Consider the following 57,671-nt stretch of genomic DNA (forward strand, 5'->3'; position numbering starts at 1 on the left):
CCGTTGGGGAAGCAGTAGCGCATGCGCGTGAACGCATTGGTGCTGAAACGCAGGCGCGCCAGGCCGCTCAACTCCGGCGCCCAGTTGTTCGGCATATCACCGTACATGGCGTCGAGGAACAGCGGGTAGCTGTCGCTGCTCAATACCGCCTCCACTTCGCGCGCACACATTTTCGCGGTGTCGATATCCCACTGCGGGGTGATGCCGGCGTGCGCCATCACCAGCTTTTGCTCATCATCCACCTGCAGCACCGGTTGGCGGCGCAGCCAGTTGATCAGCTCGTCGGCGTCAGGCGCTTCCAGCAGCGGTGTGATGCGATCTTTGGGTTTGTTGCGGCTGATGCCGGCGTAAACCGCCAGCAGGTGCAGATCGTGGTTGCCCAGCACCATGCGCACCGCCGGGCCGAGCGAGCGCACGTAGCGCAGCACGTCCAGCGAGGCGGGGCCGCGCGCCACCAGATCGCCGGTCAGCCACAGTTGATCGCGCTCGGGATCGAAAGCAGCCTGAGCCAGCAGCGACTTCAGTTCATCAAAACAGCCGTGAACGTCGCCGATAAGGTATGTCGACATAATTAATGGATCAGCGTTGGAATGGCTAAGCGGAACACGGGAATAGCGGTGCGGAACGGCTGACCCTGATGATCAACCATTTCGTAATGGCCTTCCATGGTGCCCAGCGGCGTTTCCAGAATGGCGCCGCTGGTATACTGAAACTCTCCGCCGGGCGGAATGACGGGCTGTTCGCCGATCACGCCTTCGCCCTGGACTTCGGTTTGGCGGCCGTTGCTGTTGGTGATCAGCCAGTAACGGCCCAGCAGTTGCACGTCGCTCCGCCCCAAATTGCGGATAGTGATGGTATAGGCGAAGACGTAACGCTCTTCTTCAGGGATCGACTGTGATTCCACATAGATGCTCTGAACCTGAATACACACGCGGGGCGAATCAATCATGACAACAACTCCTTATTGCTGCGGCGCCGGATTGGCTGACAGCCAGTTCGCCAGCTTGCAGTACTGCGCCACAGAAATATTCTCTGCTCTGAGCGAAGGATCGACACCCAGTTCCGTCAGCTGCTCCGGCGTGAACAGGTCGCCCAGGCTATTGCGGATGGTTTTCCGCCGCTGGTTGAACGCCTGCGTGGTGATGCGGCTCAGCATACGCACGTCGCCCACCGGGTTTGGCAGCACGCGGTGCGGCACCAGGCGCACCACGGCGGAATCGACCTTCGGCGGCGGCGCGAACGCGGTCGGCGGCACTTCCAGCACCGGAATGACGTTGCAGTAGTACTGTGCCATCACGGTCAAACGCCCGTAGGCCTTGCTGTCAGGGCCGGCCACCAGACGGTTGACCACCTCTTTCTGCAACATAAAGTGCATGTCGCGGATTGCCTGAGTATAGCTGAAAAGGTGGAACATCAGCGGCGTCGAAATATTGTACGGCAGGTTACCAAATACGCGCAGCGGTTGGCCAGCTTCCTCGGCCAGTTCGGCGAAATTCACCGTCATGGCGTCCTGCTGGCGGATGGTCAGCTTGTCTTTCAGCTGCGGATGATTCTCCAGCCGGGTGGCCAGATCGCGGTCCAGTTCGATCACCGTCATGCGGTCCATGCGCGCGCCGACCGGCTCGGTCAAGGCGCCGAGGCCGGGGCCGATCTCAACCACCGCTTCGCCCGGCTGCGGGTGAATGGCGGAGACAATGCTATCGATGACAAACTGATCGGTTAAAAAGTTTTGTCCAAAGCGTTTGCGGGCAAAGTGCCCTTGGTGGACTCTGTTATTCATTACAATTAATTATCATTTTAATGGCGAGATTCAGGGCCGTTTGGAAACTGCCGACATCGGCGGTGCCGGTGCCGGCCAGTTCCAGAGCGGTGCCGTGGTCGACCGAGGTGCGTATGAAAGGCAAACCGAGGGTGATATTCACCGCGCGGCCGAACCCTTGGTATTTTAGCACCGGCAGCCCCTGATCGTGATACATCGCCAGCACCGCATCGGCATCTTGCAGATATTTGGGCTGGAACAGGGTGTCCGCCGGCAGCGGGCCGACAAGATGGATGCCGTCAGCGCGCAGCGCATCGAGCGCCGGGATGATGGTGTCTATCTCTTCGCGCCCCATATGGCCGCCTTCCCCGGCGTGGGGATTCAGACCGCAGACGTAAATGTGCGGCTGGGCGATGCCAAATTTGGTTTTCAGATCGTGGTCGAGAATGCGGATGACTTCGAACAGGCTCTGCTGCGTGATGGCGCCCGGCACCGCCAGCAGCGGCAGGTGGGTGGTCGCCAGCGCCACGCGCAGCTCTTCGGTCGCGAGCATCATCACCACGCGATCGCAGCGGCTGCGATCGGCAAAGAATTCGGTATGGCCGATAAACGGCACGCCGGCGTCGTTGATCACGCCCTTGTTCACCGGGCCGGTGATCAGTGCGGAAAACTCGCCGTTCAGGCAGCCGTCGCAGGCGCGCGCCAGGGTTTCCACCACGTAGGCGCTGTTGCCGACGTTCAACTCACCGGCGGTAACCGGGTGAGCGAGCGGCACCGGCAGCACGGTCAGCGTGCCGGCGCGTTGCGCTTCGGCCGGTTGCTGCGGTTGGTAGTCGCGCAGCGTCAGCGGCAGGCCCAGGCGTTCGGCGCGTTCAAGCAACAAGGCCGGATCGGCGCACACCACCAGCTCAACAGGCCAATCCTGTTGCGCCAGGGCGGCTACCAAATCCGGCCCCACCCCGGCGGGTTCGCCGGGGGTAATGACGACGCGTTTATTGCTGTGCATCGCTGCCATCGAGGATCTTCACGTAGGCCTGGGCGCGCTGTTCCTGCATCCAGGTCTGCGCTTCTTCGGCGAACTTGCGGTTGAACAGCATGCGGTAAGCGCGATCTTTCTGCGCGGCGTCGGTTTTATCCACCTGACGGGTATCCAGCAGCTGAATCAGGTGCCAACCGAAGGAAGAGTGTACCGGCGCGCTGATTTCACCCTTGCTCAGCTTCAGCAGCGCATCGCGGAAGGCCGGATCGTAGATGTCCGGAGAAGCCCAGCCCAGATCGCCGCCCTGCATGGCGGAACCCGGATCTTGCGACAGCTGTTTGGCTTCGTCGGCGAATTTGGCGCGGCCGCTCTTGATGGCTTCCGCCACGGATTGCAGCTTGGCGCGCGCCTGATCGTCAGTCAACACCACGGAAGGCTTCAGCAGGATGTGACGGGCGTGCACTTCGGTGACCGAGACCGACTGACTGGCGCCGCGGATGTCGTTCACTTTCAGGATATGGAAGCCGACGCCGGAACGGATTGGGCCGACGACGTCGCCTTTCTTGGCGCTCACCAGACGTTCCGCGAACAGGGTCGGGATCTCTTGCAGTTTGCCCCAGCCCATGTTGCCGCCTTTCAGCGCCTGAGAGTCAGCGGAGTAGGTGATCGCCAGCTTGCCGAAGTCGGCGCCGCTGTTGATCTCGCCCACCAGACGTTTGGCCAGTTCTTCGGCTTTGTCGACCTGCTGCTGCGACGGGTTCTCAGGCAGCGGGATCAGGATGTGGCTGATGTTCATTTCGGTGTCGCTGCCGTTCTGCGCGCCCACCTGTTTGGCCAGCGAGTCCACTTCCTGCGGCAGGATAGTGACGCGGCGACGCACTTCGTTGTTACGCACTTCGGAGATCAGCATCTCTTTGCGGATCTGCGCGCGATAGGTGTTGTAGTTCAGCCCTTCATACGACAGGCGGCTGCGCAGCTGATCGACGCTCATGCGGTTTTGCGCGGCGATGTTGGCGATCGCCTTGTCCAGATCGGCGTCGGACACGGTGATGCCCATTTTCTTGGCCATCTGCAGCTGGATGTTATCCATGATCAGACGTTCGATGATCTGATGGCGCAGCGTCTTGTCGTCCGGCAGCTGTTGGCCGGCCTGCTGGGCGTTGAGTTTCACCGACTGCAACAGTCCGTTGACGTCGCTTTCGAGTACCACGCCGTTATCCACGACGGCGGCGACTTTATCCACTTCTTGGGGTGCTGCGAACGCGGCATTGGCGCAAACCACCAATCCGAGAATAAGCGTTCTCCAGTTCTTCATACATTTCCCATTATGTAATCCGCAAATGCGGGTGAAAGTTCTCGTTTTCAAAGTGTTGCAAAGCGTCAGAATGCGCGCTGATACGGCAGAATGCCGGAGCGCAGCATTTCCGCGGAGCCGAGACTATGATCGCTGCTCAGGCCACGCAGTTCGACGTTGAACGAAACTCTGTTGTCGTAAACGCTGGTATTGTTGCTGGTGTTCCAGTCGGTGATCTTGCGCTCATAGCCCAGGGTCACTGCCCAGCAGCAGGTGTTGTACTTCAGCCCCACCAGCTGATCGGCGGATTGTTTGGCGCGGGTGTCGTAGTAATACGCCCCGACGACCGCCCAACGATCGGCGATCGGCCAGCTGCCGGTAATGCCCACCTGCGAGATGCCGTCCTGGAAGGCCGGAACCGTCTTGGTGTTCAACGCCGTCTGGATGTATTCCGGCGTGGCGTAACGGTAGTTCAGCTGCACCACGCGCTCGGCGTCCTGGCGGTATTCCACCACGCCGTTGCCCAGCGAGACGCTGCTCAGGCGGGTGTCGTACTGCAGGCCGCCGCGCAGACCCCAACGATCGTCGATCTTCCAATAGGTATCGCCGGCCCAGGCCACGCTGCCGGTATTATCGTTGTTATCGAAACTCGTCATCTGGTCGCCGGTACGCGAACGGCTGAAGTAGTAGATTTGACCCACGGAAGCGTTAAAACGTTCAACCAGCGCGTCATCATAAATACGGGTGGTCAAACCGGTGGAGACACGGTTCTGCGAAGCGATGCGATCCAGGCCGCTGTAGGTGCGGTCGCGGAACAGGCCGGAGTAATCGGTCTGCAGCAGCGTAGTGTCGTAGGTGTAGATGTTGCTTTGATCGCGATACGGCACGTACAGGTACTGCACGCGCGGCTCCAGGGTCTGGGTAGCGCCTTCTGCCCAGATCATCGGCCGCTCGAACACCAGCTTGCCGTCGACCTTGAACTGCGGCAATACGCGGTTGACCGAATCGTCAAGATCCGGCGCGGCGGCGCCTTTGCGGCTCTGGTAGTTGGCGGCGAAACCGTCAGGAATATCCTGCTGGTAGTGGGTCGCCATCACCTTGGCTTCGGTGTTCAGGCTGGCCCAGCCGTTGGTCAGCGGCAGGTTGAGCGTCGGTTCCATATGCAGACGGGTGGCGTCCGGGCTGTATGGGTTGACGCTGGTGAACTTGGCCGCCTGGCCGTAGATATGGAAATCGAACGGGCCGAGGTCGTTCTTGTAGTAGTTCAGATCCAGCTGCGGCTGCACCTTGTAGGTGTCAGACAGGGTGCGGTTGGTATCGTCGTAAATCTGGAATTGCTTGGAGCTCAGCGTGGCGTTCCAGTTCTCGTTGGCGTAGCCGAGGCTGAATTTCTGCGTGGCGTAGCCGTCGGTGGTGGAACCGTACTTGGAGTCCAGATCGGTGAAGTATTTGGAATCGCTGACCTTGGTGTAGTCGACGTTGAAGCGCCACACCTGGTCCATCACGCCGTTGTGGTTCCAATAGAACAGCCAGCGCTTGCTGTCGTCATGATCTTTGCCGTATTCCCGGTCGTTCGGCAGCCAGTCTAATTCCATCAGGCCAAGGCCCGGTTGCACCAGGTAGCGGAATTCGGTCTGCCACTGCAGGCCGCGCTTGGACATATAATGCGGCGTGATGGTGGCGTCGTAGTTCGGCGCGATGTTCCAGTAGTACGGCAACATGAACTCGAAGCCGTTGTTGCTGCCGTATTTGGCGTTCGGGATCAGGAAGCCTGAACGGCGCTTGTCGCCGACCGGCAGCTGCAGGTACGGGCTGTAGAACACCGGCACGCCGCCGATGCGGAAGCGGGCGTTCCACACTTCCGCCACCTGCTCTTCGCGGTCGTGGATCACTTCGGAGCCGACTACGCTCCAGCTGTCGTCGCCCGGCAGACAGGAGGTAAAGGTGCCGTTTTCCAGAATGGTGTAACGGTTGGCGCCGCGCATTTTCATCTTGTCGGCATCGCCACGCCCCTGACGGCCTACCATCTGGTAGTCGCCTTCATAGACGTCGGTATCTTTGGTGTTCAGGTTCGACCAGGCCTTCGGGCCTTTCAGTTTGATCTGATTGTCGCTGTAGTGCACGTCACCGGTGGCCGTGACGGTGCGCACGGGCTCCGTCTGACCCGGGTTTTGCGTCTGGTTCAGCTCAACTTCTTTGGCGGTCAGGGTGCTGTTGCCCTGCTCGACACGCACGTTGCCGCTGAACAGGGCGCTTTTCGGGTAGTCGGCGCGCGAGTCGTCGGCATTGATGGTCACAGGCTGGCTGTTTGGATCGCCGCTGACCAAAGGCTTGTCGTAAACGGGAACGCCAAGCATGCATTGCTCGGCCAGATCAGCCAGCGCATGCTGACTGTAGAGTGCCGTCCAAATCATCGTGGCCAGCAGGGTTGGGAAACTTTTTTTCATACGCGGTTTTGGTGTTCCGTCATCAGAGGCGTCGTGTCCGGCAAACGGTCAGAGACTATATTACTCATCTGCGTTGCGCTAGTGCTAAATCCAGCCGTTTACTTGCGTCGTCGTTAGGCGCAAAGATAAATGACAGGTATGATAATCCAAATTCTGGGAAAAATCGCCTGCGCCCTTTCCTGAAACGGAGGAGAGCGGGCGGCTTTCGGCATGATAATTGAGGAGTATATGCAGTATTGGGGAAAACTGCTCGGCGTCATCGTCGCCATCTGGTCTGGCGCGGGATTCTGGGGTGTAGTTCTGGGGCTGATTATCGGTCATATGATCGATACGGCGCGCAGCAACAAGCGCAGCCGGGGTTTTTTCACCGACCAGCAAACGCGGCAAACGCTGTTTTTCCGCACCACTTTTCAGGTGATGGGCCACCTGACCAAATCCAAAGGACGTGTCACCGAGGCGGATATCCAGATTGCCAGCCTGTTCATGGATCGCCTGCAGCTGCACGGCGAAGCGCGCACCGCGGCGCAGCAGGCGTTCCGCGAGGGCAAACAGAGCCAGTTCCCGCTGCGTGAGACGCTGCAGCAGTTCCGCAGCATCTGCTTCGGCCGCTTTGATTTGATTCGGATGTTTCTGGAAATTCAGATTCAGGCGGCGTTCGCCGACGGCTCGCTGCATCCGAATGAACGTCAGGTACTGTACGTCATCGCCGAAGAGCTGGGCATTTCGCGCGCGCAGTTCGATCAGTTCCTCAGCATGATGGAGGGGGGGCGCCAATTCGGCGGCGGTCAACAGGGCGGGTATTCGCAGGGCGGCTATCAGCAGGCTCAGCGCGGCCCGACGCTCGACGATGCGTGCAAGGTGCTCGGCGTGAGCAGCAGCGACGATGCCGCCACCATCAAGCGCGCCTACCGTAAGCTGATGAGCGAACACCATCCGGATAAGCTGGTGGCGAAAGGCTTGCCGCCGCAGATGATGGAAATGGCCAAGCAAAAAGCGCAGGAGATTCAGGCGGCGTACGACCTGATCAAACGCGAGAAAGGTTTTAAATAGGCGATGAAAGCGGGCCCGGCATGCCGAGCCCGTTTAACATATGATTCAGAAATCCGGCTCGGCGCGAAAGTGCATCGGCGTCTGGAAGGCGGGATGGGTGATGCGCAACTCTTGCGCATGCAGCTGCAATCGCGGCGCCATCACCTTGGCTTCCGGCGGGGCGTAGAAACCGTCGCCGAGTATCGGGTGCCCCAGCGCCAACATGTGCACCCGCAGCTGATGTGAGCGGCCGGTGATCGGCGTCAGCTTCACGCGCGTGCTGCCATCGGCGTCGCGCGACAGCACCAGATACTCGGTTTGCGCCGCTTTGCCGGTGTCAAAACACACCTTTTGCAGCGGCCGATTAGGCCAGTCGCAGATCAGCGGCAAATCCACCAACCCCTCGTCATGTTCCATATGCCCCCAAACGCGGGCGATATAGGATTTCTTCGGTTCGCGTTCGCGGAACTGCCGCTTCAGCTCACGCTCGGCGGCCTTGTTGAGCGCCACCACGATCACCCCGCTGGTGGCCATGTCGAGCCGGTGCACCGATTCGGCGGCCGGATGATCGGCCTGAATGCGGGTCATCAGGCTGTCTTTGTTTTCCGGCGCGCGGCCGGGCACCGACAGCAAGCCGCTGGGCTTGTTGACCACCATGATGTGTTCATCCTGATACAGGATGTGCAGCGGGTCCTGCGGGGGATTATAGGGTTCCATCTTGGCTCCGCGAAAAGGGCCGAACGGGGAGGCGGCTGCCTCCCCGCGTCGCGCCGGTTACTGGTGGGTGACCACCACCAGACGAATGGCATCCAGGCGCCAGCCGGCTTCATTGAGGTTGGCCAGCACCTGACGGCGGTTGAACTCCAGCGTTTCGACTTCGTCGTCGCGAATGTTCGGGTTGACCGCTTTCAGCGCTTCCAGACGCGCCAGCTCGGCGCTCAGCTTGTCGTCCGCCTCTTGTTTGGCTTGCTCGATAAGCGTGCGCGCCTGTGCTTCGACCAGGCTTTCCGCCTGCTGCAGCATGGCGTGCACGTCTTGCTGCACGGCGTTGACCAGCTTGCTGGAGGTGTGGCGGTTGACCGCGTTCAACTGGCGGTTGAAGCTTTCGAACTCGACCTGCGCCGCCAGGTTGGTGCCCTTGCGATCCATCAGCATGCGGATCGGCGTCGGCGGCAGGAAGCGGGTCAGTTGCAGGTGCTTCGGCGCCTGGGCTTCCACCACGTACACCAGTTCAACCAGCAGGGTGCCGACCGGCAACGCTTTGTTTTTCAACAGGGACACCGCACAGCTGCCGGTATCGCCGGACAGGATCAGATCCAGGCCGTTGCGGATGATCGGGTGTTCCCAACTGACGAACTGCGCGTCTTCGCGCGACAGCGCCTGATCGCGGTCGAAGGTGACGGTACAGCCGTCCTGCGGCAGGCCCGGGAAGTCCGGCACCAGCATATGGTCGGACGGCGTCAGCACGATCAGGTTGTCGCTGCGGTCTTCCTGATTGATGCCGACGATGTCGAACAGGTTGAGCGCAAAGCCCACCAGGTTGACGTCGTTATCCTGCTCGGCGATGGCGGCGGCCAGCGCCTGGGCTTTATCGCCGCCGTTGGAGTGCATCTCCAGCAGGCGGTCGCGCCCCTGTTCCAACTGCGCTTTCAATTGATCGTGCTGTTGGCGGCAGGCGTGGATGAATTCGTCCAGCCCTTCCTGCTCGGTCGGCGCGGCCAGAAAACCGATCAACTGCTCATAGCAGCTGTCGTAGATGGTGCGGCCGGTCGGGCAGGTGTGCTCGAAGGCGTCCAGCCCTTCGTGGAACCAGCGGCCCAGCACCGCCTGCGCGGTGTGCTCCAGGTAAGGCACCATGATCTGGATGTCGTGCATCTGGCCTATACGGTCCAGACGGCCGATACGTTGCTCCAGCAGGTCCGGGTTGAACGGCAGATCGAACATCACCAACTGGCTGGCGAACTGGAAGTTGCGGCCTTCGGAACCGATCTCGGAACACAGCAGCACCTGCGCGCCTTCCTCTTCGGAGGCGAAGTAGGCGGCGGCGCGGTCGCGCTCGATGATCGACAGCCCTTCGTGGAACACCGCGGCGCGGATCGCTTCACGTTCGCGCAGCACCTGCTCCAGCTGCAGCGCAGTGTCGGCCTTGGCGCAGATCACCAGCACTTTTTCGTTGCGGTTGGCCAGCAGGTAATCCAGCAGCCATTCGACGCGCGGGTCGAAGTTCCACCAGGTGGCGTTTTCGCCTTCGAATTCCTGGTAGATTTGCTCCGGGTACAGCATGTCGCGCGCACGGGCTTCGACGGACTTTTTAGCGCCCATGATGCCGGAGACTTTGATCGCGGTCTGATACTGGGTCGGCAACGGCAGCTTGATCTGGTGCAGGTTGCGGTGCGGGAAGCCCTTCACGCCGTTACGGGTGTTGCGGAACAGCACACGGCTGGTGCCGTGGCGATCCATCAGCATCGAAACCAGCTCCTGGCGCGCCTGCTCGGCGTTGTCGCCTTCGCTGTTGGCGGCTTTGAGCAGCGGCTCGATGTCCTGCTCGTCGATCAGCTCGCCCAGCAGGTTCAGCTTGTCGTCAGCCAGGCGCTCACCGCTCAGCAACAGGGTGACGGCGTCGGCCACCGGACGGTATTTCTGCTGCTCGGCGACGAACTCGCCGTAGTCGTGGAAACGGTTTGGATCGAGCAGGCGCAGGCGCGCAAAGTGGCTCTGTTGGCCGAGCTGTTCCGGGGTGGCGGTCAGCAGCAACACGCCGGGGATATGCTCGGCCAGCTGTTCGATCACCTGATATTCGCGGCTCGGCGCTTCTTCGCTCCAGGCCAGGTGGTGCGCTTCATCGACCACCAGCAGGTCCCACTGGGCGTCCGCCAGCTCTTCCAGACGCTGCTTGTTGCGGCGCACGAAGTCCAGCGAGCAGATCACCAGCTGTTCGGTCTCGAACGGGTTGCTGCTGTCGAGCTTGGCTTCGGCGTAGCGGCTGTCGTCAAACAGCGAGAAGTAGAGGTTGAAGCGGCGCATCATCTCCACCAGCCACTGGTGCTGCAGCGTTTCCGGCACCACGATCAGCACGCGCTCGGCGCGGCCCGCCAGCAGCTGCTGGTGGATGATCATGCCGGCTTCGATGGTTTTGCCGAGGCCGACTTCGTCCGCGAGCAGAACGCGCGGCGCATGGCGCTGGCCGACTTCATGGGCGATGTGCAGCTGGTGCGGGATCAGACTGGCGCGCATGCCGCGCAGGCCGGCGAACGGCAGGCGATACTGCTCGCTCTGGTATTTGCGCGCGCGAAAACGCAGCGCGAAACGGTCCATGCGGTCGATCTGGCCGGCGAACAGACGATCCTGCGGTTTGCTGAAGGTCAGTTTGCTGTCCAGCAGCACTTCGCGCATCGCCACGCCGCTTTCCTGGGTGTCCAGACGGGTGCCGATATAGGTCAACAGACCGTTTTCCTCTTTCACCTCTTCCACCTGCAGCTGCCAGCCCTCGTGGCTGCTGACGGTATCGCCCGGGTTGAACATCACGCGGGTGATCGGCGAATCGTTTCTGGCATAGAGGCGGTTTTCACCGGTGGCGGGGAAAAGCAGGGTAATCATGCGCGCATCCAGCGCCACGACGGTTCCCAATCCTAATTCGCTTTCCGTGTCGCTGATCCAGCGTTGACCAAGAGTAAAAGGCATATATTGTCGGCTCGATTCTTTGTAAGTAAGTCTTGTTACCGGGCGGGAAGGGCCGCGGCACCTGTACTGAACGTCAGCTAATCCCGGTTTGTTTTAAATTTGGCGGGCAATAGCCGTTCACGCCATGCAGACGTCGCGAGACGGCAGGGCTAAGCGTGGTTCAGTTTTGGGAAGGGCGCTATGGTAATGGAAGGCGGCGCGTTCGTCACCTGCAAAACCCGATGATTTTTCTTAACCTGGCGCAATCTCAAAACAGCCCCATTTGCCCGGTGACCAGCGTGGTGAAATCGTCGTGCAAGAAAGGGAGTATAGCGTCTGCCACCGGTTGCAGCTGGCGTTCGAGGTAATGCTGATAGTCGATGGGCGAATGGCGGGTTTCCAGCGGTTCCGGCCCGGCCACGGTCATCACGTAGCTGATCCAGCCGCCGTTCTGATACTGCAGCGGCCGCCCCTGTTGGCGGTTGTAGTCGTCGGCGATGCGCGCGGCGCGGGCATGTGGCGGCACGTTGCGCTGATAGTCGTCGAGCTTTCTGCGCAGGCGTTTGCGGTACACCAGCTGATCGTCGAAGTCGCCGTTCAGGGTTTTGCCGACGTAGTCGCGCACATAGTCCTGATAGGGCTGCCGTTTGAAGATGCGCTGATAGAGCTGTTGCTGGAACTGCTGCGCCAGCGGCGTCCAGTCGGTGCGCACCGTTTCCAGCCCTTTGTACACCATCTCTTCCTCGCCGTCGGCGCGTGCGATCAGGCCGGCGTAGCGTTTTTTGCTGCCCTGTTCGGCGCCGCGAATGGTCGGCATCAGGAAACGGGAGTAGTGGGTTTCGAACTCCAGCTCCAGCGCGTTCTCCAGCCCGAACTGCTGCTGCAGCTGCTGCCGCCACCAGGCGTTGACCCGTTGCACCAGCGCCCGGCCGATCTGCGCCGCCTGTTGCTCGTCATGCGGCTGTTTCAGCCACACGAAGGTGGAGTCGGTATCGCCGTAAATTACCTGGTAGCCTTCGGCTTCGATCAGCTCGCGGGTTTGCCGCATGATCTCGTGGCCACGCAGGGTGATCGACGACGCCAGCCGCGGATCGAAGAAGCGGCAGCCGCTCGATCCCAGCACGCCGTACAGCGCGTTCATGATGATTTTCAACGCCTGCGACAGGGGCTTGTTGTGCTGGCGTTTGGCGGCCTCGCGGCCCTGCCAGATCTGCTCGACGATCGCCGGCAGGCAGTGTTTGCTGCGCGAGAAGCGGGCGTTGCGAAAGCCGGGCACCGAGTCGGCGTCGCCCGGATGGCGCATGCCCTCCACCAGCCCGACCGGATCGATCAGGAAGGTGCGGATGATCGACGGGTACAGGCTTTTATAGTCCAGCACCAGCACCGAGTCGTACAGGCCGGGCCGCGAGTCCATCACGAAGCCGCCGGGGCTGTGCTCCTCCGGCTGTTCGCCGAGGTTGGGGGCGACAAAGCCCAGGCGGTGCATGCGCGGCATATAGAGGTGGCTGAAGGCCGCCACCGAGCCACCGCTGCGATCGGCCGCCAGCCCGGTGACGGTGGCGCGCTCCAGCAGGAAGTTCAGCAGATCGGCCTTGGCGAAGATGCGCGTCACCAGCTCGCAGTCCTTCAGGTTGTAGCGGGCCAGCGCCGGCTTGTCTTCAGCGAAGCGCCGGTCGATCTCCGCCATGCGCTGATAAGGGTTGTCGATCGCCTTGCCTTCACCCAACAGTTCCTGCGAAACGTATTCCAGGCTGAAGGAGGGAAAGTTCCAGGTGGCGGATTTCAGCGCTTCGATGCCGTCGATGATCAGCCGGCCGGCGGCGGCGGCGAAAAAGTGGTTCTGTTTGAAGCCGTGCTCGCGCCACTCCAGCAGGTTGCCGCCGCGCCCCAGCCGCAGCGGGATCTGGTAGCGCTCGGCATGCTTTTGCAGCACCCGCAGATCGAACTGCACCAGGTTCCAGCCGATGATGGCGTCGGGATCGTGGCGTTCCAGCCAGGCGTTCAACCGTTCCAGCAGCTGGGGGCGGCTGGCGCAATATTCCAGATCGAAATCCAACGGCTCATCGCCGCCGTTGGCCGGCCCCAGCATGTACACCTGCCGCTGGCCGCAGCCTTCCAGCGCGATGGAGTAAAGTTCGCCGTGGGCGGTGGTCTCGATATCCAGCGATACCAGCTTGAGCGTTGGGCGGTACTCCGGCGCCGGCTTCATCTGGCCATTGAGCAACAGGCCGCCGCCGTTGGGGTTGCCGTTGAACCACACCGGCGCGGTGATGAAGCGCTCCATCAGGTAGCGCTCCGGTGGGCGAATGTCGGCCTCGTAGACCGCAACGCCGCCTTCCCGCAGCAGTTTTTCCAGCTTGATGAGCTGACGGTGCTGGCGGCAGTAAAGCCCCAGCATCGGGCGGTGGTGAAAATCCGTCAGTGCCAGCGGTTTCAGTTCGACTTGCCGCTCTTCCCGCAGCAGCAGTTCCACGCGCTGCCGGTGTTCGGCGGGGATAAACGCCACCGAGGTTTGCGGCGGCAGACGCAGCTGACGCGGGCCCGCGTCGGTCGCCAGCCAAAATTCGACCTCGGTGCCGGTGGGCGTGTCGCGCCAGTGGCGAGTGAGCAGGAAACCCTGTTGCAGTGCTGTCATAACCCCTTCGTCTTCCGCCGGGTGGCGTGCGCGACATTCAGCGAGATGTCGGTTTTGGCGCTAATATAGATAAATTATAGTATGGGTTTTTATACAGTGATTGTCCATTGCCGCGCGGTGTTGCCAAATACGCATACAATTCATCGATTGACTCGTCTGCGGCGGCACTGGAAAATCCTCCGCCCGTTTGGCCCGAATAATCCACAGAGGTGTAATGGAAGCCTATTTACAAGATTTGATCACCCAGTCACTGGCTTTCACCCTGATGGTCGTCCTGCTGGTCGCTTTTCTGGAGTCGCTGGCACTGGTGGGGCTGCTGCTGCCCGGCACGGTGATGATGGCCAGCATCGGCGCGTTGATCGGCAGCGGCAAGGTGGACTTTTACTACGCCTGGGCGGCGGGCATCGTCGGCTGCGTGCTCGGCGACTGGATCTCTTATTTCGTCGGCCGCGCGTTCAAGGGGCCTTTACACCGTTGGTCTTTCCTGAAGAAGAACAAGGCGCTGCTAGACAAAACCGAGCACGCCTTGCACCAGCACAGCATGGCGACCATTCTGATCGGCCGTTTCGTCGGCCCGACGCGCCCGTTGGTGCCGATGGTGGCCGGCATGCTCGATTTACCGCCGTACAAGTTCGCGCTGCCGAACATCATCGGTTGCCTGACCTGGCCGCCGGTTTATTTCTTTCCCGGCATTCTGGCGGGCGTGGCGATCGATATTCCCGCCGGTGCCGACAGCGCGATGTTCAAGTGGCTGCTGCTTGCGGCGGCGCTGCTTGTCTGGCTGGCGGCATGGTTGAGCTGGCGCTGGTGGCGTGAAGGCAAGCGCAACGCCGATCGTCTGAGCCGTTGGCTGACGCCGCTGCGGCTGCGCGTGGTGTGCGGATTGAGTTGGTTGGTGGCACTGGCGGCCGGTTATGCGCTGAGCCAGCAGCCGCTGATGCCGGTGTATCGCCACCTGCTGTGGAAGGTGTTGTCGGGTCAATGACAAAAGGGGGCGAAAGCCCCCGTTCGCCTTACTGGAAGAACGCTTCCAGCTGTTCAAATACCCGCACGTCTTCGCTGTGGCGCTTCACCTGCAGCACATCCTCCAGCTTTTCCACCTGGCTTATCATCTGCTCCAGCCGCTGATCGTCGGCGACCAGTAGCCAAATGCGGCTTTGCTGGCCGTCCTTCAACGGCAGACACAAAATGCCTTCGACGTTGAACGCGCGGCGAGCGAACAGCCCGCAAACGTGCGACATCACGCCGGGATGGTTGCGCACCGCCAGCTCCAGGATCACCTGGGGTTTATCTTGTGGTTGCAGCATGGCTTATTCTCCAATCATGTCGATGTTGGCGGCGCCCGGCGGCACCATCGGAAACACTTTTTCATTAATATCGATCAGCGCGTGGATCAGACAGGGGCCCGGTCGTTGGATCGCCTCGGCCAGCGCCGCCTGCGGATCTTCCGCAGCATTCAGATCGCAGGTATCCAACCCGAATCCGGCGGCGATTTTCAGGAAGTCGGTGCGCTTCGGATAGGCGGCGGCGAAGATGCGCTGCTGGTAGAACAGGGTTTGCTGCTGGTGCACCAGCCCCAGCGCCTGGTTGTTCATCAAAATGATTTTCACGTCCAGATCGTGCTCGACCGCGGTGGCCATTTCCTGAATGTTCATCATCAGGCTGCCGTCACCGGAGAAGCACAGCACTTTGCGCTCAGGCTCCGCCAACGCCGCGCCGATCGCCGCCGGCAGGCCGAAGCCCATGGTGCCCAGGCCGCCCGAAGTCAGCCACTGGCGCGGCCGGCTCAGCGGATAGGCCTGCGCCACCCACATCTGATGCTGGCCCACGTCGGTGGTGATGATGGCGTTATCGTCCACGCAGCGCGCGGCGGCCAATACCAGGCCGTAATGGCTCAGCGGATCGTCGGCGTTCGGCATGTTGAACGGGAATTCGCGCTTCAGGTCATTGACGGTGTTCAGCCACGCGCTGCGCGGCTGCGTGTCGATCTGTGGCAGCAACTGTTGCAGCACCTGGCCGACGTCGGCATGGATCGCCACGTTGGCCTGTTTGACCTTGCCCAGCTCGGCGCGATCGATATCCACGTGAATGATGGCGGCGTTAGGGCAGAACTGCTCGGTTTTGCCGATTGCCCGGTCGTCGAAACGCGCGCCCAGCACGATCAGCAGATCGGCCTCCTGCAGAATGAAGTTGGTGCTGCGCGCCGCGTGCATGCCCAGCATGCCCAGCGACAGCGGGTGTTCCACCGGCATCGCGCCCAGCGCCATCAGCGTCATGGTGGTGGGCAGGCTGGCGCGCTCGGCCAGTTCCAGCGCCTGCCGGTGGGCGTCGGCGCAGATGATGCCGCCGCCCAGGTAAAGGATCGGGCGTTTTGCCTGATTGATCATCGCGGCGGCCTGCGAAACCAGTGCCGGATCGAAGCTCGGGGCGGCGTCCGGCACGGCGATCGGCGGCAGCTCTTCCAGCGTGATGGTGGCGGTTTGCACGTCTTTCGGCACATCGATCCAGACCGGGCCCGGGCGGCCTGACTCGGCGATGCGGAACGCGTCGCCGATCACCTGTGGCAGCTCGCGGATATCACGCACCAGATGGTTGTGCTTGGTGATCGGGATGGAAATGCCGTAGGTGTCCACTTCCTGGAAAGCGTCGGTGCCGATCATTGAGGAGGGCACCTGCCCGGTGATGCACACCAGCGGAATGGAATCGAGCTTGGCGTCGGCGATGGCGGTAACCAGGTTGGTGGCGCCCGGCCCGCTGGAGGCGATGCACACCGCCGCCTTGCCGTTGGCGCGCGCCATACCCTGCGCCATAAAGCCCGCGCCCTGTTCGTGGCGCGCCAGCACGTGGTGAATGCGGGTGCTTTGGCTCAGCGCGTCATACAGCGGCAGCGCGGCGCCGCCGGGAATGCCGGCGACGGTAGTGATGCCCTGACGCTCCAGCAGATGAACGATCAATTGTGCGCCGGTAAAGCTGGTGCCCGGTTGAGGCGTGCCCGAAGTTGCCATGTTCCTGTCCTTTCTCAAGGCCGGTGAGCTTTGCTGGGCAGGGTGCTAAAACAAGAAACCCCGCCCGGTTTGCGCCGGCGGGGTTTGGGAATCGATGCGTTGATTCGGACCCTACGGCGCATTGCCGACGACCACCACCACACGCACGACGACCACCGCGGCTGGTAGCGCGGTAACTAGTAGGGTCGAAGTCAGCGAGGATGCGATCACAGGGAACCTTATCATCAGTAAAAAAAGTCAGGTTTTTATAAAAACACAGGCGCAAAATTCGCACAACAGGTTTATTGGCGCAGCATAAAAAACGAGCGTCAGATCACGCTTTACCCGAAATGCCCAGCACGCGCGCTTCGGGCGCGCTGCCGTCCAGCAGGGCCTGCGTCGGGCCGTCGTAGTAGATGCGGCCGTCGACCACCAGCAGCGTGCGCGGCGCGATGCGCGCGGCGTCGTCGAGGTTGTGCGATACCATCAGCAGCGTCAGGTTGCGCTGTTCGCACACCGTCCGCAGCAGTTGCAGCATCTCGTTGCGCAGCGCCGGGTCGAGCGCCGAGAAGGGTTCGTCGAGCAGCAGGATCGGCCGCTGGCGAATCAAACAGCGCGCCAGCGCGGCGCGCTGACGCTGGCCGCCCGAAAGTTGCGACGGCAGGCGTTCCAGATGCTCTTCCAGGCCGACTTGCCGGGCGATTTGCGCCCGCTGTTGGCGCTGCTGCGCGTTCAAGCGCAGGCCGGGATCCAACCCCAATCCGATGTTCTGCGCCACCGTCAGGTGCGCGAACAGATTGTTTTCCTGAAACAGCATCGACACCGGCCGTTTGGCCGGCGGTGTGGCGGTGTGATCCTCACCGTTCAGCAGCAGCCGGCCGCTGGCCGCCGGCAGAAAACCGGCGATCAGGCTCAGCAAGGTGCTTTTGCCGGCGCCGCTGGGGCCGAGCACCGCGACGCGCTCGCCCGGCTGGATGCGCAGGTCAAAGCGCATCGGCAGGTGGTCATACAGATAGGTCAGTTTTTCAAGCGTCAGCATGGCGGCTCGGTAAGCGTTCGATCAGGGTAAACAGCAGGAAGCATAACAGCAGCAACAGCAGCGCGGTCACCGCGCCGTCATGGCTGCGGTAGGCGCCAATCTGCTGATACAGATAAAAAGGCAGGGTACGGAAATGCTCGTTGCCAAACAAGGCGACCACGCCGAAATCGCCGATCGACAGCACGCAGGCGAAGGCCAGCGCCTGCGCCAGCGGGCGGCGCAAGGCGCGCAGCTCAATCAGCCGCAGCCGTTGCCAGCCGCGGATATCCAGCGACAGGCACAGCGGGTTGTAACGTTCGGCGAGGTCGCGCATCGGATTCTCCAACACCTTGAGCGCATAGGGCACCGCCATCAGCGCATTGGTGAGGATCACCAGCGCATAGGGCGACTGCGGCAACCCGATGGTATCGCTCAGCAGCAGGAAGAAGCCGGTGGCCAGCACGATGCCCGGCATCGCCAGGATCACCATGCCGCTCAGCTCCAGCGCCTGGCCGCCGCGCAGCTGCTGCCGCAGCTTCAACTCGCGGCTGCTCCACAGCAGCATCAGGGTGAGCGCCACACACAGCAGCCCGGCGCCGAGGGCGATGCGCAGCGACGTGAACAGGGCCTGCCACAGCACTGGCTGGCGCAGTACGCTGAGGATAGCCTGGTTGGCGCCATCGGCGATCACCGCCAGCAAGGGCGGCAGCAACAGCAACAGCGCGGCGGCGATCAGCAGGGAATCGCCGATGCGTCGCCACAGGCTGTCTTCCGGATTGCGCCAGCGCTGGGCGTGGGTATGCCCCACCGGCAATGCCTGGCTCAGGCGCTGACTGATCAACACCAGCCCGAGACAACAGCCCAGCTGGATCAGCGCCAGCATGGCGGCGCGTCCCAGATCGTAGTCGTAACTCAGCGCCTGGTAGATCGCCAGTTCGATGGTGGTGGCCTGCGGCCCGCCGCCCAGCGACAGCACGGTGGCGAAGCTGGCGAAGCACAACATGAAGATCAGCGCGCCGCTCGGCAGGATTTGGCGGCGCAGCGCCGGCCATTCGACGAAGCGGAACTGCTGCCAGCCGCTCATGCCCAGTTGGGCGGCCAATTGGCGCTGTTCCACCGGAATATTCTCCAGCGCCTGCAGCAACAGGCGGGTCGCCAGCGGCAGGTTAAAGAACAGGTGCGCCAGCAGAATGCCCTGCAGGCCGTAAGGCGAGAAGCCATACTCCACGCCCAGCCAGCCGCACAGCGTCGCCAGCCAGCCCTGGCGCCCATAGACGCTGAGCAGGCCGAATACCGCCACCAACACCGGCAGCACCAGCGTCATGGCGCACAGCCGCAGCAGCAGTTGCCGGCCGGGGAAACGGCGGCGATAGAGCGCGCGCGCCAGCGGGATGGCGGGCAGCACCGAGATCAGCGCCGACAGCAGCGCCTGCCAAAAGGTGAAGCGCACCACGTGCCACAGATAGCTGTCCTGCCAAAGGCCGCGCCAGTCGCTGTCCGGCGCGTGACGCCACAGCGACCCCATCGCCAGCGCGGCGACCAGCAGGATCACGCCGGCGGCCAGCAGCCCCGGCCAGAGCCAGCGGGGGATCAGCGGCTGACGGCGGTTTGCCATGCCCGGATCCAGCCGCCGCGTTGTGTGGCCACCTCTTCGGCACTGTACTGCAGCGCGGTATGCGGTACGTTCATCTGTTCAAAGCCGACGGGCAGCGGAGTGTTGATCACCGGGTACATCCAGTTGCCGGTCGGAATGGTGTTCTGGAATGCCGGCGTCACCATGAACTGCATGAAACGCTCCGCCAGTTCGGGTTGTTTGGCGGCCTTCAGCTTGCCGGCCACTTCCACCTGCAGGTAGTGGCCTTCGCTGAACATGGCGGCGGCGTAGAGGTCTTTTTTCTCTGCGATCAGGTGGTAGGCGGGAGAGGTGGTGTAGCTGAGCACCAGATCGCCTTCGCCTTTCAGGAACAGGCCGTAGGCTTCACTCCAGCCTTTGGTGACGGTGACGGTCTTCTTCGCCAACTGCTGCCAGGCGGCCGGCGCCTTGTCGCCATACACTTTCTGCATCCACAGCAGCAGGCCGAGCCCCGGCGTGCTGGTGCGCGGATCTTCGTAGATCACTTTCCAGTTGCGATCGCTGCTGACCAGCTCCTGCAGGCTTTTCGGCGGGTTCTTCAGTTTTTCTTTGTTGTAGACGAAGGCGAAGTACCCGTAATCGTAAGGCACGAAGGTCGCGTCCTGCCAGCCGCCCGGCACCGTCAGTTTGGCGCTGTCGACGCCGCTCGGCGCGAACAGGCCGGTTTGCTGCGCCGCCTGCAGCAGGTTGTTGTCCAACCCCAGCACCACGTCGGCGGCGCTGTTCTTGCCCTCCATGCGCAGGCGGTTCAGCAGCGAGACGCCGTCTTCCAGCGCGACGAACTTCAGTTCACAGTCGCACTCGGCCTCGAAGGCTTTCTTCACCGCCGGGCCAGGGCCCCAGTCGGCGGCGAAGGAATCGTAGGTGTAAACCGTCAGCGTTGGCTTGGCGAACACCGGCGCGGCGCACAGCAGCAATAAGCAGGGCAGATATTTTTTGACCACGTTGCTCTCCTGAGAAATAAGGGGGCAAGGGCATCTGAGGGGGCGAGGCGGCGTCGCCGGTTCGCTGGGCTCAAATCCCTCCGCCGGTATTGACCGGATCAGGTTCGACGGGTGTGCTCTCAGCGGAAAATCGGGCGTGTGATACGCAGCGAATTTCCGCACCCCGTTGAGACGGCGCTATTGTAAAGATTAACCGGCCTTGACGAAAGGCGCTTATGCCTCCGGTGGGGCAAACCAGGCGGACTTGAAGTCGAACCAGCCGAGGGTGTTCATTCGCACGCCGCGCATGCTGCGCTGGCCGTGCAGCTGCAGCCAGTGGTGGAACAGCGGATGCAGTTGATGATCGCTGACCAGACGTTGGCAAAACTCCGCCAGCGGCAGGCGGTTGGCTCGCCACAGCGCGGCGTCCTGCGCCAGATCCTCGTTCATGCAGTGCTGCATCAGCGGCAGTTCATACAGTGTGGCGAACAGCGAAAACTCCAGCGGCAGATAGAAGTTGGCGCTGCCGAGCCACAGATCGCTGCGCGCGTCCCCCTGGTGCCAGGTGGCGTAGTCCACGCTTTGCACGATCAGGCGGATGCCGTGCTGCGCCAGCAGCGGCTCGATCGCCTGACGGATGGCGTGAAACTCCGAATGCTCATTGAAGTGGGTCATCGTCAGTTCGGTCAGACCCGGCGGCTTGGGCTGCTGCGCCAGCGCGCGGTTGTGGTGCCAGCGCGGCAGCAGGCCGTACGCCGGCGACCAGTAGCGCTGATAGAGCGGCCCGGCGTGGCTCAGCAGCGAAATGGGATTGATCAATTCGCACAGCCAGCTGCGAATGGCGGGATCGGCCGCCAATGGGGAGCGCCGATCGAACAGCAGGAAATAACAGCCCTCTTCCAGCCGGCTTTCCAGTTCATTGTTGGCGGTTTCATCGCCCTGCAGCTGTACGCCTGAGTGCACCAGCTCTTCGGAGAATTCCGGCAGCACCCAGATATTCACCTCATCGATCAGCGCCCGGTAGCCGAAATAGTCGTCGAAGGCGTGGATCTTCATCTGGCTGGGGAGATTGCGCACCACGCGGTAGGGGCCGGTGCCGATCGGATGGCGGGCGAAGTCCGGCAGCTCGCGCCATTCGCGCGGCAGGATCATGGCGTGTACGCTGCCTAATAGCCAGGGCAGCCAGTGATCGGCGCTGCGCAGATGCACGTCGACAACGAACGGCGTCGGCGAGGTGACGCTTTCGATATGCGAGAACAGCGGTTGCGAGGTCAGACGCGAAAGCGAACTGATGACGTCCGCCATCTCCAACTCGCGGCCGTGGTGAAAATGGATCGCCGGGCGCAGGTAAAACCGCCAGTGCAGCGGCGTCAGCATTTGCCAATGGTGGGACAGGTCGGACTCCAGTTCCCCGTTTTCCTCATTTATGCGCGTCAGGCCGTTGAAGATCTGGCGCGCCAAATGGGTCTCCGAACGCCGCAGCGCCGAGCCGGGCAGCAGGTTGTACAGCTGCCGGTAGTAGAGCACCCGCAGGATGTGTTTCCCCTGGCGGAAGCTGCGCCCCAGCTGCGACAGCAGCATCTGACGCACTACGTCTTTGTCGCCCACCAGTTGCACCAACTGATCGATGCGATCCTGTTCCAGCAGCTCCTCGGCCCGCTGTTGCTGCAGCGCCAGGCCGGTGTAATGGAAGGTGAGCCGCGAACGTTTGCCGCGCCCCGATTCCGCCTGCCAGGTGAGCCAACCCTCCCGCTGCATGGCGCTCAGCAGGGAGCGCACGTGCCGCCGCGAGCAGCTGAGCGCCTCCGCCAGCGCCTGCAGCGTGGTGTCGGTGGTTTCACCGTGGCAGCGCTGCCACAGACGGATGAACTGCTGCTGCAATCTGGACGTGGACATAAAAGAGGAACACTCCCGCCTCAAGTCGTCAATTTTTCTTTCCCTATATTACGCCGATAATTTTCATCAATGAAAGGGGAGGGCGTAATGATGAAAGCTTTCTTATCCAAACAGTTCTATCAGCGCTATTTCCGCGCGGTGCGCCGTCAGCATGCCGACTGGCTGAGCGTGGTGCCCGAACAGGCGCGGCTGGCGATGCTGGCGCACCTGACGCAATGGGACATCAAAGAGATGACCGACAAGCAGTACCGCGAGCACCTGTAGGGGCTGCGGCGACAAGTTTCTGAGTAATGGTGCTGTTTCACCAGCCAGTGGGGGGACCCACTGGTTTTTTTATGCCTGGTCAGGGCGATGCGCTTGCATTTTTCTCGCCGTGGCCTAAGGTTTCACTTTCGTTTTGAGGTCAGGGAAGACGATATGCAACGCTTGAGCCGGCTGACACTGCGCATCAACCCCATCTTTGCCGCATTCCTGCTGATCGCTTTTCTTTCCGGCATCGCCGGCGCGTTGCTGACGCCGACGCTCAGCCTGTTTCTGACCACCGAGGTGAAAGTGCGGCCGTTGTGGGTCGGGCTGTTTTATACCGCCAATGCGGTGGCCGGCATTCTGGTCAGCTTCCTGCTGGCCAAGCGCTCCGACACCCGCGGCGATCGACGCCGGTTGATCCTGCTGTGCTGCCTGATGGCGGTCGGCAACTGTCTGTTGTTCGCTTTCAATCGCGATTATCTAACGCTGATCACCGCCGGGGTGTTGCTGTCGGCGATCGCCAACACCGGCATGCCGCAGATTTTCGCGTTGGCGCGTGAATACGCCGACAGCGAGGCGCGTGAAGTGGCGATGTTCAGTTCGGTCATGCGTGCCCAGCTTTCGCTGGCGTGGGTGATTGGCCCGCCGCTGTCGTTTGCGTTGGCGCTGAATTATGGGTTCACCGTGATGTTTCTGATCGCCGCCGCCACCTTCGTGATTTGCGCGCTGCTGGTGTGGTTCACGTTGCCATCGGTGCCGCGCGCGGCGGAGCGCAATGAGCTGCATGGCGGTGCCTCTGCGCCGATCGCGCCCGCCGGCGCCTGGCGCAATCGCGACGTGCGGCTGCTGTTCATCGCTTCGATGCTGATGTGGACCTGCAACACCCTGTACATCATCGACATGCCGCTGTATATCACCGCCGATCTCGGGCTGCCGGAAGGGCTGGCCGGCGTGTTGATGGGCACCGCCGCCGGGTTGGAAATCCCGGCGATGCTGCTGGCCGGTTACTACGTCAAGCGCTTCGGCAAACGCAATATGATGCTGTTGGCGGTGACGGCGGGCGTGCTGTTCTACCTTGGGCTGACGATGTTGGCGACCAAGCCGGCCCTACTCGCTCTGCAGCTGCTCAACGCGGTGTTTATCGGCATCGTCGCCGGTATCGGCATGCTCTATTTTCAAGATTTGATGCCGGGTCGACCGGGCGTCGCCACCACGCTGTTCACCAACAGCATCTCCACCGGGGTGATCCTGGCCGGGGTGCTGCAGGGCGCGCTGGTGGAGAACCTCGGTCACTACTCGGTGTACTGGCTGGCGGCGCTGCTGGCGCTGGCGGCGCTCTGGATGAGCGCCAAAGTGCGTGAAGTGTGAGGTCAAACGGCGGCATTCTTGATGCAAGTCATTGAGAATGCTAAACCGGACGCCCAAGCTGAAGGCATATGGAGCGCGATCGTTGCGTCCACGCCCGTCTCGCTATTGAGACGCCGCCTCGTTGTTTAGAACAGTGGGAACGTTATGGATAAACTCACACCGCTCAAACCGCTTCCTTCCCTGTGCGCGCTCGCCGCCACGCTGATCATCTGGTTCCTCATTCCCGTCCCCGAAGGCGTTGCGCCCAACGCCTGGCAGCTGCTGGCGCTGTTTATCGGTACCATCATCGCCATCATCGGCAAGGCGATGCCGATCGGCGCGGTCTCGGTGATCGCCATCGCTCTGGTGGCGGTGACCGGCGTCACCAACCCCGGCAAGCCGGGCGCGGCGCTGGACGACGCCCTCAGCGGCTTCTCCAACCAGCTGATCTGGCTGATCGGCTTTTCGATCATGATCTCCCTCAGCCTGAACAAAACCGGACTGGGCGCGCGCATCGGCTACTATTTCATCTCGCTGTTCGGCAAGAAAACGCTGGGCATCGCCTACGCGCTGACGCTGGCGGAAACCACGCTGGCGCCGGTGACGCCGAGCAATACCGCGCGCGGCGGCGGCATCATTCACCCGATCATGAAGTCGATCGCCGACAGCTTCGGCTCTAAACCCGAACTTAATACCTCCGGCAAGATTGGCCGCTATCTGTCGCTGGTGAACTACAACATCAACCCGGTCACCTCGGCGATGTTTATCACCGCCACGGCGCCTAACCCGCTGATCGTCAGCCTGATCGCCAAGGGCACCCACGGCAGCTTCGAGCTGTCCTGGTCGATGTGGGCGGTCGCCGCCCTGGTGCCGGGGCTGTGTTCGCTGATCGTGATGCCGCTGGTTATTTACCTGCTGTATCCGCCCGAGGTGAAAAGTACGCCGGACGCGCCGCGCTTCGCTCGCGAAAAACTGCAGGCGCTGGGGCCGGTGACGTTGCCAGAAAAAATCACCCTCGGGGTGTTCGCACTGCTGCTGGTGCTATGGGCCGGCATCCCGGCGATGATCTTCGGCCCGGCGCTGGCGGTTAATCCCACCACGGCGGCGCTGATCGGCCTGGCGGTGCTGCTGGCCACCGGGGTGCTGAGCTGGGAGGACGTGCTGAAACATAAAGGCGCCTGGGATACCGTGGTGTGGTTCTCGGCGCTGGTGATGATGGCCAGTTTCCTCGGCAAGCTGGGGCTAATAGGCTGGCTGTCGCAAACCGTGGGCAACGGCATCGACCGTATGGGCATGAGTTGGGTGGGCGGCACGATCTTGCTGACCATTATCTATTTGTATTCTCACTATTTCTTCGCCAGCACCACCGCGCACGTGACGGCGATGTTCGCCGCCTTCTTCGCCGCCGGCATCGCGCTCGGGGCGCCGCCGGCGTTGCTGGGCCTGATCCTGGCGTTCTCTTCTTCGCTGATGATGTCGCTGACCCATTACGGCACCGGCACCGCGCCGATCATCTTCGGCTCCGGCTATGTGACGCTGGGGGAGTGGTGGAAAGCGGGATGGGTGATGAGCGTGGTTAACCTGCTGATCTGGATGCTGATCGGCGGGGCATGGTGGAAGCTGCTGGGCTACTGGTGAGGAAAAAATTCACCCGCCGGGCGGCGGGTGAAAGGGATCAGTTCAGAAATGCCGGCTGCTGCGCTTCGTAGCGGGAGATGTCCGCTTCGTGCTGCAGCGTCAGGCCGATGCTGTCCAGTCCGTTGATCATGCAGTGGCGGCGGAAGCTGTCTATTTCGAACGGATAGCTTTTGCCGCCGGCGTTGACCGTCTGGTTCTCCAGATCCACCACGAACTCTGTTCCCTCGTTGGCGTCCACCAGTTTGAACAGCTCGTCCACCTGCTGCTCGCTCAGCGTCACCGGCAACAGCTGGTTGTTGAACGAGTTGCCGTAGAAGATATCGGCGAAGCTCGGCGCGATCACCACTTTGAAACCGTAGTCGGTCAGCGCCCAGGGGGCGTGTTCGCGCGAGGAGCCGCAGCCGAAGTTTTCGCGCGCCAACAGGATGCTGGCGCCTTTATAGCGCGGTTTGTTCAGCACGAACTCCGGGTTCGGTTGCTGGCCGGCGTCGTCGAGGAAGCGCCAGTCGTTGAACAGGTGCTGGCCGAAACCGGTGCGGGTGACCTTCTGTAAAAACTGCTTGGGAATAATGGCGTCGGTGTCGACGTTGGCCGCATCCAAAGGCACCACTAAGCCGGTATGTTGAGTAAATTTAGCCACGTTAGCCCCTTAGTGAATATCACGGATGTCGGCGAAGTGACCGGCGACGGCGGCCGCGGCGGCCATCGCCGGGCTGACCAGGTGGGTGCGCCCACCGCGGCCCTGACGCCCTTCGAAGTTACGGTTGCTGGTGGATGCGCAGCGCTCGCCCGGATTCAGGCGGTCGTTGTTCATCGCCAGGCACATCGAGCAACCCGGCAAACGCCATTCGAAACCGGCTTCGATAAAGATTTTGTCCAACCCTTCGGCTTCCGCCTGGGCCTTCACCGGGCCGGAGCCAGGCACTACGATAGCCTGCACGCCGCTGGCGACCTTGCGCCCCTTGGCGATAGCCGCCGCCGCGCGCAGATCTTCGATGCGTGAGTTGGTGCAGGAGCCGATGAACACTTTGTCGATCGGCACCTCGGTCAATTTGATGCCCGGTTTCAAATCCATGTAGGCCAACGCTTTCTCGGCGGAGGCGCGCTCGACCGGATCGCTGAACGATTCCGGCGCCGGGATCGCCTGATTGACGGCGATCACCTGGCCGGGGTTGGTGCCCCAGGTGACCTGCGGCGCGATCTCTTCGGCGTGCAGCGTCACTACGGTATCGAATTGGGCGTCGGCGTCGGACTTCAGCGTACGCCAGTAAGCGACCGCCTGCTCCCAGTTTTCGCCGGTTGGCGCAAACTGGCGCCCCTTCAGGTAGGCGAAGGTGGTGTCGTCCGGCGCCACCAATCCGGCTTTGGCGCCCATTTCGATCGCCATGTTGCACAGGGTCATGCGGCCTTCCATGCTCAACGCTTCGATCGCCTTGCCGCAGAATTCCACCACGTGGCCGGTGCCGCCGGCGCTGCCGGTTTTGCCGATCACCGCCAGCACGATGTCTTTGGCGGTAATGCCCTCGGCGGCGTCGCCGGTCACTTCAATCTTCATGGTTTTGGCGCGGCCCTGCTTCAGGGTCTGGGTCGCCAGCACATGCTCCACTTCCGAGGTGCCGATGCCGAACGCCAGAGAGCCGAAAGCGCCGTGGGTGGCGGTGTGCGAGTCGCCGCAGACGATGGTCATGCCCGGCAGCGTCATGCCTTGTTCAGGCCCAATCACGTGCACGATGCCCTGGAACGGGTGGTTCAGGTCATACAGCGAAACGCCGAATTCCGCGCAGTTCTTGATCAGCTCCTGCATCTGGATACGCGCCATTTCGCCGCTGGCGTTGATGTCTTTGGTCTGGGTCGACACGTTGTGATCCATGGTGGCGAAGGTTTTGCCGGGCTGGCGTACCTTGCGGCCCATGGCGCGCAGGCCGTCGAACGCCTGCGGCGACGTGACTTCGTGCACCAGGTGCCGGTCGATATACAGCAACGGCGTTTCGTTCGGCGCTTCGTGCACCACGTGGGCGTCGTACAGCTTCTGGTATAAGGTCTTGGCCATGTTATGCCCCCTGAGCTACAAAGCGAGCGATGATGTCGCCCATTTCATCGGTGCTGACGGCTTTGCCGTCACCGGCCAGATCGGCGGTGCGGTAGCCCTGTTCCAACGCCTGGTTGATGGCGCGTTCTACGGCGTCGGCCGCTTCATCGGCGCCCAGGCTGTAACGCAGCAGCAGGGTGGCGGACAGGATTTGCGCAATCGGGTTGGCGATGCCTTTGCCTGCAATATCCGGCGCGGAACCGCCCGCCGGTTCGTACAGGCCGAAACCTTGTTCGTTCAGGCTGGCGGATGGCAGCATGCCCATCGAGCCGGTGATCATCGCGCATTCGTCGGACAGGATGTCGCCGAACAGGTTGGAGCACAGCAGCACGTCGAACTGGGACGGATCTTTGATCAGCTGCATGGTGGCGTTGTCGATATACATGTGCGACAGCGACACGTCCGGGTAATCCTTGGCGACCTGATTGACTACTTCACGCCACAGGATGGAGCTTTGCAGCACGTTGGCCTTATCGATCGACGTCACCTTGTGGCGACGCTTGCGGGCGGACTCGAAGGCGATGCGCGCGATGCGCTCAATCTCGAAACGGTGGTACACCTCGGTGTCGAAGGCGCGCTCCTGCATGCCCTGGCCTTCACGGCCCTTCGGCTGGCCGAAGTAGATGCCGCCGGTCAATTCGCGCACGCACAGAATGTCGAAGCCGCGGGCGGCGATGTCGGCGCGCAGCGGGCAGAACGCCTCCAGCCCTTGATACAGGCGCGCCGGGCGCAGGTTGCTGAACAGTTTGAAGTGTTTGCGCAGCGGCAACAGCGCGCCGCGTTCCGGTTGCTCGGCCGGCGGCAGATGTTCCCATTTCGGGCCGCCCACCGAGCCGAACAGGATGGCGTCGGCCTGCTCGCAGCCGGCGACGGTCGCCGCCGGCAACGGGCTGCCGTGGCGATCGATGGCGATACCGCCGACGTCGTACTCGGCGGTGGTGATGCGAATGTCAAAGCGTTGACGCACTGCGTCCAACACTTTGCGCGCCTGAGCCATTACTTCCGGGCCGATACCGTCTCCGGGCAAGACGGCAATGTGATAAGTCTTCGTCATGTTCACACCGTTTCCTGATTATTTTGATGTTTGTTTTGCTGCAGGCGCTGCTTTTCTTTTTCTACCTGCTGTGAGCGCCAAATATTGTTCAACACGTGCACCATCGCCTTGGCGGAGGATTCGACGATGTCGGTCGCCAACCCTACGCCGTGGAAGCGGCGGCCATTGTAAGAGACCACGATATCCACCTGGCCCAGCGCATCGCGGCCATGGCCTTTGGCGGTCAACTGGTACTTCACCAGCTCGATCGGGTAATCGGTGATGCGATTGATCGCCTGATAGACCGCATCGACCGGGCCGTTGCCGGTGGCGGCTTCGGCTTTCTCTTCGCCGCCGCAGATCAGTTTCACCGAGGCGGTGGCCATGATGCTGCTGCCGGATTGCACGCTGAAGTAACCCAGGCTGAAGTGCTCAGGCTCTTCCTGTTGTTTGTTGATGAAGGCCAAGGCCTCCAGATCGTAGTCGAACACCTGGCCCTTTTTGTCGGCCAGCTTCAGGAAGGCGGCGTACAGGGTATCCAGGTTGTAATCCTGCTCCTGGTAGCCCATCTCTTCCATGCGGTGCTTCACCGCCGCGCGGCCGGAGCGGGAGGTCAGGTTCAACTGCACATCCTTCAGGCCGATCGACTGCGGGGTCATGATTTCGTAGTTTTCGCGGTTCTTCAGCACGCCGTCCTGGTGAATGCCGGAGGAGTGGGCGAAGGCGTTGGAGCCGACGATCGCCTTGTTGGCCGGGATCGGCATGTTGCACAGCTGGCTGACGATCTGACTGGTGCGGAAAATTTCCTGGTGATTGATGTTGGTGTGCACATTCATGATGTCCTGGCGCACTTTAATCGCCATGATCACTTCTTCCAGCGAACAGTTGCCGGCGCGTTCACCAATGCCGTTCAGGGTGCCTTCCACCTGGCGGGCACCGGCCTGCACTGCGGCGATGGAGTTGCCGACCGCCATGCCCAAATCATCGTGGCAGTGCACGGAGATGATGGCTTTGTCGATGTTCGGCACGCGGTCATACAGGGTAGTGATGATGCCGCCGAACTGGTTCGGGGTGGTGTAACCGACGGTGTCCGGGATATTGATGGTGGTGGCGCCGGCGTTGATGGCGGCTTCAACCACGCGACACAGATTGTCGATCGGCGTGCGGCCGGCGTCTTCACAGGAGAATTCCACGTCGTCGGTGTAGTTGCGGGCGCGTTTTACCGAGCGCACCGCCATCTCCAGCACTTCATCGAATGAGCGTTTCAGCTTCGATTCGATGTGCAGGGTTGAGGTCGCCAGGAACACGTGGATACGGAAAGCTTCGGCGACGCGCAGCGCTTCGGCGGCCACGTCGATGTCTTTGTCCACGCAGCGGGCCAGGCCGCAGACACGACTGTTTTTGATTTGGCGAGCGATGGTTTGCACCGATTCGAAGTCGCCCGGTGAAGAGACCGGGAAGCCGACTTCCATCACGTCTACGCCCATTCTTTCCAGCGCCAGCGCAATCTGAATCTTCTCTTTTACGCTCAGGCTGGCCTGCAGCGCCTGCTCGCCATCACGCAGCGTGGTATCGAAAATAATGACTTGTTGGCTCATCGGTGCATTCCTTATCGTGTTGATTTCACGCTAAGCGGGCAAAAAAAAACCCGCGCAGTAGCGCGGGTTTCTTATGGGTGATCGGCTGAGTCAGCTCCGAACGTCGTCCACAGGCATACCGCGCAAGCAAGATGCGTTGAGTAGTAGGCCTAGTAGACGGTGAGTACGGATCATAATGGTTCAGCTTCTCTTAAATTGGGTGTCTGCCTAATTTGATACGTGATTGGTCTGGCGATGTCAACACCTGATTGAATGCGGGGACAATGCGCCGGTTAATCTGCCGGACAGAGGATCCTTCGGCAAAAAAGCAGTGCGCCAGAGAAAAAACGAAGGGCAGTTTGCGCGTTGCTTAGCATAAACGAATCGAATATATACTGCACTAATTGCTTCTGGATTTCGTTGAGTTAAAATTCATGATGAAAAAATAAGCGGGTTAATCACGGAGGGCAATAAAATAACATTTTTAATACAAATGGTTTGCGTTGAATTCATATGATTAATTGATTGTTTTGGCCTTAAAATAACAAAATAATGCGATTTAACACAAAGTGAGCGATGTTTTTAGATGGTTTGATGGCTTGCGATGTGTTTTTATAGTTTGTCTCACACGGCACGGTTACGTTGTTTAATTGTATTAATCATTGTTGATACCTAATTATTAGTACCACCCAGGTAGCATTCTTCCTCTGGCGGTAGAAGCTGCTGACATGCATTCCATATACGACTTATATCGTGTCGGTAACACGAGGTTTTTTATCGGCTGATGGCGGTAATGGCAGGATTTTTCGTGCAAAGATAAGACAATGCGGAGTTTCATTGTTTGTCGAGCATAAGGATTAGATTATCTACACAGGATTTAGTGGAGTGAAATATGGCTGAATATGATTCAGAAATCGCCATGGTCAAAGAGCCGGCGGACATCCATTTGCGCAGTGTCGATCTTAATTTGCTGACGGTGTTTGACGCCGTAATGCAAATGCAAAATATTACGCGAGCCGCTAATTCGTTAGGCATGTCGCAGCCGGCGGTGAGCAACGCGGTGGCGCGCCTGAAGGTGATGTTCAACGACGAGCTGTTCGTGCGCTGCGGGCGCGGGATCCAGCCCACCATGCGGGCCAGGCAGCTGTTTGGCCCGGTGCGGCAAGCCCTGCAGCTGGTACAGAATGAGCTGCCGGGCGCAGAGTTTGAGCCGTTGACCAGCACGCGGGCGTTCTCGCTGTCTTTGTGCAGTCCGCTCGATTTGCGTCTGGGGGCCGGGATAATCAATCACGTCAAACAGATCGCGCCGCAGCTTAATCTGCAAGTAAAGTCATATATTAACAATAATATTGAACACCAATTACGCTATCAGGATGTTGAATTTGTCATTGGCTACAGCCGTTTCGAATCGGCGGAGTTCCGCAGCCTGGCGATGTTCGACGACGAATTAGTGCTGGTGGCCGCGCAGGCGCACCCGAGAATGGGAGAAGAGACGACGTCGGAACTCATGCTGGCCGAACAGCATGCCGCGGTTTCCCTGGAAAGTTTTGGATCGTTCAGTAAACCTTTTTATTCCGAGGAGCCGATGCTGCGCGCCGTGACGCAACAGTGCACCGATCTCTATAGCGTACTGAATATGGTGTCGCAAACGGACATGGTGGCGATTGCGCCCGCCTGGTTGGTGCGGCAACAGACGGAAACGTTGAAAATAAAGGCGGTTCCTTTATGCGGCAATGACAATAAAGCCACTTGCTATCTTTCCTGGCATGAATCTTCCGAACGGGATAAAGGGCACCAGTGGATGAAATCTGTTCTGATTGAGGCGGGAAGCCAAAAGTAACGCGATAAAAAACCGGGATTATATAAAGATAATATTTAACCGAGCGATTTTTCTCATGATGAAAACTAAGAACTATCTGTGTTTTTATTAAGATGTTTCTTGGTTTTACGGCGATTAAATAACTTATTTTCAGGGTGAGTTGGTTCGTTTGCCAAAAATAATTAATATAAATTTATATTCTGATTTTGTCTTTCCGACTGGAATTTTAAACTAATCTGATGCGGCGGTCCGAATGGACCGCATTTTATCGGCATCACCCCCTCTTTTCCCCGCCGTTTTGTCCTGGCGATGAAAGCGACGAAGTTAGCCCGTGTTTTAGCTCACACTTCTACGCTGAAATCGCTTTTCCCTCTGTCTGAGAGTAGGTAGACTGCGCAGAAAAAAGTAAACACGTGTAAGCTGAGATGAGAACCGCAAGGCGTCGTTCTGGCTTAACTGTTTGATTCATTTCAGGCTTAGAGCACTATGATCAATAATCTGCTGCAATACCATTTGATCCATCGTATACAGCATCAAATTACCCACCGCGCGGATCGCACAGCGTTTCGCCAATGGTCGCCCAACGGTGAGCTTCAACTGACCTGGGGAGAGGCCGCTGCCCGTATTGATCGCATTGCCGCTGGGCTGCTGGCCCTGGGGGCCGAAGTGCAAGAGCGCATCGGCATTTTCGCCAACAACACCATGGCCTGGTCGCTGGCCGATCTCGCGATCCTGCATCTGCGCGGCGTCAGCGTACCGCTCTATTCCACCAATACGCCGGCGCAGGCGGCGTTCGTCATCAATGACGCCGACATCCGCATCCTGTTCGTCGGCGAGCAGGCGCAGCTGGATGCCGCCATCGCGTTGCGCGGCGTCTGCCCGCAGCTGAGTCATATCATCGTGTTCGACGAGGGCGCCGATCTGCGTGGCTGCGAGATCGCACAACATCTGAGCGCCTTCGAGCGCGCTGCCGATCCGGCGGCTTTTACCGCTCAACGTCAGCAGCGCATTGAAGAGTGCGACCTGCAGGATCTCTTTACCCTGATCTATACCTCGGGCACCACCGGCGAACCGAAAGGGGTCATGCTGGACTACCGCAACCTGGCGGCGCAGCTCTACCTGCATGATGAACGACTGACGGTCGGCGAAGAGGATGTGTCGCTCAGCTTCCTGCCGCTGTCGCACGTATTCGAGCGAGCCTGGAGCTTCTTTGTCATGCATTCCGGCGCGCAGAACGTCTTCCTGCCGAACACCGACTGGGTGCGGGAAGCGATGGGCCAGGTGCGCCCGACGCTGATGTGCGCGGTGCCGCGATTCTACGAGAAGATTTTCAGCGCGGTGCATGAGAAAGTGGCGCGCGCCCCTTGGCTGCGCCGCGCGCTGTTCCACTGGGCGATCGTCTGCGGCGAACGCAAGTTCCTGCAGGAGCGCGCCGGCAAACCGTTGGGCAAACTGTTCGAACTCTCCCACCGCTGGGCCGACAAGCTGGTGTTGAGCAAGCTGCGCGGCATTCTCGGCGGCCGGGTGCGCTTCTTGCCGGCAGCGGGTGCCAAACTGGATGACAATGTGATCCTGTTTTTCCAGGCGATGGGCGTCAACATCAAGTACGGCTACGGCATGACCGAAACCTGTGCGACCGTGTCTTGCTGGGAAGAGGGGCATTTTCGCTTCGGCTCTATCGGCAAGCCGCTGCCGGAGGTTGAGGTGCGCATCGGCGAGGAAAATGAAATCCAGGTGCGCGGGCCGATCGTGATGCGCGGCTATTTCAACAAGCCGTTGGAAACCGCCGCGACCTTTACCCAAGACGGCTGGCTGAAAACCGGCGACGCCGGGGCGATCGATGAAGAGGGCAATCTGTTCATCACCGAGCGCCTGAAGGATTTGATGAAAACCTCCGGCGGCAAATATATCGCGCCGCAGATGCTGGAAGGCACGCTGGCGCAAGATCGCTTTATCGAGCAGGTGGCGATCATCGCCGATGCGCGCAAGTTCGTTTCCGCGCTGATCGTACCGTGCTTTGAGTCGCTGGAAGAGTACGCGAAGTCAGTCAACCTGAAATACCAGGATCGCCTGGAGCTGCTGCGCAACGGTGAGATCCTTGAGATGTTCGAGAAGCGCCTGCGCGAGATGCAAAAGGAGCTGGCGCGTTTCGAGCAGGTGAAGAAGTTCACTTTGCTGCCGGCGGCCTTTTCCATGGAGCTGGGAGAGCTGACGCCAACGCTTAAGCTGCGTCGCAAAGTGATCCTGCAGCGCTATCAGAGCGAAATCGACTCGATGTACCGGGAACAGGCCTGAGGCCGATGCCGGGCCGCCAGCCCGGCGAAAAAAACGACATATTCTTCGCCTGATTTAGTTCTGTAATTTCCCCTCTGTTCGAAACAATGCCTAGCCTGACAACCCCAGGGCTAGCGCATTGTTTTTATAAAGCCACGATCTCCAGCCGCTTGGCAATAACCCCGCTGCGGTTAAGCCATTTTGCCGTTTGCCTGCCCCATATTCTGACGTTATGTTAATTCGATAGCGACAACCCATAAAAATTTTGGGGCATTGCCCCGCAGTAGGCGCTACGTTCCAGCGCCAGAGAAGAATAAGCAAGCCTGGAGGCAAACCCATGGAGATGTTGTCAGGAGCCGAGATGGTCGTCCGATCGTTGATCGATCAGGGCGTTAAACATGTATTCGGCTACCCCGGCGGGGCGGTGCTCGATATCTACGACGCCCTGCATACGGTCGGCGGAATCGATCATATTCTGGTGCGTCACGAGCAAGGGGCGGTGCACATGGCCGACGGCTACGCGCGCGCCACCGGCGAGGTGGGCGTGGTGCTGGTGACGTCCGGCCCGGGCGCCACCAACGCCATTACCGGCATCGCCACCGCCTATATGGATTCTATCCCGATGGTGGTGCTGTCAGGGCAAGTGCCCAGCTCGCTGATTGGCTACGACGCCTTCCAGGAGTGCGATATGGTGGGCATTTCACGGCCGGTGGTGAAACACAGCTTCCTGGTGAAACGCACCGAAGACATCCCGGCGGTGTTGAAGAAGGCATTTTACCTGGCTTCCAGCGGCCGGCCCGGCCCGGTGGTGATCGATCTGCCGAAAGACATCGTCGGCCCGGCGGTGCGGATGCCTTATGCCTACCCGCAGGACGTGAGCATGCGTTCCTACAACCCGACGGTGCAGGGCCACCGCGGGCAGATCAAACGTGCGTTGCAAACCATTCTGGCGGCCAAAAAGCCGGTGATGTATGTCGGCGGCGGCGCGATTAACGCCGGTTGCGAAGCCGAACTGCTGTCGTTGGCGGAGCAATTGAATCTGCCGGTGACCAGCAGCCTGATGGGGTTGGGGGCCTTCCCCGGCACTCATCGTCAGAGCATCGGCATGCTTGGCATGCACGGTACCTATGAAGCCAATAAAACCATGCACCATGCCGATGTGATCTTCGCCGTCGGCGTGCGTTTCGACGATCGCACCACCAATAATCTCGCCAAATACTGCCCGGATGCCACCGTGCTGCATATCGATATCGATCCGACCTCGATCTCCAAAACGGTGGATGCCGATATCCCGATCGTTGGCGACGCCAAACAGGTGTTGGTGCAGATGCTGGAGCTGTTGGCGCAGGATGACAAAACGCAGGATCAAGATGCGCTGCGCGACTGGTGGCAGTCTATCGAACAGTGGCGTGCCCGCGACTGTTTGGGGTACGACAAAAACAGCGGCACCATCAAGCCGCAGGCGGTGATCGAAACCCTGCATCGTCTGACCAAAGGCGACGCCTATGTGACCTCGGACGTGGGGCAGCACCAGATGTTCGCCGCGCTTTATTATCCGTTCGATAAACCGCGCCGTTGGATCAACTCCGGCGGCCTCGGCACCATGGGCTTCGGCCTGCCGGCGGCATTGGGCGTCAAGCTGGCGCTGCCGGAGGAAACCGTGGTGTGCGTTACCGGCGACGGCAGCATCCAGATGAACATTCAGGAGCTGTCCACCGCGCTGCAATATAACCTGCCGGTGGTGGTGGTGAACCTCAACAACCGTTATCTGGGCATGGTGAAGCAGTGGCAGGACATGATTTATTCCGGCCGCCACTCGCAGTCTTACATGGATTCGCTGCCGGACTTCGTCAAGCTGGCCGAGGCCTATGGCCATGTCGGCATCGCCATTCGCACGCCGGATGAGCTGGAAAGCAAGCTGGCGCAGGCGCTGGCGGAAAAAGAGCGGCTGGTGTTCGTCGACGTGACCGTCGATGAAACCGAACATGTTTACCCGATGCAGATCCGCGGCGGAAGCATGGACGAAATGTGGCTTAGCAAAACGGAGAGGACCTGATCATGCGCCGTATTTTATCTGTCTTGCTGGAAAACGAATCCGGCGCCTTGTCGCGCGTGGTTGGGCTGTTCTCCCAGCGCGGTTATAACATCGAAAGCCTGACGGTGGCGCCGACCGACGATCCGACGCTGTCGCGCATGACGATCCAGACCGTCGGCGACGAGAAAGTGCTGGAGCAGATCGAGAAGCAATTGCACAAGCTGGTGGACGTGCTGCGCGTCAGCGAGCTGGTGCAGGGCGCTCACGTCGAGCGCGAGATCATGCTGGTGAAGCTGCAGGCCAGCGGCTATGGCCGTGAAGAGGTGAAACGCTGTGCCGACATCTTCCGAGGGCAGATCGTCGATGTGACGGCAACGCTGTACACGGTGCAATTGGCCGGCACCAGCGACAAACTGGACGCCTTCCTGAGTGCGGTGCGTGACGTGGCGGAAATCGTGGAAGTGGCGCGCTCCGGCGTGGTCGGCGTGTCGCGCGGCGACAAAATCATGCGCTGAGCGCGGTCTGCTGGCGAATAATCGGGGCGCGGCGTGGCTGCGCCCTTTGTTTTTCGGTATTTTTTGCCCGATTGCTGGCACCTTTCGGCAAAAGCGGTTGCTAGGCAGTGTTTTCTGCTGTTAGATCGCAGAGGCTGGATTGAATAACCGCACGGGATGTCATGGTTAATCCGAGCACAGCCTTCACTTCTATTTTCAGCGTCATTAAGGGGTTAATGTGAAACTGGATGAAATCGCGCGTCTCGCGGGCGTTTCGCGCACGACGGCCAGTTACGTCATCAACGGCAAGGCGAAGCAGTATCGTGTCAGCGATAAAACCGTCGAGAAAGTGATGGCCGTGGTCAGGGAGCATAACTATCACCCGAATGCCGTCGCGGCGGGGCTGCGCGCCGGGCGTACCCGTTCTATCGGTCTGGTGATCCCGGATCTGGAAAACACCAGCTATACCCGCATCGCCAACTACCTGGAGCGTCAGGCGCGCCAGCGCGGCTACCAATTGCTGATCGCCTGTTCCGAAGATCAGCCGGACAACGAAATGCGCTGCATTGAACACCTACTGCAGCGCCAGGTGGACGCCATCATCGTTTCCACCGCGTTACCGCCGGAGCACCCTTTCTACCAACGCTGGGCCAACGATCCGTTGCCGATCATCGCGCTGGACCGCGCGTTGGATCGCGAGCATTTCATCAGCGTCGTGGGCGCCGATCAGGAAGACGCCTTTGCGCTGGCGCAAGAGCTGCGCACCTTCCCGGCGGAATCGGTGCTGTATCTGGGCGCCTTGCCGGAGCTATCGGTCAGCTTCCTGCGTGAGCAGGGCTTCCGCCAGGCCTGGCAAGAGGACCCCCGCCACGTCGATTATCTGTACGCCAACAGCTACGAGCGTGAAGCCGCCGGGGCGCTGTTTGCCGAATGGCTGAAAACTCACCCGATGCCGCAGGCGTTGTTCACCACCTCGTTCTCTTTGCTGCAGGGCGTGATGGACGTGACGTTGAAGCAACGCGGCCGTTTGCCGACCGATCTGGCGATCGCCACCTTCGGCGATCATGAACTGTTGGATTTCCTCGAGTGCCCGGTGCTTGCGGTGGCGCAGCGCCATCGCGACGTGGCCGAGCGCGTGCTGGAGCTGGTGCTGGCCAGCCTGGACGAACCGCGTAAACCTAAACCGGGGCTGACGCGCATTCGTCGCAATCTGTTCCGCCGCGGCAGCCTGAGCCGTAAATAGTTTGCCGTCGAGCAGGGGCCCGCATGACCGGGCTCCTGTCTTAGACGTAACCCGTCACCCGAAACAGCCGCCGGCAATACTCCAGGAAGTAGCCATACACCACACCCATCGCCATGGAGACCAGCGCATTGCTGGTTACTGCCGCCAGCATTTGCTGGCCGTCGGCACCGACGCTCCACAGAATGGCGGCATAAACCGGCGACTGAAAGCTGACATAGGCCAGCAAATCGGCGAGATTGCGCAGCAGGAACTGGCCGCGCGGGCTGCGGCGCGCCGTGCGAATAAACAGATCGCGATAACGGCCGTAAGGCCAAGCGATCAGGATGTTGACCGGGATCGACAGCAGGCGGGAAGAGAGGGATTGCTGGAAGCTCATGCCGGAGATCAACACCTCGATCGCCATGCCGGCGATAAAGCAGTACACCACCAACGCGAACGTATCGGCGGCGGCGCTGCGCCAGTGGGCGGCGGGCGAAAGCATGAGTGGCTCCTTTTTTGGTTAAAATACTGTTAAATTGTTATTTTTTGGTTGTTAATTCTTGTTTTTTGCTTTTTAAGTAGTTTACTAATCTGTATTGTGTTTTTTAACTAGTTTTATATTTTTATTTTTAACATTTGTTCGGTTTTTGTCCCGCAGAACCGGGTGGCAGGATGGGGCGGAGAGATTAAAATCGGTGTTTTTGAATAAATTCATTAAAAACATAGTGTTGTGTTTTTTTTGGGCCAGGTGGGGATTTTTTCCGGAAAAAATTGTGGAAATAAAGGTGTAAGAAAATGAAACCATAATTGTAAACAGGTATTTTGGGAATAATCTTACCAAATTGATTTAAATAGAAATTGCTTCTGCTCGTAATATCCGAGCCATTTATTTTTGTCGCGGCCTCATCATTGGTGCACGAATTGAAGTAAAATAGCGCGCGGTTTGACGGTGAATAACGATTGAGCGTTATTAACTCAAGGAGTTATGGCCTTATTCCGCGAACGGTTCGCCAAACGCCGAGCCTTGGCGGGCGCGGCTCGCCAGCGGTTACAGCCCTGAGATTGCCGAGCTGAAAAATGAGACATGGCTTGCAGAAGGAAGTAATGAGTTAATTAATCGCCAGTTCGTCAGGTTTTTAATCAGATTCTTTCCGCTTAGAAAATTCTCTCCGTTTATCATGGTGTTAATTTTTAATCGTCGAATAATCAGAGTTTCTTTCGCGAGTCAGCTCCCAAAATGACCAGAGAAATATTGCCAAAGCGCTGCCGCTCTGGCTTGACAAGGTTTTCATACCCTCCGTAAACTCCATTGTGTGGGAATTTGTGGGGTAAAGTGGTGAAAACGGTCACTAAGGGGTAGCTCAGGAATGTTCCGTGGAGCGACGATGGTCAACCTCGACAGCAAAGGGCGGCTCGCCGTACCTACCCGATATCGGGAATTGCTCAACGAGGAATCGCAAGGCCAAATGGTCTGTACCATTGACCTCCATCAGCCCTGCCTGCTGCTTTATCCTTTGCCCGAATGGGAAATTATTGAACAAAAATTATCACGTCTGTCGAGCATGAATCCCGCCGAGCGCCGCGTTCAGCGCCTGCTGCTGGGGCATGCCAGTGAGTGTCAGATGGATAGTGCCGGTCGTTTGCTGCTCGCCAATACGCTGCGGCAACACGCCGGGCTCACGAAAGAAGTGATGCTGGTCGGTCAGTTCAACAAGTTTGAACTGTGGGATGAACAGACCTGGTATCAACAAGTCAAGGATGATATTGACGCTGAACAGTCGACTCAGGAACCGTTGTCTGAGCGGCTACAGGACTTGTCGCTATAAGCATGTTGGAAAACTATAAACACACCACCGTCCTGCTGGACGAAGCCGTCAACGGCCTCAATATCCGCAGCAACGGCATATATATCGACGGTACTTTTGGTCGCGGTGGCCATTCTCGTCTGATTCTGTCCCAGCTGGGGCCGGAAGGGCGCTTGCTGGCGATTGACCGTGACCCTCAGGCGATTGCAGCCGCCAAATCTATTGAAGATCCTCGTTTTACCATCGTACACGGCCCATTCTCCGAGTTGTCGCACTATGTGCGGGAGCGCGAACTGGTGGGCAAGATCGACGGCGTTCTGCTCGATCTGGGCGTTTCCTCGCCGCAGCTTGACGACGCAGAGCGCGGGTTTTCCTTTATGCGCGACGGTCCGTTGGACATGCGCATGGATCCGTCCACCGGCCTGTCTGCCGCAGAATGGCTGATGAAGGCTGAAGCGGACGACATCGCCTGGGTGCTGAAAACCTTTGGCGAAGAGCGCTTCGCCAAGCGCATCGCGCGCGCCATCGTGGAAAGAAACCGCGTGGAGCCGATGACGCGCACCAAAGAGCTGGCGGATCTGATCGCCGATGCCAGTCCGTTCCGGGAAAAGCATAAGCACCCGGCGACGCGCAGCTTCCAGGCGATCCGCATCTATATCAACAGCGAGCTGGAAGAGATCGAGCGTGCGCTCGACGGCGCGCTGGAAGTACTGGCCCCACAGGGCCGTTTGTCGATCATCAGCTTCCACTCGCTGGAAGACCGCATCGTCAAACGCTTTATGCGTCACCATAGCCGCGGCGCTCAGGTGCCGGCCGGCATTCCGTTGACCGAAGAACAGCTGCGCGGCATGGGCGGCCGGACGCTGAAAGCGCTGGGCAAAATGATGCCGTCGGAAGCGGAAGTGGCGGACAACCCGCGTGCGCGCAGCTCGGTGCTGCGTATTGCTGAGAGGATGCCCGCGTGATCGGCAACGAACGTCACGGTCTGGTTGGGGTCATTGGCGGCGATCTGCTGCGCAACGCCAAGATCCCTCTGATTTTACTGATTGCGTCACTGGTCTCCGCGATTTTCGTGGTGACCACCGCGCACCGCACCCGCCTGCTGACCGCCGAGCGCGAGCAGCTGGTATTGGAGCGCGATGCGTTGGACATCGAGTGGCGCAACCTGATTTTAGAAGAGAACGCCCTCGGCGATCACAGCCGGGTTGAACGTATCGCGACAGAAAAACTGCAGATGCAACATGTTGATCCATCGCAGGAAAATATCATCGTTAAACAATGAATGGTTTAACCGGAATAATGACACGGAGTAGAAAGGAAACGCATGAAAGCAGCGCGCCCCGGTAAGATGAGACGCCAGGAAGATCAGGCCAGCTTTGTCAGCTGGCGTTTTGCGTTGCTGTGCGGCTGTATTTTGCTGGCGATGGTCGGTCTGATGCTGCGCGTCGCTTACCTGCAGGTCATCAATCCCGATCGCTTGGTGAAAGAAGGCGACATGCGTTCGCTGCGCGTGCAGGAAGTGCCGACCGCGCGCGGCATGATCAGCGATCGCGCCGGCCGCCCGTTGGCGGTCAGCGTGCCGGTCAATGCGGTGTGGGCCGATCCGAAAGAGCTGAACGAGCGCGGCGGCATCACGCTGGACAGCCGTTGGAAAGCGCTTTCCGATGCGCTGAACATCCCGCTGGACCAACTCTCCAACCGTATCAACGCCAACCCGAAAGGGCGCTTCGTTTATCTGGCTCGCCAGGTTAACCCGGCGATCGGCGACTACATCCACAAACTCAAGCTGCCGGGCATCTACCTGCGGCAGGAATCGCGCCGTTACTACCCGGCGGGGCAGGTGACGTCGCATATCATCGGCGTGACCAACATCGACGGACAAGGCATTGAAGGCGTCGAGAAGAGCTTCGACCGCTGGCTGACCGGGCAACCGGGCGAGAGAACGGTGCGCAAGGACCGCTTCGGCCGCGTGATCGAAGATATCTCCTCCGTCGACAGCCAGGCGGCGCACAACCTGGTGCTGAGCGTCGATGAGCGCCTGCAGGCTCTGGTGTATCGCGAGCTGAACAACGCCGTGGCGTTCAACAAGGCCGAATCGGGCACCGCGGTGCTGATCGATGTGAACACCGGCGAAGTGCTGGCGATGGCCAACAGCCCGTCTTACAACCCGAACAACATGGCCGGTACGCCGAAAGAGACCATGCGTAACCGCGCTATCACCGATATTTTTGAACCCGGTTCAACCGTGAAGCCGATGGTGGTGATGACCGCGCTGCAAAACGGCGTGGTGCGAGAAAACAGCGTGCTGAACACCATCCCGTACCGCATTCAGGGCCACGAAATCAAAGACGTGGCGCGGTACTCGGAGCTGTCATTGACCGGGATCTTGCAGAAGTCGAGTAACGTCGGTGTTTCAAAGCTGGCGTTAGCGATGCCGTCCTCAGCGTTAGTAGATACTTACTCTCGCTTTGGGCTGGGAAAAGCGACCAATTTGGGGCTGGTCGGAGAAAGCAGTGGCATATACCCAAAAAAACAACGGTGGTCTGACATAGAGAGGGCCACCTTCTCTTTCGGCTACGGGCTGATGGTAACTCCGTTACAGTTGGCGCGAGTCTATGCAACGATCGGCAGCCTGGGCGTGTATCGCCCATTGTCGATCACCAAGGTTGACCCTCCGGTCGCCGGCGAACGCGTTTTCCCTGAACCTCTGGTGCGCACCGTGGTGCACATGATGGAAAGCGTGGCCTTGCCGGGCGGCGGCGGCGTGAAAGCCGCCATCAAGGGATACCGTATCGCCATCAAGACCGGTACCGCGAAAAAAGTGGGCCCGGACGGCAAATACGTCAACCGATACATCGCTTATACCGCCGGCGTTGCGCCGGCAAGTAACCCCCGTTTTGCCCTGGTGGTCGTCATCAACGACCCGCAGGGTGGGAAGTACTATGGTGGCGCAATCTCCGCGCCGGTGTTCGGCGCGATCATGGGCGGCGTATTGCGCACCATGAACGTCGAGCCTGACGCGTTGCCTACCGGTGACAAAAGCGAATTAGTGATTAACAAGAAAGAGGGTTCAGGTGGCAGATCGTAATTTGCGCGACTTACTCGCCCCGTGGGTGCCGACGGCACCCGGGCGCGCGCTGCGGGAAATGACATTAGACAGCCGTGTGGCGGCTGCCGGGGATCTGTTTGTCGCCGTTGTCGGCCATCAAACGGATGGGCGCCGCTATATTCCGCAGGCCATCGCGCAGGGCGTCGCCGCTGTGATCGCCGAGGCTGACGGTCAGGCCGAAGACGGCGCCATCGTTGAGATGCACGGCGTGCCGGTGATCTACCTGAGCCAATTGAACCAGCGACTTTCCGCGCTGGCCGGGCGTTTTTACCACCAGCCGGGCGAGCGCCTGCGCCTGGTCGGCGTGACCGGCACCAACGGCAAAACCACCACCACGCAGCTGCTGGCGCAGTGGAGCCAACTGCTGGGCGAAACCAGCGCGGTGATGGGCACCGTCGGCAACGGCCTGCTGGGCCAGGTGTGTCCGACCGAGAATACCACCGGTTCTGCGGTGGATGTTCAACACGTATTAAACGATTTGGCGGAACAGGGCGCGACCTTCGCCGCCATGGAAGTTTCTTCCCACGGTTTGGTGCAACACCGGGTGGCGGCGCTGCCGTTCGCTGCGGCGGTCTTCACCAACCTGAGCCGCGATCACCTGGATTACCACGGTGATATGGCCAATTACGAAGCGGCCAAATGGTCGCTGTTCGCCGCCCACAACGTGGGGCAGGCGATCATCAACGCCGACGATGAAGTCGGTCAGCGCTGGCTGGGCAAATTGCCGGATGCGGTAGCGGTGACGATGCAGGACAACCTGCAGCCGGGCTGCCACGGCCGCTGGTTGAAAACCACGGCGGTCGACTATCACGACAACGGTGCGACTATTCGTTTCAGCTCCAGCTGGGGCGACGGCGAGATTGAAAGCCGCCTGATGGGCGCTTTCAACGTCAGCAACCTGCTGTTGGCGCTGGCGACGTTGCTGTCGCTGGGCTATCCGCTGGCGGCGCTGGTGGAAGCCGGCAACCGTCTGCAGCCGGTCTGCGGCCGCATGGAAGTGTTCAACGCGCCGGGCAAACCGACGGTAGTGGTGGATTACGCCCACACGCCGGATGCGCTGGAGAAAGCGTTGGAAGCCGCGCGCCTGCACTGTCAGGGGCAATTGTGGTGCGTCTTCGGTTGCGGCGGCGATCGCGACAAGGGCAAGCGCCCGCTGATGGGCGGTATCGCCGAGCAGTTCGCGGATCGCGTGGTGATCACCGATGACAACCCGCGCACCGAAGAGCCGCGCGCGATCATCAACGACATCCTGACCGGATTGCTGGACGCCGGGCAGGCGTTGGTGATCCACGGCCGCGCCGAAGCGGTGACCAGCGCCATCATGCAGGCGCAGGAGCAGGATGTGGTGTTGGTAGCGGGCAAAGGCCACGAAGATTATCAGCTGGTGGGCAACCGCCGCCTGGATTACTCCGACCGCACGACGGTCGCCCGACTGCTGGGGGTGCTGGCATGATCCCTGTCTCTCTTCAGACACTGGCTGAGGTATTGAGCGCTGAACTGGTGGGCGCCGATTGCCAAATTGTCGAGGTGACGACAGACACCCGCAAGGTGACCGCCGGTTGCCTGTTTGTGGCGCTGAAAGGCGAGCGTTTCGATGCGCACGACTTCGCGGCGGATGCCGTAGCCGCAGGCGCCGGGGCGCTGCTGGTCAGTAAGCGCTTATCAGTGGACGCGCCGCAGCTGGTGGTGAAAGACACCCGTGTGGCGCTGGGCCAGCTTGGCGCCTGGGTGCGTCAGCAGGTGCCGGCGCGCGTGGTTGCGCTGACCGGTTCCTCGGGCAAGACGTCGGTGAAAGAAATGACCGCCGCCATTCTGCGTGAATGCGGCGAAGTGCTGCATACCGCCGGCAACTTCAATAACGATATCGGCGTGCCGCTGACGCTGTTGCGTCTGGAGCCGCAGCATGATTTTGCCGTGATAGAGCTGGGCGCTAACCACATTGGCGAAATTGCTTACACCACCGCATTGACGCGTCCGCAGACCGCTTTGGTGAACAACCTGGCGGCTGCGCACCTAGAAGGCTTCGGCTCGCTGGCCGGCGTCGCCCAGGCGAAAGGTGAAATCTTTACCGGCCTGCCGGCCGACGGCGTGGCGATCATCAACGCCGATAACAATGACTGGCCGCACTGGCAGAGCATGCTGGACGGCAAAACCGTCTGGCGCTTCTCACCGCAGGCCGCCGAAGGCGTGGACTTCTTCGCGGACGAGGTGCGGGTGAACGGCGCAGGCACGCAGTTCACGCTGCACAGCCCGTTCGGCAGCGCCGAGATCGCACTGCCGCTGCCGGGGCGCCACAACGTGGCCAACGCGTTGGCGGCCACGGCGCTGGCGATGTCGGTAGGCGCCACTCTGGAAGCGGTGCGTCAGGGGTTAAAACAATTGCAGGCGGTGCCGGGACGTTTGTTCCCGGTGGCGCTGGCCGAAGGCAAGCTGCTGCTGGACGACAGCTATAACGCCAACGTCGGGTCGATGACCGCGGCGGCGCAGGTGCTGGCGGAAATGCCGGGCTACCGCGTGATGGTGGTCGGCGATATGGCCGAGCTGGGCGCAGAAGCGGAAGAGTGCCACCGTCAGGTGGGCGAAGCCGCCCGTCTGGCCGGAGTCGACAAAGTCATCAGCGTCGGCGGTTTGAGCCGCGTACTGAGCGAAGCCTCCGGCAACGGCGAACATTATCAGGACAAGACAGCAGTGATCGCGCGCGTGGCGGAATTACTGTCGGAACATGCGGTCATCACCGTGTTAATCAAAGGTTCACGTAGTGCCGCAATGGAGCAGGTAGTACGCGCGTTACAGGAGAAAGCACCATGTTAGTTTGGCTGGCCGAGCATTTGGTCAAATATTACTCAGGCTTCAACGTCTTTTCTTACCTGACGTTCCGAGCCATTGTCAGCCTGCTGACCGCGCTGTTCCTGTCGCTGTGGATGGGCCCGCGGGTGATCAAGCGTCTGCAAGAAATGTCCTTCGGCCAGGTGGTGCGCAACGACGGCCCCGAGTCGCACTTCAGCAAGCGCGGCACGCCGACCATGGGCGGCATCATGATCCTGACCTCCATCACCATTTCGGTGCTGATGTGGGCTTACCCGTCCAACCCCTATGTCTGGTGCGTACTGTTCGTGCTGGTGGGTTACGGTATCGTCGGTTTCGTCGACGACTACCGCAAGGTGGTACGTAAGGACACCAAGGGGCTGATCGCCCGTTGGAAGTATTTCTGGCAGTCGGTGATTGCGCTGATCGTCGCATTCGCCATGTACGCCGTAGGAAAAGACACGCCAGCCACCGAGCTGGTTGTGCCGTTCTTTAAGGACGTGATGCCGCAGCTGGGCCTGCTGTACATCCTGCTGGCCTATTTCGTCATCGTCGGCACCAGCAACGCGGTCAACCTGACCGACGGTCTGGATGGCCTGGCGATCATGCCGACGGTATTCGTGGCGGCCGGTTTTGCGCTGGTGGCCTGGGCGACCGGCAACATGAACTTCGCCAACTACCTGCATATCCCGTATCTGCGTCATGCCGGTGAATTGGTGATCGTGTGTACCGCCATCGTCGGCGCCGGCCTCGGGTTCCTGTGGTTCAACACTTACCCGGCCCAGGTGTTTATGGGCGACGTCGGTTCGCTGGCGCTGGGCGGCGCGCTGGGCACCATTGCGGTGCTGCTGCGCCAGGAGTTCTTGTTGGTGATCATGGGCGGCGTGTTCGTGGTAGAGACGCTGTCGGTGATCCTGCAGGTGGGATCGTTCAAGCTGCGCGGGCAACGCATTTTCCGCATGGCGCCGATTCACCACCACTATGAATTGAAAGGCTGGCCGGAACCGCGCGTGATCGTGCGCTTCTGGATCATTTCGCTGATGCTGGTGCTGATTGGCCTGGCAACGCTGAAGGTGCGTTAATCATGGCAGACTATCAGGGTAGAAAAGTCGTCATCATCGGGTTGGGCCTCACTGGCCTGTCCTGTGTCGATTTCTTCATGGCGCGCGGCGTGACGCCGCGCGTGATGGATACCCGTATCGCGCCGCCAGGGTTGGACAAACTGCCTGAAAGCGTGGAGCGCCATCTGGGCGATCTGAATCAGGACTGGCTGCTGGCGGCGGATCTGATCGTCGCCAGCCCGGGCGTCGCGTTGGCGACTCCGGCATTGAGCGCTGCGGCGGATGCCGGCGTGGAGATCGTCGGCGACGTCGAGCTGTTCTGCCGTGAGGCGCAGGCGCCGATCGTGGCGATCACCGGCTCGAACGGCAAAAGCACCGTCACCACCCTGGTGGGCGAGATGGCGAAGGCCGCCGGTTGGGCGGTAGGCGTGGGCGGCAATATCGGCCTGCCGGCGCTGAGCCTGTTGCGCCAGGAATGCCAGCTGTATGTGCTGGAGCTGTCCAGCTTCCAGCTGGAAACGACGTATAGCCTGCGGGCGGCGGCGGCGACCATTCTGAACGTGACCGAAGACCATATGGATCGCTATCCGTTCGGCCTGCAGCAGTACCGCGGCGCCAAGCTGCGCGTTTATGAAAACGCCGCAGTGTGCGTGGTGAACGCGGACGACGCGCTGACCATGCCGGTGCGCGGCGCCGACGAGCGCTGCGTGAGCTTCGGCGCGGATGTGGGCGACTATCACCTGAACCGTCAGCAGGGGGAAACCTGGCTGCGGGTGCGCGGTGAGAAGGTGTTGAATACGCGCGAGATGAAGCTGACCGGCCGCCACAATTACACCAACGCTCTGGCGGCGCTGGCGCTGGCGGATGCGGTCAACATTCCGCGCGCGTCCAGCCTGAAGGCGCTGACCACCTTCACCGGCCTGGCGCACCGCTTCCAGCTGGCCTGGGAGCACAACGGCGTGCGTTGGATCAACGATTCCAAAGCCACCAACGTCGGCAGCACCGAAGCGGCGCTGAACGGCCTGCAGGTGGACGGTACGCTGCATCTGCTGCTGGGTGGCGACGGCAAGTCCGCCGATTTCTCGCCGCTGGCGCGTTATCTGCAGGGCGACAACGTGCGTCTGTACTGCTTTGGCCGCGACGGCGCCCAGCTGGCGCAGCTGCGGCCGGAAGTGGCGACGCTGACCGAGACTATGGAGCAGGCGATGCGCGCCATCGCCGGCCACGTACAGCCCGGCGATATGGTGTTGCTGTCGCCGGCCTGCGCCAGCCTCGATCAGTTCCGTAATTTTGAAGTGCGCGGCGACGAGTTCGCCCGCCTGGCGCAGGAGCTTGGCGGATGAAACTACGCTTGCCGAACTTCGGGCTGACTGAACGGCTGAAAGACTGGGTGACCGGCGCGCGCGACAACGACGCGGTCAACATGGTGCTGTACGACCGCACCCTGCTGTGGCTGACCTTCGGGTTGGCGATCATCGGCTTCGTGATGGTGACCTCGGCGTCGATGCCGATCGGCCAACGCCTGGCGGACGATCCGTTCCTGTTCGCCAAACGTGATGCGCTGTATCTCGGCCTGGCGTTCGGCCTGTCGCTGGTGACGCTGCGCGTCCCGATGGAAGTTTGGCAGCGCTACAGCAACATTATGTTGCTGATGTCGATAGTGATGCTGCTGATCGTACTGGTGGTGGGGAGCTCGGTGAACGGGGCATCGCGCTGGATTGCGCTCGGCCCGTTGCGTATTCAGCCGGCGGAGCTGTCCAAGCTGTCGCTGTTCTGCTACCTGGCGAGCTACCTGGTGCGCAAGGTGGAAGAGGTGCGCAGCAACTTCTGGGGCTTCTGTAAGCCGATGGGCGTGATGGTGGTGTTGGCGGTGCTGCTGCTGGCGCAACCGGACCTCGGCACCGTAGTGGTGCTGTTCATCACCACGCTGGCGATGCTGTTCCTGGCCGGCGCGAAAATGTGGCAGTTCCTGGCGATCATCGGTTCCGGCGTGTTCGCCGTGGTGCTGCTGATCATCGCGGAACCGTACCGTATGCGCCGCGTGACCTCGTTCTGGAACCCGTGGGCTGACCCGTTCGGCAGCGGCTACCAGCTGACCCAGTCGCTGATGGCGTTTGGCCGCGGCGAGTTCTGGGGACAGGGGCTCGGCAACTCGGTGCAGAAACTGGAGTATTTGCCGGAAGCACACACCGACTTCATCTTCTCCATTTTGGGGGAAGAACTGGGCTATATCGGTGTGGTTTTAGCCCTGTTAATGGTATTCTTCGTCGCTTTTCGCGCGATGTCCATCGGGCGCCGCGCGTTGGAGATCGACCAGCGCTTCTCCGGCTTCCTGGCCTGTGCGATCGGCGTATGGTTCAGTTTCCAGGCGCTGGTTAACGTCGGCGCCGCCGCGGGTATGCTGCCGACCAAAGGTCTGACGCTGCCGCTGATCAGTTACGGCGGTTCGAGCCTGCTGATTATGTCGACGGCCATCGTGCTGTTGCTGCGAATTGATTATGAAACGCGCCTGACCAAGGCTCAGGCGTTTGTGAAGAGGTAAGGGATGAGCGGGAAACCTAAGCGTTTAATGGTGATGGCAGGCGGTACCGGCGGGCACGTGTTCCCGGGGCTGGCGGTCGCGCATCATCTGATGGCGCAGGGCTGGCAGGTGCGCTGGCTCGGAACCGCAGACCGAATGGAAGCCGATCTGGTGCCGAAGCACGGGATCGAGATTGATTTTATCCGGATCTCCGGCCTGCGCGGCAAAGGCCTGAAGGCCCAACTGACCGCGCCATTGCGTATCTGGCAGGCGGTGCGCCAGGCGAAAGCCATCATGCGTAGCTATCAGCCGGATGTGGTGCTGGGGATGGGCGGTTACGTTTCCGGCCCCGGTGGCCTGGCGGCCTGGCAGTGTGGCATCCCGGTGGTATTGCACGAGCAGAACGGCATTGCCGGCCTGACCAACCGCTGGTTGGCGCGCATCGCCGCCAAAGTTATGCAGGCCTTCCCCGGCGCGTTCCCGAACGCCGAGGTGGTGGGCAACCCGGTGCGTACCGACGTGCTGGCGCTGCCGTTGCCGGCGGAGCGGTTGCAAGGGCGCGAAGGCGCGATCCGCGTGCTGGTCATTGGCGGAAGTCAGGGCGCACGCGTGCTGAATCAGACAGTTCCTGAAGTCGCGGCGCGTTTGGGCGATAGAATTACGCTCTGGCATCAGGTGGGCAAGGGCGCGCTGGAAACGGTGCAGCGTGACTACGAAAGGGTAGGGCAGACGCAGCACAAGGTGACCGAGTTCATCGACGACATGGCTGCCGCCTATGCCTGGGCCGACGTGGTGGTCTGCCGTTCCGGCGCGTTGACCGTCAGCGAAATCGCGGCGGCGGGGCTGCCGGCGATCTTCGTGCCGTTCATGCATAAAGATCGTCAGCAGTACTGGAACGCGCGTCCGCTGGAACAAGCCGGCGCGGCGAAGATTATCGAACAGCCGCAGTTCAACGCCGATGTGGTGGCCGAACTGCTGGCGAGCTGGGATCGCAAGACGCTGCTGGCCATGGCCGAGAAAGCGCGCGCGGTCGCCATTCCTGACGCCACCGAGCGCGTGGCGGCGGAGCTGGTGCGGCTCGCCAAGTAACGAGTGCAGGGGTTCGGTGCGCCGAACCTGAATAAAAGCAATGTGATGTAGGGCCGGGATACCGGGTCCGGATTAGAGAGAGTGATGAATACACAACAACTGGCGAAACTACGTACTATCGTGCCCGAGATGCGTCGCGTCCGGCACATTCACTTTGTCGGCATCGGTGGCGCCGGCATGGGTGGTATCGCCGAAGTGTTGGCAAACGAAGGGTATCAGATCAGCGGCTCCGACCTGGCGCCGAATCCGGTCACCCAACAGCTGAGCGCGCTCGGGGCGACGATTTACTTCAATCACCGCCCGGAAAACGTGCTGGATGCGAGCGTGGTGGTGGTTTCTACCGCCATCTCCGCCGACAACCCGGAGATCGTCGCCGCTCGTGAAGCGCGCATCCCGGTGATCCGCCGCGCTGAAATGCTGGCGGAGCTGATGCGTTTTCGTCACGGCATCGCTATTGCCGGCACGCATGGCAAAACCACCACCACGGCGATGGTCTCGAGCATTTATGCCGAAGCCCGCCTGGACCCGACCTTCGTCAACGGCGGGCTGGTGAAGGCGGCGGGCACCCACGCGCGACTGGGGTCCAGCCGTTATCTGATCGCGGAAGCGGATGAGAGCGATGCGTCGTTCCTGCATCTGCAGCCGATGGTGGCCGTGGTCACCAACATCGAAGCCGACCATATGGACACGTACCAGGGCGACTTCGAGAACCTGAAACAGACGTTTATCAATTTCTTGCACAACCTGCCGTTCTACGGCCGCGCGGTGATGTGCATCGACGATCCGGTAGTGCGTGAGCTGTTGCCGCGCGTGGGTCGCCATATCACCACCTACGGCTTCAGTGAAGATGCCGATGTGCGCATCGAAGACTACCGGCAGATTGGGCCGCAGGGGCACTTTACCCTGAGCCGTCAGGACAAGCCGTTGCTGACGGTAACGCTGAACGCGCCGGGCCGCCACAATGCGTTGAACGCGGCGGCGGCGGTGGCGGTAGCGACCGAAGAAGGCATCGACGACGCAGACATTCTGCGCGCGCTGGCGGGGTTCCAGGGCACCGGGCGCCGCTTCGACTTCCTCGGCGAGTTCCCGCTGGAGCCGGTCAACGGCAAAGCGGGCAGCGCGATGCTGGTGGACGATTACGGCCACCATCCGACCGAAGTGGACGCCACGCTGAAAGCGGCGCGCGCCGGTTGGCCGGACAAGCGTCTGGTGATGATCTTCCAGCCGCACCGCTATACGCGTACCCGCGACCTGTATGACGATTTCGCCAACGTGCTGTCGCAGGTGGATGTGCTGCTGATGCTCGACGTGTACGCCGCCGGCGAAGCGCCGATCCCTGGCGCGGACAGCCGTTCGCTGTGCCGCACCATCCGCAGCCGTGGCAAGCTGGATCCGATTCTGGTTTCCGATGCCGACACCGTGCCGGAAACGCTGGCGCAGCTGCTGCAGGATGAAGATTTGGTGCTGGTGCAAGGCGCCGGCAACGTGGGCAAAATCGCGCGTAAACTGGCTGAGCTGAAGCTGCAGCCGCCGAAGAAAGAGGAGGAGCACCATGGCTGATAAAGTTGCAGTTCTGCTGGGCGGCACCTCCGCTGAGCGTGACGTTTCCCTGCAATCCGGCGCCGCCGTGCTGGCCGGGTTGCGCGAAGCCGGTATCGATGCGCACGGCGTCGATACCCGCGATTTCCCGGTGACCCAGTTGAAAGAGCAGGGATTCACCAAAGTGTTTATCGCGCTGCACGGCCGCGGCGGCGAGGATGGCACCCTGCAAGGGCTGCTGGAGTTCCTCGAGCTGCCTTATACCGGCAGCGGCGTAATGGCCTCGGCGCTGACCATGGACAAATGGCGCACCAAGATGGTGTGGCAGTCGATGGGCTTACCGGTGGCGCCTTACGTGGCGTTGAATCGCCAGCAGTACCTTGGCGCCGATAAAGCGGCGCTGCTGACGCGCGTGGCGGATCTCGGCCTGCCGCTGATCGTCAAGCCGAGCCGCGAAGGCTCCAGCGTCGGCATGAGCAAGGTCACCGAGAGCGCCGCGTTGGAAGCCGCGTTGGAAGAGGCCTTCCGCCATGACGACGACGTGCTGGTGGAGAAGTGGCTGAGCGGCCCGGAATACACCGTAGCGATGCTGGGCGACCAGGTGCTGCCGTCGATCCGCATCCAGCCGGCCGGCGTGTTTTACGACTACCAGGCCAAGTATATTTCGGACGACACGCAGTACTTCTGCCCGAGCGGTTTGAGCGCCGAGCAGGAAGCCGAGATGGCAGCGTTGGCGCTGCGCGCTTACCGCGGTCTGGACTGCAGCGGCTGGGGCCGCGTCGACGTGATGCAAGACAGCGATGGCAGCTTCTATCTGCTTGAGGTGAACACCTCTCCGGGCATGACCAGTCATAGCCTGGTGCCGATGGCGGCGCGCCAGTTTGGATTAAGCTTCTCGCAGTTGGTGGCGAGAATTTTGGAGTTGGCCGACTGATATGTCGCAAGCTGCCCTGAATGCGCGCGATCGCGAGGTGGATAACGGCCCGCGCCGCAGCAATGGAACCCAGTTGGCGGGGATGATTTTCCTGCTGATGGTGTTGGGAACGGTCGTGTGGAGCGGTTGGGCGGTGCTTGGCTGGATGAAAGACGCCAGTCGCCTGCCGCTCTCAAGGCTGGTGGTGACCGGCGAACGCCATTACACCACCAACGATGATATTCGTCAGGCGATCCTGGCGCTGGGCGCGCCCGGCACCTTCATGACGCAGGATGTGGACGTTATCCAGCAGCAGATCGAACGTCTGCCGTGGATCAAGCAGGCCAGCGTGCGCAAACAATGGCCGGATGAGCTGAAGATCCATCTGGTGGAGTACGTCCCGGTGGCGCGCTGGAACGATTTGCACATGGTGGACGCCGAAGGCAAAGCGTTCAGCGTGCCGGCGGAGCGGGCAGGCAAACAGAAGTTGCCGCTGCTCTACGGGCCGGAAGGGAGCGAGCAGGATGTGCTGGACGGCTATCGGGCGATGAGCGCCACGTTGGCGGCCAGCAAATATACGCTGAAAATGGCGGCGATGACCGCGCGCCATTCCTGGCAGCTGGCGCTGGACAACGATGTCCGGCTTGAGCTGGGGCGCGATGACCGCAACGGGCGTTTGCAGCGGTTTATCGAGCTTTACCCGGTATTGCAGCAGCAGGGCCAGGCGGAGAGCAAGCGTGTCAGCTATGTCGATCTGCGCTACGAGTCCGGCGCTTCGGTAGGGTGGGCTCCGGTGTTGGTCGATCCGCAGGCGCTTGGCGGTCAGCAAAACAGTAATCAGCAACAGAATCAGGCACAGGCAAAACAACAATGATCAAGTCGACGGACAGAAAACTGGTAGTTGGACTGGAGATCGGTACTGCAAAAGTCTCCGCGTTGGTAGGGGAAGTTCTGCCCGATGGCATGGTCAACATTATCGGGGTGGGCAGCTGCCCGTCTCGCGGCATGGATAAGGGCGGCGTAAACGACCTGGAGTCGGTGGTGAAGTGCGTGCAGCGCGCCATCGATCAGGCCGAGCTGATGGCGGACTGCCAGATCTCTTCGGTGTACCTGGCGCTGTCGGGCAAACACATCAGCTGCCAGAACGAAATCGGCATGGTGCCTATTTCGGAAGAGGAAGTGACGCAGGACGACGTGGAGAATGTGGTGCACACCGCCAAATCGGTGCGCGTGCGCGACGAACACCGTATCCTGCACGTGATTCCTCAGGAATACGCCATCGATTATCAGGAAGGCATCAAAAACCCGGTTGGGCTGTCCGGCGTGCGCATGCAGGCCAAGGTGCATCTGATTACCTGCCATAACGATATGGCGAAGAACATCGTCAAGGCCGTGGAACGTTGCGGCCTGAAAGTTGACCAACTTATTTTCGCCGGTCTGGCCGCGAGTTACGCGGTGCTGACCGAAGATGAACGCGAACTCGGCGTTTGCGTGGTGGATATCGGCGGCGGCACCATGGATATGGCGGTGTACACCGGCGGTGCGCTGCGCCACACCAAAGTGATCCCTTACGCCGGGAACGTGGTCACCAGCGATATCGCTTACGCCTTCGGCACGCCGCCGACCGACGCGGAAGCGATTAAAGTTCGACACGGCTGTGCGCTTGGGTCGATTGTTAGCAAGGATGAGAATGTAGAGGTGCCTAGCGTCGGGGGACGTCCTCCGCGCAGTCTGCAAAGACAGACGCTGGCTGAAGTCATTGAGCCACGCTACACCGAACTGTTGAATCTGGTTAACGATGAAATTTTGCAATTGCAGGAGCAACTGCGTCAGCAAGGGGTGAAGCATCATCTGGCGGCAGGTATCGTGCTGACCGGTGGTGCCGCCCAGATTGATGGCCTGGCAGCCTGTGCGCAACGGGTGTTCCACACTCAGGTACGCATCGGCCAACCCTTGAACATCACGGGTCTGACGGATTATGCGCAGGAGCCTTACTACTCAACGGCGGTAGGTCTGCTGCACTATGGAAAAGAGTCTCACCTGAGCGGTGAGACAGAAGTAGAAAAACGCGCCTCGGTGGGCAATTGGTTTAAACGCATCAATAGCTGGCTGAGAAAAGAGTTTTAATGTTTCAACAAAGAGATCATGCTGAGTAATCTTTTTATGATCTCGCAGCGACAGGCACAAAACGGAGAGAAACTATGTTTGAACCAATGGAACTAACCAATGACGCGGTGATTAAAGTCATCGGCGTCGGCGGCGGCGGTGGCAACGCCGTTGAACACATGGTGCGCGAGCGCATCGAAGGTGTTGAATTCTTCGCTGTGAACACGGACGCCCAGGCGCTCCGCAAAACGGCGGTTGGCCAAACCATCCAGATTGGTAGCGGTATTACCAAAGGTCTGGGTGCGGGCGCGAACCCTGAAGTGGGTCGCAATTCAGCGGAAGAAGACCGCGAAGCCCTGCGCGCAGCGCTGGACGGCGCAGACATGGTCTTCATCGCGGCCGGCATGGGCGGCGGTACCGGTACCGGTGCGGCGCCAGTGGTGGCTGAAGTGGCTAAAGATTTGGGTATTCTGACCGTGGCCGTGGTGACCAAGCCTTTCAACTTCGAAGGCAAAAAGCGCATGGCATTCGCGGAGCAGGGTATCGCTGAACTGTCCAAACACGTGGACTCGCTGATCACCATCCCGAACGACAAACTGTTGAAAGTTCTGGGTCGTGGCATCTCTCTGCTGGACGCGTTCGGCGCGGCCAACGACGTGCTGAAAGGCGCGGTGCAGGGTATCGCCGAGCTGATCACCCGTCCGGGCCTGATGAACGTCGACTTCGCCGACGTGCGCACCGTGATGTCCGAAATGGGCTACGCGATGATGGGTTCCGGCGTCGCTTGCGGTGAAGACCGCGCCGAAGAAGCGGCCGAAATGGCGATCTCCAGCCCGCTGCTGGAAGACATCGATCTGTCTGGCGCGCGCGGCGTGCTGGTCAACATCACCGCCGGCTTCGACCTGCGTCTGGATGAGTTCGAAACCGTGGGTAACACCATCCGCGCGTTCGCCTCCGACAACGCGACCGTGGTTATCGGTACCTCGCTGGATCCGGAAATGAACGACGAACTGCGCGTCACCGTGGTGGCGACCGGTATCGGCATGGACAAGCGTCCTGAAATCACCCTGGTGACCAATAAGCAGGCCAGCCAGCCGGTGATGGATCACCGTTACCAGCAGCACGGTATGTCGCCTCTGCCGCAGGAAGTGAAACCTGCCGCCAAGGTGGTCAACGACCAAGCTGCGCAGCCGAATAAAGAGCCCGACTATCTTGATATTCCAGCCTTCCTGCGTAAACAGGCAGACTAAGAATATCCTGAGAATTTGGAATCTCCGCTCTTTGTGCTAAACTGTCCCGCCAGCCTTGCTGTATGCTTGGCTGGTAGGATGGATAACATTGCGAGATAAAACGATGATCAAACAAAGGACATTAAAACGTATTGTTCAGGCGACTGGTGTCGGTTTGCATACCGGCAAGAAAGTCACGCTGACAATGCGCCCAGCGCCGGCTAATACCGGGGTCATCTATCGTCGCACTGACTTGAATCCACCGGTTGATTTTCCGGCTGATGCAAAATCCGTGCGTGATACCATGCTCTGTACTTGCCTGGTGAATGAGCATGACGTGCGTATTTCGACCGTTGAGCACCTCAACGCCGCGCTGGCTGGGCTGGGCATCGACAACATCGTCATTGAAGTCGACGCCGCTGAAATCCCAATCATGGACGGCAGCGCCAGTCCGTTCGTGTTCTTGCTGCTGGATGCCGGCATCGAAGAACTGAACTCGGCGAAGAAATTCCTGCGTCTGAAAGAGACCGTGCGCGTTGAAGATGGCGACAAGTGGGCCGAGCTGTCCCCGCATAACGGGTTCCGCCTGGACTTCACCATCGACTTCAACCACCCGGCTATCGACGCCAGCTCTCAGCGCTATCGTCTCGATTTCTCGGCTGAGTCGTTCGTGCGTCAAATCAGCCGCGCGCGTACCTTCGGGTTCATGCGTGACATCGAATACCTGCAGTCCCGCGGTCTGGCCCTGGGCGGCAGCTTCGATTGCGCCATCGTGGTGGATGATTACCGCGTGCTGAACGAAGACGGTCTGCGTTTCGAAGACGAGTTCGTACGTCACAAAATGCTGGACGCCATCGGCGACCTGTTCATGTGCGGCCACAACATCATTGGCGCGTTCACCGCGTACAAGTCTGGCCACGCGTTGAACAATAAACTGCTGCAGGCCGTGCTGGCCAAGCAGGAAGCGTGGGAATACGTGACCTTCCAGGACGAAGCCGAAATGCCATTGGCATTCAAGGCGCCGTCTACCGTATTGGCGTAAGGTCTGAATTCCTCGCCTGCGAGTAACGGCAGGCGCATCCCCTGAGAGCCTGAGCATTCAGGCTCACGAGGGTGTGATGTCGGCTGCCCGATGTTTTGCAGTTGTGTCGCTGATTACTTATCACGACTGGTTGTGTTGGTACCCTCTCCGGCCAATGCAGCCAGCCGTTCCAATATCTTGCGCAGTTTCTCCGGGCTACGGCTCGCCAATCCCCTCAGCTCTTCTGCACTTTCCAGACTCAAATGGCGCATCGGCACGGGTTTTTCCGGCGCTTTTTCGGCGCTTTGCACTTGGTTGCTGCCTTTCGCCATCAAGGCCGGATTAATCCTGATGTCGATCGACGACAATGATGGTAGAATTTGCGCTCGTAGTGCAGACAGCAAAGCGGGTTGTTCGTAGCGCAAGCGCATCATCCAACTGG

Annotated in this window: 48 protein-coding genes and 1 riboswitch (2 of these 49 running past the window's edge); of the genes, 26 read left to right on the plus strand and 22 right to left on the minus strand. The window is 60.5% G+C overall.

Features of this window, described 5'->3' with window-relative positions; genetic code table 11:
• The 6 genes from apaH to lptD form a co-directional block, all read right to left on the minus strand.
• Window positions 1-569 carry the 5' portion of a bis(5'-nucleosyl)-tetraphosphatase (symmetrical) ApaH gene (apaH, locus tag ACRAWE_RS19930; RefSeq protein WP_019455039.1) on the minus strand. 280 nt of this gene lie to the left of the window's left edge, so 569 of the gene's 849 nt are visible here — the first part of the coding sequence; it begins with the start codon at window positions 567-569; its stop codon lies beyond the left edge, outside the window.
• A 2-nt stretch (window positions 570-571) separates the two neighbouring features.
• Window positions 572-949, minus strand: a complete 378-nt coding sequence (gene apaG, locus ACRAWE_RS19935) for a Co2+/Mg2+ efflux protein ApaG (RefSeq protein ID WP_019455040.1) — start codon at window positions 947-949, stop codon at window positions 572-574.
• A 12-nt stretch (window positions 950-961) separates the two neighbouring features.
• Window positions 962-1,780: a 16S rRNA (adenine(1518)-N(6)/adenine(1519)-N(6))-dimethyltransferase RsmA gene (gene rsmA / locus ACRAWE_RS19940; protein ID WP_063918142.1), complete on the minus strand. Its 819-nt coding sequence runs from the start codon at window positions 1,778-1,780 to the stop codon at window positions 962-964.
• Window positions 1,773-2,774: a 4-hydroxythreonine-4-phosphate dehydrogenase PdxA gene (gene pdxA, locus ACRAWE_RS19945; protein WP_019455042.1), complete on the minus strand. Its 1,002-nt coding sequence runs from the start codon at window positions 2,772-2,774 to the stop codon at window positions 1,773-1,775. Before pdxA ends, rsmA begins: the two co-directional genes overlap by 8 nt.
• On the minus strand, window positions 2,752-4,053 hold the full coding sequence (gene surA, locus ACRAWE_RS19950; protein WP_197667715.1) for a peptidylprolyl isomerase SurA: 1,302 nt from the start codon (window positions 4,051-4,053) through the stop codon (window positions 2,752-2,754). The genes pdxA and surA overlap by 23 nt, the downstream gene beginning before the upstream one ends.
• 65 nt (window positions 4,054-4,118) lie before the next feature.
• The gene (gene lptD / locus ACRAWE_RS19955) at window positions 4,119-6,479 is read right to left on the minus strand and encodes an LPS assembly protein LptD (protein ID WP_019455044.1); all 2,361 of its coding nucleotides are present in this window, start codon (window positions 6,477-6,479) and stop codon (window positions 4,119-4,121) included.
• 228 nt (window positions 6,480-6,707) lie between these two features.
• On the opposite strand from lptD, the gene djlA reads away from it, so the two are divergent.
• Window positions 6,708-7,529 (plus strand): co-chaperone DjlA, encoded by an 822-nt coding sequence (djlA, locus tag ACRAWE_RS19960; protein ID WP_033641240.1) that lies wholly within the window; start codon window positions 6,708-6,710, stop codon window positions 7,527-7,529.
• Between the two features lie 45 nt (window positions 7,530-7,574).
• Here djlA and rluA read toward each other — a convergent pair whose 3' ends face one another.
• The 3 genes from rluA to ACRAWE_RS19975 all read right to left on the minus strand — a co-directional run bounded on the left by rluA (window position 7,575) and on the right by ACRAWE_RS19975 (window position 13,803).
• Window positions 7,575-8,225 (minus strand): bifunctional tRNA pseudouridine(32) synthase/23S rRNA pseudouridine(746) synthase RluA, encoded by a 651-nt coding sequence (gene rluA, locus ACRAWE_RS19965; RefSeq protein WP_197667716.1) that lies wholly within the window; start codon window positions 8,223-8,225, stop codon window positions 7,575-7,577.
• A 57-nt stretch (window positions 8,226-8,282) separates the two neighbouring features.
• On the minus strand, window positions 8,283-11,189 hold the full coding sequence (rapA, locus tag ACRAWE_RS19970) for an RNA polymerase-associated protein RapA (protein WP_025159632.1): 2,907 nt from the start codon (window positions 11,187-11,189) through the stop codon (window positions 8,283-8,285).
• Between the two features lie 247 nt (window positions 11,190-11,436).
• Entirely contained in the window at window positions 11,437-13,803 is a 2,367-nt protein-coding gene (locus ACRAWE_RS19975) for a DNA polymerase II (RefSeq protein WP_432525798.1), read from the minus strand.
• A gap of 214 nt (window positions 13,804-14,017) precedes the next feature.
• Between ACRAWE_RS19975 and ACRAWE_RS19980 the strand changes: the two genes are divergently transcribed.
• Window positions 14,018-14,788 (plus strand): DedA family protein, encoded by a 771-nt coding sequence (locus ACRAWE_RS19980; RefSeq protein WP_432525799.1) that lies wholly within the window; start codon window positions 14,018-14,020, stop codon window positions 14,786-14,788.
• A 28-nt stretch (window positions 14,789-14,816) separates the two neighbouring features.
• On the opposite strand, the gene ilvN (ACRAWE_RS19985) is transcribed toward ACRAWE_RS19980, so the two are convergent.
• The 7 genes from ilvN (ACRAWE_RS19985) to sgrR form a co-directional block, all read right to left on the minus strand.
• Window positions 14,817-15,110: an acetolactate synthase small subunit gene (ilvN, locus tag ACRAWE_RS19985; protein WP_016929110.1), complete on the minus strand. Its 294-nt coding sequence runs from the start codon at window positions 15,108-15,110 to the stop codon at window positions 14,817-14,819.
• 3 nt (window positions 15,111-15,113) lie between these two features.
• Window positions 15,114-16,808, minus strand: a complete 1,695-nt coding sequence (ilvB, locus tag ACRAWE_RS19990; RefSeq protein WP_019455049.1) for an acetolactate synthase large subunit — start codon at window positions 16,806-16,808, stop codon at window positions 15,114-15,116.
• A 111-nt stretch (window positions 16,809-16,919) separates the two neighbouring features.
• On the minus strand, window positions 16,920-17,033 hold the full coding sequence (gene ivbL, locus ACRAWE_RS19995) for an ilvB operon leader peptide IvbL (RefSeq protein ID WP_154747116.1): 114 nt from the start codon (window positions 17,031-17,033) through the stop codon (window positions 16,920-16,922).
• 88 nt (window positions 17,034-17,121) lie between these two features.
• Complete coding sequence (gene thiQ / locus ACRAWE_RS20000) at window positions 17,122-17,826, minus strand: thiamine ABC transporter ATP-binding protein ThiQ (RefSeq protein ID WP_063918147.1); 705 nt, start codon at window positions 17,824-17,826, stop codon at window positions 17,122-17,124.
• Window positions 17,813-19,420: a thiamine/thiamine pyrophosphate ABC transporter permease ThiP gene (thiP, locus tag ACRAWE_RS20005; RefSeq protein WP_432525802.1), complete on the minus strand. Its 1,608-nt coding sequence runs from the start codon at window positions 19,418-19,420 to the stop codon at window positions 17,813-17,815. The genes thiQ and thiP overlap by 14 nt, the downstream gene beginning before the upstream one ends.
• Complete coding sequence (gene thiB, locus ACRAWE_RS20010) at window positions 19,396-20,382, minus strand: thiamine ABC transporter substrate binding subunit (protein ID WP_197667720.1); 987 nt, start codon at window positions 20,380-20,382, stop codon at window positions 19,396-19,398. Before thiB ends, thiP begins: the two co-directional genes overlap by 25 nt.
• A gap of 57 nt (window positions 20,383-20,439) precedes the next feature.
• A riboswitch (TPP riboswitch) is annotated at window positions 20,440-20,558 on the minus strand.
• Window positions 20,559-20,595: 37 nt separating this feature from the next.
• The gene (sgrR, locus tag ACRAWE_RS20015; RefSeq protein ID WP_063918150.1) at window positions 20,596-22,257 is read right to left on the minus strand and encodes an HTH-type transcriptional regulator SgrR; all 1,662 of its coding nucleotides are present in this window, start codon (window positions 22,255-22,257) and stop codon (window positions 20,596-20,598) included.
• An 87-nt stretch (window positions 22,258-22,344) separates the two neighbouring features.
• Between sgrR and sgrT the strand changes: the two genes are divergently transcribed.
• From sgrT to ACRAWE_RS20030, 3 genes are all read left to right on the plus strand, one after another.
• On the plus strand, window positions 22,345-22,521 hold the full coding sequence (gene sgrT, locus ACRAWE_RS20020; RefSeq protein ID WP_019455054.1) for a glucose uptake inhibitor SgrT: 177 nt from the start codon (window positions 22,345-22,347) through the stop codon (window positions 22,519-22,521).
• 153 nt (window positions 22,522-22,674) lie between these two features.
• Window positions 22,675-23,871, plus strand: coding sequence for a sugar efflux transporter (locus tag ACRAWE_RS20025; RefSeq protein WP_019455055.1), 1,197 nt, complete (start codon window positions 22,675-22,677; stop codon window positions 23,869-23,871).
• A gap of 144 nt (window positions 23,872-24,015) precedes the next feature.
• A complete protein-coding gene (locus tag ACRAWE_RS20030) occupies window positions 24,016-25,488 on the plus strand; it encodes a DASS family sodium-coupled anion symporter (RefSeq protein WP_432525804.1) in 1,473 nt (490 codons plus the stop codon).
• Between the two features lie 37 nt (window positions 25,489-25,525).
• Here the strand turns inward: ACRAWE_RS20030 and leuD are convergent, their stop codons facing one another.
• The 4 genes from leuD to leuA are packed head-to-tail and all read right to left on the minus strand — an operon-like array spanning window position 25,526 to window position 30,208.
• Complete coding sequence (gene leuD / locus ACRAWE_RS20035) at window positions 25,526-26,128, minus strand: 3-isopropylmalate dehydratase small subunit (RefSeq protein WP_025159634.1); 603 nt, start codon at window positions 26,126-26,128, stop codon at window positions 25,526-25,528.
• A 9-nt stretch (window positions 26,129-26,137) separates the two neighbouring features.
• The gene (leuC, locus tag ACRAWE_RS20040) at window positions 26,138-27,538 is read right to left on the minus strand and encodes a 3-isopropylmalate dehydratase large subunit (protein WP_044029698.1); all 1,401 of its coding nucleotides are present in this window, start codon (window positions 27,536-27,538) and stop codon (window positions 26,138-26,140) included.
• Window position 27,539: 1 nt separating this feature from the next.
• Window positions 27,540-28,631 carry a 3-isopropylmalate dehydrogenase gene (leuB, locus tag ACRAWE_RS20045; protein WP_025159635.1) on the minus strand — a complete coding sequence of 364 codons (1,092 nt, stop codon included), beginning with the start codon at window positions 28,629-28,631 and terminating at the stop codon, window positions 27,540-27,542.
• Window positions 28,632-28,633: 2 nt separating this feature from the next.
• The gene (gene leuA, locus ACRAWE_RS20050) at window positions 28,634-30,208 is read right to left on the minus strand and encodes a 2-isopropylmalate synthase (RefSeq protein ID WP_004932820.1); all 1,575 of its coding nucleotides are present in this window, start codon (window positions 30,206-30,208) and stop codon (window positions 28,634-28,636) included.
• 871 nt (window positions 30,209-31,079) lie between these two features.
• Here leuA and leuO point away from each other — a divergent pair.
• The 5 genes from leuO to cra all read left to right on the plus strand — a co-directional run bounded on the left by leuO (window position 31,080) and on the right by cra (window position 38,052).
• Complete coding sequence (gene leuO, locus ACRAWE_RS20055; protein WP_154747112.1) at window positions 31,080-32,027, plus strand: transcriptional regulator LeuO; 948 nt, start codon at window positions 31,080-31,082, stop codon at window positions 32,025-32,027.
• 465 nt (window positions 32,028-32,492) lie between these two features.
• The gene (locus ACRAWE_RS20060; protein ID WP_019455061.1) at window positions 32,493-34,301 is read left to right on the plus strand and encodes an AMP-dependent synthetase/ligase; all 1,809 of its coding nucleotides are present in this window, start codon (window positions 32,493-32,495) and stop codon (window positions 34,299-34,301) included.
• 316 nt (window positions 34,302-34,617) lie between these two features.
• Complete coding sequence (gene ilvI / locus ACRAWE_RS20065) at window positions 34,618-36,336, plus strand: acetolactate synthase 3 large subunit (RefSeq protein WP_432525805.1); 1,719 nt, start codon at window positions 34,618-34,620, stop codon at window positions 36,334-36,336.
• A 2-nt stretch (window positions 36,337-36,338) separates the two neighbouring features.
• On the plus strand, window positions 36,339-36,830 hold the full coding sequence (gene ilvN / locus ACRAWE_RS20070; protein WP_025159637.1) for an acetolactate synthase small subunit: 492 nt from the start codon (window positions 36,339-36,341) through the stop codon (window positions 36,828-36,830).
• Between the two features lie 217 nt (window positions 36,831-37,047).
• Window positions 37,048-38,052 carry a catabolite repressor/activator gene (gene cra / locus ACRAWE_RS20075; protein ID WP_004932801.1) on the plus strand — a complete coding sequence of 335 codons (1,005 nt, stop codon included), beginning with the start codon at window positions 37,048-37,050 and terminating at the stop codon, window positions 38,050-38,052.
• Between the two features lie 40 nt (window positions 38,053-38,092).
• Here the strand turns inward: cra and ACRAWE_RS20080 are convergent, their stop codons facing one another.
• Entirely contained in the window at window positions 38,093-38,533 is a 441-nt protein-coding gene (locus tag ACRAWE_RS20080; RefSeq protein WP_019455064.1) for an L-alanine exporter AlaE, read from the minus strand.
• Window positions 38,534-39,398: 865 nt separating this feature from the next.
• Between ACRAWE_RS20080 and mraZ the strand changes: the two genes are divergently transcribed.
• The 16 genes from mraZ to lpxC all read left to right on the plus strand — a co-directional run bounded on the left by mraZ (window position 39,399) and on the right by lpxC (window position 57,250).
• On the plus strand, window positions 39,399-39,857 hold the full coding sequence (gene mraZ / locus ACRAWE_RS20085) for a division/cell wall cluster transcriptional repressor MraZ (protein ID WP_025159638.1): 459 nt from the start codon (window positions 39,399-39,401) through the stop codon (window positions 39,855-39,857).
• A gap of 2 nt (window positions 39,858-39,859) precedes the next feature.
• Window positions 39,860-40,801 carry a 16S rRNA (cytosine(1402)-N(4))-methyltransferase RsmH gene (gene rsmH, locus ACRAWE_RS20090; RefSeq protein WP_004932794.1) on the plus strand — a complete coding sequence of 314 codons (942 nt, stop codon included), beginning with the start codon at window positions 39,860-39,862 and terminating at the stop codon, window positions 40,799-40,801.
• Window positions 40,798-41,118 (plus strand): cell division protein FtsL, encoded by a 321-nt coding sequence (ftsL, locus tag ACRAWE_RS20095; RefSeq protein ID WP_015376645.1) that lies wholly within the window; start codon window positions 40,798-40,800, stop codon window positions 41,116-41,118. Before rsmH ends, ftsL begins: the two co-directional genes overlap by 4 nt.
• Window positions 41,119-41,160: 42 nt before the next feature.
• Window positions 41,161-42,924, plus strand: coding sequence for a peptidoglycan glycosyltransferase FtsI (locus ACRAWE_RS20100; protein ID WP_019455066.1), 1,764 nt, complete (start codon window positions 41,161-41,163; stop codon window positions 42,922-42,924).
• Complete coding sequence (gene murE / locus ACRAWE_RS20105) at window positions 42,911-44,398, plus strand: UDP-N-acetylmuramoyl-L-alanyl-D-glutamate--2,6-diaminopimelate ligase (RefSeq protein ID WP_063918153.1); 1,488 nt, start codon at window positions 42,911-42,913, stop codon at window positions 44,396-44,398. Before ACRAWE_RS20100 ends, murE begins: the two co-directional genes overlap by 14 nt.
• Window positions 44,395-45,756 carry a UDP-N-acetylmuramoyl-tripeptide--D-alanyl-D-alanine ligase gene (murF, locus tag ACRAWE_RS20110; protein ID WP_432525806.1) on the plus strand — a complete coding sequence of 454 codons (1,362 nt, stop codon included), beginning with the start codon at window positions 44,395-44,397 and terminating at the stop codon, window positions 45,754-45,756. Before murE ends, murF begins: the two co-directional genes overlap by 4 nt.
• Window positions 45,750-46,832 (plus strand): phospho-N-acetylmuramoyl-pentapeptide-transferase, encoded by a 1,083-nt coding sequence (gene mraY / locus ACRAWE_RS20115; protein WP_004932782.1) that lies wholly within the window; start codon window positions 45,750-45,752, stop codon window positions 46,830-46,832. Before murF ends, mraY begins: the two co-directional genes overlap by 7 nt.
• Window positions 46,833-46,834: 2 nt before the next feature.
• A complete protein-coding gene (gene murD / locus ACRAWE_RS20120) occupies window positions 46,835-48,154 on the plus strand; it encodes a UDP-N-acetylmuramoyl-L-alanine--D-glutamate ligase (protein WP_025159641.1) in 1,320 nt (439 codons plus the stop codon).
• Window positions 48,151-49,353 carry a cell division protein FtsW gene (ftsW, locus tag ACRAWE_RS20125; protein WP_063918156.1) on the plus strand — a complete coding sequence of 401 codons (1,203 nt, stop codon included), beginning with the start codon at window positions 48,151-48,153 and terminating at the stop codon, window positions 49,351-49,353. The genes murD and ftsW overlap by 4 nt, the downstream gene beginning before the upstream one ends.
• A gap of 3 nt (window positions 49,354-49,356) precedes the next feature.
• Complete coding sequence (gene murG / locus ACRAWE_RS20130; protein WP_211129893.1) at window positions 49,357-50,421, plus strand: undecaprenyldiphospho-muramoylpentapeptide beta-N-acetylglucosaminyltransferase; 1,065 nt, start codon at window positions 49,357-49,359, stop codon at window positions 50,419-50,421.
• 84 nt (window positions 50,422-50,505) lie between these two features.
• Complete coding sequence (murC, locus tag ACRAWE_RS20135) at window positions 50,506-51,981, plus strand: UDP-N-acetylmuramate--L-alanine ligase (RefSeq protein ID WP_063918157.1); 1,476 nt, start codon at window positions 50,506-50,508, stop codon at window positions 51,979-51,981.
• A complete protein-coding gene (locus tag ACRAWE_RS20140; protein ID WP_019455073.1) occupies window positions 51,974-52,894 on the plus strand; it encodes a D-alanine--D-alanine ligase in 921 nt (306 codons plus the stop codon). The genes murC and ACRAWE_RS20140 overlap by 8 nt, the downstream gene beginning before the upstream one ends.
• A gap of 1 nt (window position 52,895) precedes the next feature.
• Window positions 52,896-53,747, plus strand: coding sequence for a cell division protein FtsQ (gene ftsQ, locus ACRAWE_RS20145; protein ID WP_019455074.1), 852 nt, complete (start codon window positions 52,896-52,898; stop codon window positions 53,745-53,747).
• Window positions 53,744-55,000, plus strand: a complete 1,257-nt coding sequence (ftsA, locus tag ACRAWE_RS20150) for a cell division protein FtsA (RefSeq protein ID WP_004932758.1) — start codon at window positions 53,744-53,746, stop codon at window positions 54,998-55,000. Before ftsQ ends, ftsA begins: the two co-directional genes overlap by 4 nt.
• A gap of 74 nt (window positions 55,001-55,074) precedes the next feature.
• Window positions 55,075-56,229: a cell division protein FtsZ gene (gene ftsZ / locus ACRAWE_RS20155; RefSeq protein ID WP_004932757.1), complete on the plus strand. Its 1,155-nt coding sequence runs from the start codon at window positions 55,075-55,077 to the stop codon at window positions 56,227-56,229.
• Between the two features lie 103 nt (window positions 56,230-56,332).
• Window positions 56,333-57,250, plus strand: coding sequence for a UDP-3-O-acyl-N-acetylglucosamine deacetylase (gene lpxC, locus ACRAWE_RS20160; protein WP_025159644.1), 918 nt, complete (start codon window positions 56,333-56,335; stop codon window positions 57,248-57,250).
• A gap of 113 nt (window positions 57,251-57,363) precedes the next feature.
• Here the strand turns inward: lpxC and ACRAWE_RS20165 are convergent, their stop codons facing one another.
• Window positions 57,364-57,671, minus strand: the 3' portion of a protein-coding gene (locus tag ACRAWE_RS20165; RefSeq protein ID WP_019455076.1) for a DUF721 domain-containing protein. It continues 208 nt past the right edge of the window; 308 of the gene's 516 nt are visible here — the last part of the coding sequence; the start codon falls outside the window, past its right edge — the gene reads right to left on this strand; it ends in the stop codon at window positions 57,364-57,366.

The sequence above is a fragment of the Serratia sp. BFP-2025 genome (genome assembly GCF_050880365.1).
Taxonomy (GTDB): Bacteria; Pseudomonadota; Gammaproteobacteria; order Enterobacterales; family Enterobacteriaceae; genus Serratia; species Serratia surfactantfaciens.

Bases quoted from the DNA above. Each gene is read 5' to 3' on its own strand.
- mraY (WP_004932782.1), top strand. From the start codon at position 45,750: ATGTTAGTTTGGCTGGCCGAGCATTTGGTCAAATATTACTCAGGCTTC.
- murD (WP_025159641.1), top strand. From the start codon at position 46,835: ATGGCAGACTATCAGGGTAGAAAAGTCGTCATCATCGGGTTGGGCCTC.
- thiP (WP_432525802.1), bottom strand. From the start codon at position 19,420: ATGGCAAACCGCCGTCAGCCGCTGATCCCCCGCTGGCTCTGGCCGGGG.
- surA (WP_197667715.1), bottom strand. From the start codon at position 4,053: ATGAAGAACTGGAGAACGCTTATTCTCGGATTGGTGGTTTGCGCCAAT.
- ACRAWE_RS20140 (WP_019455073.1), top strand. From the start codon at position 51,974: ATGGCTGATAAAGTTGCAGTTCTGCTGGGCGGCACCTCCGCTGAGCGT.
- pdxA (WP_019455042.1), bottom strand. From the start codon at position 2,774: ATGGCAGCGATGCACAGCAATAAACGCGTCGTCATTACCCCCGGCGAA.
- ftsW (WP_063918156.1), top strand. From the start codon at position 48,151: ATGAAACTACGCTTGCCGAACTTCGGGCTGACTGAACGGCTGAAAGAC.
- ilvB (WP_019455049.1), bottom strand. From the start codon at position 16,808: ATGGCAACTTCGGGCACGCCTCAACCGGGCACCAGCTTTACCGGCGCA.
- leuO (WP_154747112.1), top strand. From the start codon at position 31,080: ATGGCTGAATATGATTCAGAAATCGCCATGGTCAAAGAGCCGGCGGAC.
- rsmA (WP_063918142.1), bottom strand. From the start codon at position 1,780: ATGAATAACAGAGTCCACCAAGGGCACTTTGCCCGCAAACGCTTTGGA.
- ftsZ (WP_004932757.1), top strand. From the start codon at position 55,075: ATGTTTGAACCAATGGAACTAACCAATGACGCGGTGATTAAAGTCATC.
- leuB (WP_025159635.1), bottom strand. From the start codon at position 28,631: ATGACGAAGACTTATCACATTGCCGTCTTGCCCGGAGACGGTATCGGC.
- murG (WP_211129893.1), top strand. From the start codon at position 49,357: ATGAGCGGGAAACCTAAGCGTTTAATGGTGATGGCAGGCGGTACCGGC.
- djlA (WP_033641240.1), top strand. From the start codon at position 6,708: ATGCAGTATTGGGGAAAACTGCTCGGCGTCATCGTCGCCATCTGGTCT.
- thiQ (WP_063918147.1), bottom strand. From the start codon at position 17,826: ATGCTGACGCTTGAAAAACTGACCTATCTGTATGACCACCTGCCGATG.
- ACRAWE_RS20060 (WP_019455061.1), top strand. From the start codon at position 32,493: ATGATCAATAATCTGCTGCAATACCATTTGATCCATCGTATACAGCAT.
- apaG (WP_019455040.1), bottom strand. From the start codon at position 949: ATGATTGATTCGCCCCGCGTGTGTATTCAGGTTCAGAGCATCTATGTG.
- ftsQ (WP_019455074.1), top strand. From the start codon at position 52,896: ATGTCGCAAGCTGCCCTGAATGCGCGCGATCGCGAGGTGGATAACGGC.
- rluA (WP_197667716.1), bottom strand. From the start codon at position 8,225: ATGGAACCCTATAATCCCCCGCAGGACCCGCTGCACATCCTGTATCAG.
- leuC (WP_044029698.1), bottom strand. From the start codon at position 27,538: ATGGCCAAGACCTTATACCAGAAGCTGTACGACGCCCACGTGGTGCAC.
- rapA (WP_025159632.1), bottom strand. From the start codon at position 11,189: ATGCCTTTTACTCTTGGTCAACGCTGGATCAGCGACACGGAAAGCGAA.
- ACRAWE_RS20100 (WP_019455066.1), top strand. From the start codon at position 41,161: ATGAAAGCAGCGCGCCCCGGTAAGATGAGACGCCAGGAAGATCAGGCC.
- ilvN (WP_025159637.1), top strand. From the start codon at position 36,339: ATGCGCCGTATTTTATCTGTCTTGCTGGAAAACGAATCCGGCGCCTTG.
- murF (WP_432525806.1), top strand. From the start codon at position 44,395: ATGATCCCTGTCTCTCTTCAGACACTGGCTGAGGTATTGAGCGCTGAA.
- rsmH (WP_004932794.1), top strand. From the start codon at position 39,860: ATGTTGGAAAACTATAAACACACCACCGTCCTGCTGGACGAAGCCGTC.
- ACRAWE_RS19980 (WP_432525799.1), top strand. From the start codon at position 14,018: ATGGAAGCCTATTTACAAGATTTGATCACCCAGTCACTGGCTTTCACC.
- ACRAWE_RS20025 (WP_019455055.1), top strand. From the start codon at position 22,675: ATGCAACGCTTGAGCCGGCTGACACTGCGCATCAACCCCATCTTTGCC.
- murC (WP_063918157.1), top strand. From the start codon at position 50,506: ATGAATACACAACAACTGGCGAAACTACGTACTATCGTGCCCGAGATG.
- lpxC (WP_025159644.1), top strand. From the start codon at position 56,333: ATGATCAAACAAAGGACATTAAAACGTATTGTTCAGGCGACTGGTGTC.
- ilvN (WP_016929110.1), bottom strand. From the start codon at position 15,110: ATGCTGCAACCACAAGATAAACCCCAGGTGATCCTGGAGCTGGCGGTG.
- mraZ (WP_025159638.1), top strand. From the start codon at position 39,399: ATGTTCCGTGGAGCGACGATGGTCAACCTCGACAGCAAAGGGCGGCTC.
- sgrT (WP_019455054.1), top strand. From the start codon at position 22,345: ATGATGAAAGCTTTCTTATCCAAACAGTTCTATCAGCGCTATTTCCGC.
- ilvI (WP_432525805.1), top strand. From the start codon at position 34,618: ATGGAGATGTTGTCAGGAGCCGAGATGGTCGTCCGATCGTTGATCGAT.
- ACRAWE_RS20080 (WP_019455064.1), bottom strand. From the start codon at position 38,533: ATGCTTTCGCCCGCCGCCCACTGGCGCAGCGCCGCCGCCGATACGTTC.
- ivbL (WP_154747116.1), bottom strand. From the start codon at position 17,033: ATGATAAGGTTCCCTGTGATCGCATCCTCGCTGACTTCGACCCTACTA.
- lptD (WP_019455044.1), bottom strand. From the start codon at position 6,479: ATGAAAAAAAGTTTCCCAACCCTGCTGGCCACGATGATTTGGACGGCA.
- ACRAWE_RS19975 (WP_432525798.1), bottom strand. From the start codon at position 13,803: ATGACAGCACTGCAACAGGGTTTCCTGCTCACTCGCCACTGGCGCGAC.
- sgrR (WP_063918150.1), bottom strand. From the start codon at position 22,257: ATGTCCACGTCCAGATTGCAGCAGCAGTTCATCCGTCTGTGGCAGCGC.
- leuA (WP_004932820.1), bottom strand. From the start codon at position 30,208: ATGAGCCAACAAGTCATTATTTTCGATACCACGCTGCGTGATGGCGAG.
- ACRAWE_RS20030 (WP_432525804.1), top strand. From the start codon at position 24,016: ATGGATAAACTCACACCGCTCAAACCGCTTCCTTCCCTGTGCGCGCTC.
- ftsA (WP_004932758.1), top strand. From the start codon at position 53,744: ATGATCAAGTCGACGGACAGAAAACTGGTAGTTGGACTGGAGATCGGT.